General features: G+C 57.7%; 63 protein-coding genes, 1 tRNA gene and 1 pseudogene (1 of these 65 running past the window's edge). 31 read left to right on the plus strand and 34 right to left on the minus strand.

Features of this window, described 5'->3' with window-relative positions; all coding sequences use genetic code 11:
* Both EPL03_RS17585 and EPL03_RS17590 read left to right on the plus strand, forming a co-directional pair.
* Positions 1-417, plus strand: the final stretch of a protein-coding gene (locus EPL03_RS17585; protein ID WP_135830616.1) for an ATP-binding protein. The gene continues 1,116 nt to the left of window position 1, outside the view; the window shows 417 of its 1,533 coding nt (coding positions 1,117-1,533); its start codon lies off the left edge, out of view; its stop codon occupies positions 415-417.
* Positions 418-595: 178 nt separating this feature from the next.
* Positions 596-907 (plus strand): hypothetical protein, encoded by a 312-nt coding sequence (locus EPL03_RS17590; protein ID WP_135830617.1) that lies wholly within the window; start codon positions 596-598, stop codon positions 905-907.
* 10 nt (positions 908-917) lie between these two features.
* On the opposite strand, the gene EPL03_RS17595 is transcribed toward EPL03_RS17590, so the two are convergent.
* Positions 918-1,556: a helix-turn-helix domain-containing protein gene (locus EPL03_RS17595; protein ID WP_135830618.1), complete on the minus strand. Its 639-nt coding sequence runs from the start codon at positions 1,554-1,556 to the stop codon at positions 918-920.
* A 493-nt stretch (positions 1,557-2,049) separates the two neighbouring features.
* On the opposite strand from EPL03_RS17595, the gene EPL03_RS17600 reads away from it, so the two are divergent.
* The 3 genes from EPL03_RS17600 to EPL03_RS17615 all read left to right on the plus strand — a co-directional run bounded on the left by EPL03_RS17600 (position 2,050) and on the right by EPL03_RS17615 (position 5,014).
* Positions 2,050-2,922: a ParA family protein gene (locus EPL03_RS17600; RefSeq protein ID WP_004594451.1), complete on the plus strand. Its 873-nt coding sequence runs from the start codon at positions 2,050-2,052 to the stop codon at positions 2,920-2,922.
* Positions 2,915-3,400, plus strand: a complete 486-nt coding sequence (locus tag EPL03_RS17605; protein WP_004594450.1) for a hypothetical protein — start codon at positions 2,915-2,917, stop codon at positions 3,398-3,400. The genes EPL03_RS17600 and EPL03_RS17605 overlap by 8 nt, the downstream gene beginning before the upstream one ends.
* A gap of 381 nt (positions 3,401-3,781) precedes the next feature.
* On the plus strand, positions 3,782-5,014 hold the full coding sequence (locus tag EPL03_RS17615) for a tyrosine-type recombinase/integrase (RefSeq protein ID WP_004594626.1): 1,233 nt from the start codon (positions 3,782-3,784) through the stop codon (positions 5,012-5,014).
* Positions 5,015-5,047: 33 nt separating this feature from the next.
* Here EPL03_RS17615 and EPL03_RS17620 read toward each other — a convergent pair whose 3' ends face one another.
* The 3 genes from EPL03_RS17620 to EPL03_RS17630 are packed head-to-tail and all read right to left on the minus strand — an operon-like array spanning position 5,048 to position 7,869.
* Complete coding sequence (locus EPL03_RS17620; RefSeq protein WP_004594625.1) at positions 5,048-5,701, minus strand: hypothetical protein; 654 nt, start codon at positions 5,699-5,701, stop codon at positions 5,048-5,050.
* Between the two features lie 28 nt (positions 5,702-5,729).
* Positions 5,730-7,649 (minus strand): heavy metal translocating P-type ATPase, encoded by a 1,920-nt coding sequence (locus EPL03_RS17625; RefSeq protein WP_004594624.1) that lies wholly within the window; start codon positions 7,647-7,649, stop codon positions 5,730-5,732.
* Positions 7,650-7,653: 4 nt separating this feature from the next.
* On the minus strand, positions 7,654-7,869 hold the full coding sequence (locus EPL03_RS17630) for a heavy-metal-associated domain-containing protein (RefSeq protein WP_004594622.1): 216 nt from the start codon (positions 7,867-7,869) through the stop codon (positions 7,654-7,656).
* Between the two features lie 201 nt (positions 7,870-8,070).
* Here EPL03_RS17630 and EPL03_RS17635 point away from each other — a divergent pair, with 201 nt between their 5' ends.
* Positions 8,071-8,595 carry an ArsR/SmtB family transcription factor gene (locus EPL03_RS17635; RefSeq protein ID WP_004048660.1) on the plus strand — a complete coding sequence of 175 codons (525 nt, stop codon included), beginning with the start codon at positions 8,071-8,073 and terminating at the stop codon, positions 8,593-8,595.
* Between the two features lie 29 nt (positions 8,596-8,624).
* On the opposite strand, the gene EPL03_RS17640 is transcribed toward EPL03_RS17635, so the two are convergent.
* Positions 8,625-10,091, minus strand: a complete 1,467-nt coding sequence (locus EPL03_RS17640; RefSeq protein ID WP_011222406.1) for an amidohydrolase family protein — start codon at positions 10,089-10,091, stop codon at positions 8,625-8,627.
* 328 nt (positions 10,092-10,419) lie between these two features.
* Here EPL03_RS17640 and EPL03_RS17645 point away from each other — a divergent pair, with 328 nt between their 5' ends.
* The 8 genes from EPL03_RS17645 to EPL03_RS17680 all read left to right on the plus strand — a co-directional run bounded on the left by EPL03_RS17645 (position 10,420) and on the right by EPL03_RS17680 (position 15,506).
* On the plus strand, positions 10,420-11,814 hold the full coding sequence (locus EPL03_RS17645) for a permease (RefSeq protein WP_004594620.1): 1,395 nt from the start codon (positions 10,420-10,422) through the stop codon (positions 11,812-11,814).
* 125 nt (positions 11,815-11,939) lie between these two features.
* A complete protein-coding gene (locus EPL03_RS17650; RefSeq protein WP_135806939.1) occupies positions 11,940-12,539 on the plus strand; it encodes a helix-turn-helix transcriptional regulator in 600 nt (199 codons plus the stop codon).
* Between the two features lie 168 nt (positions 12,540-12,707).
* Complete coding sequence (locus EPL03_RS17655) at positions 12,708-13,028, plus strand: hypothetical protein (protein WP_004594618.1); 321 nt, start codon at positions 12,708-12,710, stop codon at positions 13,026-13,028.
* A 57-nt stretch (positions 13,029-13,085) separates the two neighbouring features.
* Positions 13,086-13,439, plus strand: a complete 354-nt coding sequence (locus EPL03_RS17660; RefSeq protein ID WP_004594617.1) for an SHOCT domain-containing protein — start codon at positions 13,086-13,088, stop codon at positions 13,437-13,439.
* 95 nt (positions 13,440-13,534) lie between these two features.
* A complete protein-coding gene (locus EPL03_RS17665) occupies positions 13,535-13,951 on the plus strand; it encodes a DUF302 domain-containing protein (RefSeq protein ID WP_004594616.1) in 417 nt (138 codons plus the stop codon).
* 3 nt (positions 13,952-13,954) lie between these two features.
* The gene (locus EPL03_RS17670) at positions 13,955-14,308 is read left to right on the plus strand and encodes an SHOCT domain-containing protein (RefSeq protein WP_004594615.1); all 354 of its coding nucleotides are present in this window, start codon (positions 13,955-13,957) and stop codon (positions 14,306-14,308) included.
* A 123-nt stretch (positions 14,309-14,431) separates the two neighbouring features.
* Positions 14,432-14,740, plus strand: coding sequence for a thioredoxin family protein (locus EPL03_RS17675; protein ID WP_004594614.1), 309 nt, complete (start codon positions 14,432-14,434; stop codon positions 14,738-14,740).
* Between the two features lie 19 nt (positions 14,741-14,759).
* A complete protein-coding gene (locus tag EPL03_RS17680) occupies positions 14,760-15,506 on the plus strand; it encodes a plastocyanin/azurin family copper-binding protein (protein WP_004594613.1) in 747 nt (248 codons plus the stop codon).
* Positions 15,507-15,790: 284 nt separating this feature from the next.
* On the opposite strand, the gene EPL03_RS17685 is transcribed toward EPL03_RS17680, so the two are convergent.
* The 8 genes from EPL03_RS17685 to EPL03_RS17720 all read right to left on the minus strand — a co-directional run bounded on the left by EPL03_RS17685 (position 15,791) and on the right by EPL03_RS17720 (position 20,946).
* Complete coding sequence (locus EPL03_RS17685; RefSeq protein ID WP_004594612.1) at positions 15,791-16,543, minus strand: ABC transporter permease; 753 nt, start codon at positions 16,541-16,543, stop codon at positions 15,791-15,793.
* Complete coding sequence (locus EPL03_RS17690; RefSeq protein ID WP_004594611.1) at positions 16,540-17,142, minus strand: ABC transporter permease; 603 nt, start codon at positions 17,140-17,142, stop codon at positions 16,540-16,542. Before EPL03_RS17690 ends, EPL03_RS17685 begins: the two co-directional genes overlap by 4 nt.
* A 127-nt stretch (positions 17,143-17,269) precedes the next feature.
* On the minus strand, positions 17,270-17,893 hold the full coding sequence (locus tag EPL03_RS17695) for an ABC transporter ATP-binding protein (RefSeq protein WP_004594610.1): 624 nt from the start codon (positions 17,891-17,893) through the stop codon (positions 17,270-17,272).
* A gap of 216 nt (positions 17,894-18,109) precedes the next feature.
* Positions 18,110-18,712, minus strand: a complete 603-nt coding sequence (locus EPL03_RS17700) for an AsnC family transcriptional regulator (RefSeq protein WP_004594609.1) — start codon at positions 18,710-18,712, stop codon at positions 18,110-18,112.
* 59 nt (positions 18,713-18,771) lie between these two features.
* On the minus strand, positions 18,772-18,912 hold the full coding sequence (locus EPL03_RS17705) for a YHS domain-containing protein (RefSeq protein ID WP_011222411.1): 141 nt from the start codon (positions 18,910-18,912) through the stop codon (positions 18,772-18,774).
* Positions 18,913-19,261: 349 nt separating this feature from the next.
* Positions 19,262-20,143 (minus strand): class I SAM-dependent methyltransferase, encoded by an 882-nt coding sequence (locus EPL03_RS17710; RefSeq protein ID WP_004594607.1) that lies wholly within the window; start codon positions 20,141-20,143, stop codon positions 19,262-19,264.
* A gap of 7 nt (positions 20,144-20,150) precedes the next feature.
* The gene (locus EPL03_RS17715) at positions 20,151-20,522 is read right to left on the minus strand and encodes a hypothetical protein (protein WP_004594606.1); all 372 of its coding nucleotides are present in this window, start codon (positions 20,520-20,522) and stop codon (positions 20,151-20,153) included.
* Between the two features lie 52 nt (positions 20,523-20,574).
* Positions 20,575-20,946 carry a DUF411 domain-containing protein gene (locus EPL03_RS17720; RefSeq protein ID WP_229772983.1) on the minus strand — a complete coding sequence of 124 codons (372 nt, stop codon included), beginning with the start codon at positions 20,944-20,946 and terminating at the stop codon, positions 20,575-20,577.
* A 579-nt stretch (positions 20,947-21,525) separates the two neighbouring features.
* Between EPL03_RS17720 and EPL03_RS17725 the strand changes: the two genes are divergently transcribed.
* Positions 21,526-22,524, plus strand: coding sequence for a universal stress protein (locus tag EPL03_RS17725; protein ID WP_004594604.1), 999 nt, complete (start codon positions 21,526-21,528; stop codon positions 22,522-22,524).
* Positions 22,525-22,788: 264 nt separating this feature from the next.
* Here the strand turns inward: EPL03_RS17725 and EPL03_RS17730 are convergent, their stop codons facing one another.
* From EPL03_RS17730 to EPL03_RS17760, 7 genes are all read right to left on the minus strand, one after another.
* Positions 22,789-23,076 (minus strand): hypothetical protein, encoded by a 288-nt coding sequence (locus EPL03_RS17730; RefSeq protein ID WP_004594603.1) that lies wholly within the window; start codon positions 23,074-23,076, stop codon positions 22,789-22,791.
* A 6-nt stretch (positions 23,077-23,082) separates the two neighbouring features.
* The gene (locus EPL03_RS17735) at positions 23,083-23,628 is read right to left on the minus strand and encodes a DoxX family protein (protein WP_229772977.1); all 546 of its coding nucleotides are present in this window, start codon (positions 23,626-23,628) and stop codon (positions 23,083-23,085) included.
* A 307-nt stretch (positions 23,629-23,935) separates the two neighbouring features.
* Positions 23,936-25,111 (minus strand): NAD(P)/FAD-dependent oxidoreductase, encoded by a 1,176-nt coding sequence (locus EPL03_RS17740; protein ID WP_011222414.1) that lies wholly within the window; start codon positions 25,109-25,111, stop codon positions 23,936-23,938.
* Between the two features lie 28 nt (positions 25,112-25,139).
* Complete coding sequence (locus EPL03_RS17745; RefSeq protein WP_004594600.1) at positions 25,140-26,141, minus strand: DUF63 family protein; 1,002 nt, start codon at positions 26,139-26,141, stop codon at positions 25,140-25,142.
* Positions 26,138-26,362, minus strand: coding sequence for a DUF7123 family protein (locus EPL03_RS20855; RefSeq protein WP_004594599.1), 225 nt, complete (start codon positions 26,360-26,362; stop codon positions 26,138-26,140). The genes EPL03_RS17745 and EPL03_RS20855 overlap by 4 nt, the downstream gene beginning before the upstream one ends.
* A gap of 17 nt (positions 26,363-26,379) precedes the next feature.
* Entirely contained in the window at positions 26,380-28,986 is a 2,607-nt protein-coding gene (locus EPL03_RS17755) for a heavy metal translocating P-type ATPase (protein WP_004594598.1), read from the minus strand.
* Positions 28,987-29,080: 94 nt separating this feature from the next.
* Positions 29,081-29,671 (minus strand): AsnC family transcriptional regulator, encoded by a 591-nt coding sequence (locus tag EPL03_RS17760; protein ID WP_004594596.1) that lies wholly within the window; start codon positions 29,669-29,671, stop codon positions 29,081-29,083.
* 134 nt (positions 29,672-29,805) lie between these two features.
* On the opposite strand from EPL03_RS17760, the gene EPL03_RS17765 reads away from it, so the two are divergent.
* A complete protein-coding gene (locus EPL03_RS17765) occupies positions 29,806-30,003 on the plus strand; it encodes a heavy-metal-associated domain-containing protein (protein ID WP_004594594.1) in 198 nt (65 codons plus the stop codon).
* A gap of 71 nt (positions 30,004-30,074) precedes the next feature.
* The gene (gene acnA / locus EPL03_RS17770) at positions 30,075-32,858 is read left to right on the plus strand and encodes an aconitate hydratase AcnA (protein WP_135830620.1); all 2,784 of its coding nucleotides are present in this window, start codon (positions 30,075-30,077) and stop codon (positions 32,856-32,858) included.
* Between the two features lie 68 nt (positions 32,859-32,926).
* Here the strand turns inward: acnA and EPL03_RS17775 are convergent, their stop codons facing one another.
* The gene (locus EPL03_RS17775) at positions 32,927-33,427 is read right to left on the minus strand and encodes a CBS domain-containing protein (RefSeq protein ID WP_004594590.1); all 501 of its coding nucleotides are present in this window, start codon (positions 33,425-33,427) and stop codon (positions 32,927-32,929) included.
* A gap of 218 nt (positions 33,428-33,645) precedes the next feature.
* On the opposite strand from EPL03_RS17775, the gene EPL03_RS20375 reads away from it, so the two are divergent.
* The 3 genes and pseudogenes from EPL03_RS20375 to EPL03_RS20525 form a co-directional block, all read left to right on the plus strand.
* Positions 33,646-34,233: a hypothetical protein gene (locus tag EPL03_RS20375; protein WP_204365967.1), complete on the plus strand. Its 588-nt coding sequence runs from the start codon at positions 33,646-33,648 to the stop codon at positions 34,231-34,233.
* Positions 34,234-34,421: 188 nt separating this feature from the next.
* Positions 34,422-34,820, plus strand: coding sequence for a hypothetical protein (locus EPL03_RS17785; RefSeq protein ID WP_004594588.1), 399 nt, complete (start codon positions 34,422-34,424; stop codon positions 34,818-34,820).
* Between the two features lie 283 nt (positions 34,821-35,103).
* Positions 35,104-35,276 (plus strand): annotated as a pseudogene (locus EPL03_RS20525) (universal stress protein); the annotation flags it as partial.
* A gap of 11 nt (positions 35,277-35,287) precedes the next feature.
* Here EPL03_RS20525 and EPL03_RS17795 read toward each other — a convergent pair.
* Positions 35,288-35,686, minus strand: a complete 399-nt coding sequence (locus tag EPL03_RS17795) for an SHOCT domain-containing protein (protein ID WP_049909614.1) — start codon at positions 35,684-35,686, stop codon at positions 35,288-35,290.
* 30 nt (positions 35,687-35,716) lie between these two features.
* Complete coding sequence (locus EPL03_RS17800) at positions 35,717-36,277, minus strand: DoxX family protein (RefSeq protein WP_004594586.1); 561 nt, start codon at positions 36,275-36,277, stop codon at positions 35,717-35,719.
* A gap of 114 nt (positions 36,278-36,391) precedes the next feature.
* Here EPL03_RS17800 and EPL03_RS17805 point away from each other — a divergent pair, with 114 nt between their 5' ends.
* From EPL03_RS17805 to EPL03_RS17825, 5 genes are all read left to right on the plus strand, one after another.
* The gene (locus EPL03_RS17805; protein WP_004594585.1) at positions 36,392-36,742 is read left to right on the plus strand and encodes an ArsR/SmtB family transcription factor; all 351 of its coding nucleotides are present in this window, start codon (positions 36,392-36,394) and stop codon (positions 36,740-36,742) included.
* Positions 36,743-36,745: 3 nt separating this feature from the next.
* Positions 36,746-37,021: a DUF7521 family protein gene (locus tag EPL03_RS17810; RefSeq protein ID WP_004594584.1), complete on the plus strand. Its 276-nt coding sequence runs from the start codon at positions 36,746-36,748 to the stop codon at positions 37,019-37,021.
* A 137-nt stretch (positions 37,022-37,158) separates the two neighbouring features.
* Complete coding sequence (locus tag EPL03_RS17815) at positions 37,159-37,554, plus strand: hypothetical protein (protein ID WP_004594583.1); 396 nt, start codon at positions 37,159-37,161, stop codon at positions 37,552-37,554.
* Positions 37,555-37,700: 146 nt separating this feature from the next.
* Positions 37,701-37,898 (plus strand): heavy-metal-associated domain-containing protein, encoded by a 198-nt coding sequence (locus EPL03_RS17820; RefSeq protein ID WP_004594582.1) that lies wholly within the window; start codon positions 37,701-37,703, stop codon positions 37,896-37,898.
* 131 nt (positions 37,899-38,029) lie between these two features.
* Positions 38,030-40,312, plus strand: a complete 2,283-nt coding sequence (locus tag EPL03_RS17825) for a copper-translocating P-type ATPase (protein WP_004594581.1) — start codon at positions 38,030-38,032, stop codon at positions 40,310-40,312.
* A gap of 321 nt (positions 40,313-40,633) precedes the next feature.
* Here EPL03_RS17825 and EPL03_RS17830 read toward each other — a convergent pair whose 3' ends face one another.
* Both EPL03_RS17830 and EPL03_RS17835 read right to left on the minus strand, forming a co-directional pair.
* Positions 40,634-41,521, minus strand: a complete 888-nt coding sequence (locus tag EPL03_RS17830; protein ID WP_004594580.1) for a hypothetical protein — start codon at positions 41,519-41,521, stop codon at positions 40,634-40,636.
* A 68-nt stretch (positions 41,522-41,589) separates the two neighbouring features.
* Positions 41,590-41,886: a PadR family transcriptional regulator gene (locus EPL03_RS17835; protein ID WP_004594579.1), complete on the minus strand. Its 297-nt coding sequence runs from the start codon at positions 41,884-41,886 to the stop codon at positions 41,590-41,592.
* A 362-nt stretch (positions 41,887-42,248) separates the two neighbouring features.
* Here EPL03_RS17835 and EPL03_RS17840 point away from each other — a divergent pair, with 362 nt between their 5' ends.
* Entirely contained in the window at positions 42,249-44,621 is a 2,373-nt protein-coding gene (locus EPL03_RS17840) for a heavy metal translocating P-type ATPase (RefSeq protein ID WP_004594578.1), read from the plus strand.
* Positions 44,622-44,684: 63 nt separating this feature from the next.
* Here the strand turns inward: EPL03_RS17840 and EPL03_RS17845 are convergent, their stop codons facing one another.
* The 4 genes from EPL03_RS17845 to EPL03_RS17860 form a co-directional block, all read right to left on the minus strand.
* Entirely contained in the window at positions 44,685-44,867 is a 183-nt protein-coding gene (locus EPL03_RS17845; protein ID WP_225935282.1) for a hypothetical protein, read from the minus strand.
* Positions 44,868-44,921: 54 nt separating this feature from the next.
* Positions 44,922-46,133, minus strand: a complete 1,212-nt coding sequence (locus tag EPL03_RS17850) for a hypothetical protein (RefSeq protein WP_011222425.1) — start codon at positions 46,131-46,133, stop codon at positions 44,922-44,924.
* A gap of 128 nt (positions 46,134-46,261) precedes the next feature.
* Positions 46,262-46,681, minus strand: coding sequence for a hypothetical protein (locus EPL03_RS17855; RefSeq protein ID WP_011222426.1), 420 nt, complete (start codon positions 46,679-46,681; stop codon positions 46,262-46,264).
* Positions 46,682-46,721: 40 nt separating this feature from the next.
* Positions 46,722-46,796 (minus strand) — tRNA-Glu (locus EPL03_RS17860).
* Between the two features lie 260 nt (positions 46,797-47,056).
* Here EPL03_RS17860 and EPL03_RS17865 point away from each other — a divergent pair.
* The 3 genes from EPL03_RS17865 (at position 47,057) to EPL03_RS17875 (ending at position 48,783) form a co-directional block, all read left to right on the plus strand.
* On the plus strand, positions 47,057-47,458 hold the full coding sequence (locus EPL03_RS17865; RefSeq protein ID WP_004594574.1) for a plastocyanin/azurin family copper-binding protein: 402 nt from the start codon (positions 47,057-47,059) through the stop codon (positions 47,456-47,458).
* A 103-nt stretch (positions 47,459-47,561) separates the two neighbouring features.
* The gene (locus EPL03_RS17870) at positions 47,562-48,314 is read left to right on the plus strand and encodes a DUF7260 family protein (RefSeq protein ID WP_011222428.1); all 753 of its coding nucleotides are present in this window, start codon (positions 47,562-47,564) and stop codon (positions 48,312-48,314) included.
* 283 nt (positions 48,315-48,597) lie between these two features.
* Positions 48,598-48,783, plus strand: coding sequence for a DUF7333 family protein (locus EPL03_RS17875; protein WP_011222429.1), 186 nt, complete (start codon positions 48,598-48,600; stop codon positions 48,781-48,783).
* 204 nt (positions 48,784-48,987) lie between these two features.
* On the opposite strand, the gene EPL03_RS17880 is transcribed toward EPL03_RS17875, so the two are convergent.
* The 5 genes from EPL03_RS17880 to EPL03_RS20770 form a co-directional block, all read right to left on the minus strand.
* Positions 48,988-50,142: a multicopper oxidase domain-containing protein gene (locus EPL03_RS17880; protein ID WP_004594571.1), complete on the minus strand. Its 1,155-nt coding sequence runs from the start codon at positions 50,140-50,142 to the stop codon at positions 48,988-48,990.
* Between the two features lie 168 nt (positions 50,143-50,310).
* Entirely contained in the window at positions 50,311-51,036 is a 726-nt protein-coding gene (locus EPL03_RS17885; RefSeq protein ID WP_004594570.1) for a CPBP family intramembrane glutamic endopeptidase, read from the minus strand.
* Between the two features lie 98 nt (positions 51,037-51,134).
* Positions 51,135-51,551: a disulfide bond formation protein B gene (locus EPL03_RS17890; RefSeq protein WP_049909643.1), complete on the minus strand. Its 417-nt coding sequence runs from the start codon at positions 51,549-51,551 to the stop codon at positions 51,135-51,137.
* A 7-nt stretch (positions 51,552-51,558) separates the two neighbouring features.
* Positions 51,559-52,545, minus strand: a complete 987-nt coding sequence (locus EPL03_RS17895) for a thioredoxin domain-containing protein (protein WP_004594568.1) — start codon at positions 52,543-52,545, stop codon at positions 51,559-51,561.
* A 104-nt stretch (positions 52,546-52,649) separates the two neighbouring features.
* Positions 52,650-53,267, minus strand: a complete 618-nt coding sequence (locus EPL03_RS20770) for a COX15/CtaA family protein (protein ID WP_011222430.1) — start codon at positions 53,265-53,267, stop codon at positions 52,650-52,652.
* A 70-nt stretch (positions 53,268-53,337) separates the two neighbouring features.
* Here EPL03_RS20770 and EPL03_RS17905 point away from each other — a divergent pair, with 70 nt between their 5' ends.
* Both EPL03_RS17905 and EPL03_RS17910 read left to right on the plus strand, forming a co-directional pair.
* Positions 53,338-54,300, plus strand: coding sequence for a transcription initiation factor IIB (locus EPL03_RS17905; RefSeq protein ID WP_004594566.1), 963 nt, complete (start codon positions 53,338-53,340; stop codon positions 54,298-54,300).
* A gap of 60 nt (positions 54,301-54,360) precedes the next feature.
* Positions 54,361-54,588 carry a hypothetical protein gene (locus EPL03_RS17910; protein ID WP_004594565.1) on the plus strand — a complete coding sequence of 76 codons (228 nt, stop codon included), beginning with the start codon at positions 54,361-54,363 and terminating at the stop codon, positions 54,586-54,588.
* The last annotated feature ends 68 nt before the right edge of the window (positions 54,589-54,656 follow it).

The raw sequence follows: 54,656 nt of genomic DNA on the forward strand, positions 1-54,656 counted from the left end.
TCGCTCCAAGAACGGTTAGAACGCACAGAGGAGCAGGAAGGGCTATCGCCGTCAAACCCGGCTGAGGTCATCGCCGCATTAGAACGGTACAGCGCCAATGGTGCGCCTGAAAACATCCAAATTGCGGACTTCCAGATGGACGATGAGGTCAATGCGATCCTCGCTACCGACGACGGGTTCGACAATGCATCATTACAAGTGAAACTTAGCGACTTCTTTGAAGACGAGACACCGCTGACTAACATCGACCGATTCGTCTGCTGGAAGCTTGGGGACCTCGACGCGCTCACCAGAATTGAACGTTCCTCATATATGGGCGAATCAATCCGCTTTGACTTTCAGAATAACGAGATCAAGTACGGTGATGGAGACTCGGAGTCCATCTCTATTCTCGAATTAAACGGCAAGGTTACGTAGTCCGATCATATCGTTATTTTAAGAGATGGTCGATCCACGGAAGCTAATTACCTCTTAATTCGATTATACGATTGTCCTTGAAACATTTGGAGAGACATCTTCTCTCCACCAAAATAATTCCAGAGTGGCTTGAAACGGTCATTTTATTTCGCCTCGCTATGGGCGGAGGCGAGTTCTAATGAGACTCTCGATACAAGTTATCGATCAGGATGGGAACGAACAGACAATTTCCGGCGTCAAGCGGGATGACTGGGAAAATATGAATGATCCCTGTCCGGAGTGTGGAGGGCTTGAGTTCAACCATTTTTCAGCATCTGGCGGACATTACGGCTCACGTGATACTGCTGTCGTGATGCGTTCTGATTTTTGGGATGCTGACCGATCCCTATACACACGTTGCCGTGACTGCCGCGAGATACTCTACAAGCATCCTGCATTCGATCTTCTCTTTCTTTCGGATGATAGTGAGGAAATCCCTTTAGACTTCTAACCTCTCCTCACTAGAGCTTGAGGTCCTCGTACATCCGGTCAAGGATCGCCAGCGCCGACTGAAACTGGGCGTAGTTTTCGCGCATATACTCGACCGTCTCTGCTCTCGGGATAACCGGGTACCCCTCGACGTGCTCGATGTCGAGAGACGGCCCTGGCTCGAGGACGATCTGTAGCGGTCCGTCCAGCTCGTGTCGGGGCTGTCGTTCGAATGCGGTCGGGAGGTCGAACGATTCGAAAAATGTCTCCCAGGCGTCGACGTCCTGCTCACGAACAGTGAGGAACAGTGGATAGTCGTCGGGCTCGCGACCGACCTGGTAGCCGCCCTGAGTCCACACATAGACGGCGTCGATCCGTGTGAACGCGAACGGCCAGTCACTAAACTGTGGGATGACGTATGTTTCCTCGATGGAGGGTGGACTGACGCCGGCGCTGGCAGCGACGAGCTCGAGCGCTGCGTCGTGTACGCGCTCGTCGACGTCAGTGAGGCCGTCGTCATAGGAAACGTAGCCTGCGTCTTCCAGCCGATTGACGGCCTGTCTCACTGTCTCGTAGGGCGTGTGGAGGTGTTGGGCGACACGGCGGATGGAGTCACCACTCTCGATGGTGAGGATGACCTGCGCCGCGGTGTCGTCGAGAACCTCATACATCTGGTGGTTACCAATAATCCGGTAACAGTTAAAAGCCTTACTAGAGTACGGGGTAGAACGGCTCTGTCTGAGTTCTATCACTCAGGACTCTCCAATTGAATGACCGAAGAATGTAGATCTCATAGCCAATCTACATAATGTGGATAATGTAGATAATGCAAATTGGACTTCTTCAATTGGTTCGTGTGGGTGGCAAAGATTGCGATGAATACGTATGAAATGCTGATAATCTAAATTATGTAGATTGCGTAGGGTCGACGGTGGTTATGACAATTGAGATTGTGCCAACAATCTACATAATGTACAAAATGTAAGTTGTGTAGATAGCGTACGCAATCTGTCTGACACAGAATTAAGATGGACGAGCTTCATTGACCGCGTATGACCAGTGCAAAACGTACACTATCGACAAAACTCGCGCAACCTTCAACATCTACCCAATGTACATTACCTACAAAATGTACAAAATCCACTTCTTACGGGGTGCTGAGCTATGAGTGCTGACGAGTTTGAAGGGCTCCCCGGAGCAGCTGTCTCGTTGCTCAAGGGAGGGGTAGGGAAATCCACGATCGCGCTCAACATCGCTGATCGACTCGCTGCTCGTGGCCATGAGACGGTACTATTGGATCTGGATAAGGACGGACACATGACGACCCAGTTGGGATACGACGATGCGTACGACCGAGATGCGAACCTCGGTGACGCCCTTATCGATGGTGAGGACCCCGAAGACCTGCTTATCGAGACGGACTTCGGCGTTCACCTCCTCCCGTCGAGTAACGAGCTCGAGAATGTTGAGACGAGGCTGAAGGACGAACGGTTCGCAGATGTGAAGCTTCGGCGGAACGTTGTCGATCCGCTCATTCAAAACGGATACGACTACGTGATAATTGATGCCGCAGGCGGCCGTGGGAAACTCTCCGACAACGCCCTCATCGCCGTCCAGCGCGTCATAATCCCGCTAATCCCGCGTGCTGGCTCGATCAACGGCCTCAATAAGATGATTGAACGCCAGATCTCCCCAATCCGGCAGAATATCGGGTTGGATATCCTCGCAGTCACTCCGAATATGATTCGCGAAACAATGGGACAACGCAACGAGCATCGGACTCTCGTTGAAAATCTCAACCGGGAGTTCGGTTCATTCGTCCCCGAGTACGCTCGTGTGGACCCGGAGATCTTCGATGCCCTCGATGATTCGGGACGCACCATCGATAGTATTCCGAAGCCAGGGATTCGCGAACGGACCGCAATTTCCCGCGCGTTCAAGCAAGGAATGCCGGTCTCGGAGTTCGACGAAGATTGTGACCAGATCCCGAATTTCGACCACTTAGCGGACCTCGTGGAGGAACACAGCCATGCCTAATGAGGACGACCGTTTCGGGGACGTCGCTGAACAGCTCAAACAAACGGAGGAAGGAGCCGAATCGGATGACGACGAACGTACTGACACCCAGGATGAACCGCAACCGGATGAAGAGATAATTCCTGAGGACACAGAGTCGGAGACTGAGTCCATTCCTGAGCAGGATGAGGAGGATGTGGACGAATCCACCGGTGGACCGGCCTTCTCCTTTGATGAGACCGATATGCACGGCTTCTATGTCCGGGAGGACACGTGGAATGGCGTCACCCGGATGCGATCATCGGTAACTGCTGCGTGCTCTATGTTTGATGTTCCCGAATTTGAGGGAAGAGAGTTTCAAGATGCGTGTCTCCGGGTAATTGCGGACCACGGTGATGAGGTCGCCCTCCAGATCCTCCGGGAGCGTGGTATCGAAGCCGATGAGGAACGTGTCCAGGAAGTTGTGGAGATGCTGAGCGAGCAAGCTACGAACGACTAACATTGGATTTGGCTGATTTTCCTCACCATTCAGATTTTGTGCGCATTGTACATTATGTAGATTGTGTAGCAAGCCATCTGCTTGCAGTCTCGCGATTATTCTCGGAACCGGGTCCGAACGGCGGTCGCGGTTTTGGTATAGCGGTATATGATTTATACCGTTGGCCAAATCCGAATTTCGGGGGATAGAACCTCTCTATCATAGGAAAAATGGTTATGAGACTTCTGTCACCGGTGGTCCTGATTACGCCGGTAATCACGACCACTTTGAAGTACCCCGGCGCCGTCGGTGAAGCACGAATGCTGCAACCGCCTCACGACGACGCTTCCCCCAGGGTAGAGGACCCGAGACCGGGGCTGCAGGACGGTGGAGGGCCGGTGAATGCCTGACCGAGCGCTTTCGACGCCGCTCGACGACAGCTTCGAGCGCTACCTCCAAGACAAGGGGAAAGGCCGGGGCGGCGGCGGTGGGAACTATCGACGTAACGCTGCACGCGAGCTCGAACGGTTCGCCGAGTGGGCCGCCGGCGACCGCGGCGCCGACGACTGGACCGGGATCGCCGACGACGTCGGCCGCGAGCCGACCTTCGACGATCTCGACGAACGCGTGTTCCGGGAGTACGCCCGACATCTCGGTGGAGATCGGGGACTCAAGCAGAACACAGTACAAACCTATTACCGCTATATCTCTGCGTGGTGTGGCTGGTGCGTCAACGAGGGATATCTTGAGGCCCACTACGCGCAGCGAGCGAGTGCGATGGCGCCGCTGCCGGAGGACGACGGTCGCAAGCCCGGCGACCAGCAGGCCTGGACGTCCGAACAGCGCCACGCCCTCACCCGTCACGTCGACGAACGGGCCCGCGACGCCGTCGAGGCGTACACGACACTCCCGGAGGATACTGATCCCCTCGACAAGCAGCGAGCACGCTACGCGGCGTTGAAGGCGGCTCGTGACCGGGCGCTGGTGTTTGTCCTCGCGTACACCGCCGTCCGCGTTGGCGAACTCCTCCGCGATCCGAACGACCCGCGCCGGCGCGGCGTCCGCTGGGAGGACCTCTCCGTCGACGACGGGAGTATGGACGTCTACCGGAAGAAACAGCAATGGGATGCCGCGAGCCTTCCCGATCCGGTGATCTCGCCGTTGCGAAGCTATCGCCAGTTGATGGACCCACCAACGGAGCGCTGGCCGGTGTTTCCGACGTTCGACCAACGGACGCTCGCAGGGCTCGTCCGGGAAAACCTCGCCGAACGAGGGGAACGCCCAGAAGCAATCATTGAACGCCGTGCGGAGTACGCTCGCGACCTGCTGCTGGCGCTCGATGAGGACATTCGGCCGCCGTCGATCACGACGGACGGCGCACGGTCGATTCTCCAACGACTCTCGGAGGCCGCGGAGATCGACATCGACCATCCGAAACACGATTATCTTGCTCCGCACGGTGGCCGTCGTGGCATGGGCGAGGTTCTGGTCCGGGCATTCGGATATACTGTGGCGGCCCGATATCTCGATAATTCTGAGGAGATGGTTCGTGAGCGGTACTCGCATATCGAGGCTGGTGAGTTAGGTGATGTCGCTACTGAGGCCCTTGAGGAGATCGATAGTGTACCGCAGTAACTTATTTCGAGTGAGAGGGGTAGACCGTCGCGTTCACACCGCGTCGACGGTGAACAGCGAGTCGTCGCTGAGGACGACCTGTACCCGGCGGTGCCAGGCGTCAGCGAAAGCCTCTCGTTGCTGGTCAGTTGCCGATTCGTCGAGAATCCCTTGGAGGTTCCCGATTGCGGGTCCACCGTCAGGAACGTCGCTGACGTGGTAGGTCACTTCGACGGTCTCGTCCGTGTCGGTTCGCCGGAACCGGAACGTCGGGTCCGCCGTGTCCGGGTCGAACGCGTCGAAGCGCAGGAGGTCGCGGCGGCCGCCATAGCCGCCGGCGAGCCCGCTGAATCCGTCATCGCCGGTCGCGCCAGTCACGTACGAGATGATGCGGCTCATCACGCCGTACGCGGCATCGTCCTGCGGGCCGGCCGTCTGGACCTCGATTTCGCTCCGGACTGGATAGTCGTCGGGATACAGGGCGTCGAGCCCGAGCTGGACGATCCGATAGGCACCCGAGGCTGTCGGACAGGAGTGTCCGGCTTCTTTCACCGCGTCCCGGTAGGTGACGACGAACGGCTCGCCCGGTTCGAGGACGCCGAGGGCCTCCGCGACGGGGTCGCGGATTTCGATCGGGTCGGCGTCGTAGTCGACCTGCCAATTGGTTCTCGTCTGGGTCGTGTCAGTCGCAGTCGAATTCGATGTCATGAGTTGTGGTTGTGATCGTGTCTCGTGGTCAGTAGCGGAGCAGTCGCATCCCGTTGAGGATGACGAGGAGGACGCTGGCCTCGTGGACCAGCATTCCCGACGCGAGGGTGACGTAGCTGGTGAGCACGCCCGCGAGGAGGACGGTCACGGTCAGCACCGCGAGCCCGACGTTCTCGAGGACGTTCCAGCGCGTCGCCTTGCTGAGTTTGACCGCGTACGGGATGCGTTCGAGGTCGTCGGCCATCAACGCCATGTCAGCCGTTTCGATAGCGGTGTCCGTTCCCGCAGCACCCATCGCGATGCCGACATCGGCAGTGGCCAGCGATGGCGCGTCGTTGATGCCGTCGCCGACCATCGCGACGACGTGGCCGTCGGCCTGGTAGCCCTCGATGACGGACTGCTTGTCCTCGGGGAGGAGTTCGGCACGGTACTCGTCGATACCGACCTCCTCGGCAACGGCAGCGGCCGTCCGCTCGTTGTCGCCGGTGAGCATCACCGTCTCGATGCCAGCGTCTTGGAGCGCCGCGACGACCCCAGGAGCGGCCTCCCGGAGCTCGTCCCGCATCGCAATCGCGCCGATGATGTCCCCGTCCCGAACGACGTGGACGACTGTCTCGCCGCGCCCCTCACGCTCGCGGACGTAGTCGGCGACCCGATCGGGGACATCGACGTCGCGGTCGTCCAGCAGCGCGCGGTTGCCGACGACGACTTCCTGGCCATCGGCATGGGCGATGACGCCCTTGCCGGCGACCACGTCGAAGTCGTCGGGATCGGGGACCGACCTGCGCCCCACGTCCGTATCGTCCGCTTGGGCGACCGTCGCTCCACCGTCCGTCGCAGCCGTCTGGCGTTCGCGGGCCATGTCGACGATGGCGTCCGCGAGGTGGTGTTCGCTCTTCTTCTCGGCGGTCGCTGCGAGCGAGAGGACGTCGGCGGCGGCGACGCCGAACCCCTCGATACCGGAGACGGTGGTCTCGCCCTTCGTGAGCGTCCCCGTCTTGTCGAAGGCGACGAGATCGATCTTGCCGGCGCGTTCGAGGTGTTCGCCGCCCTTCATCAGCACGCCCGACCGGGCGGCGTTACCGATGGCCGAGACGATGCTGACCGGTGGCCCGATGACCAGCGCGCCCGGACAGCCGATGACCAGCAGCGTCAGCGACAGGATCGCGTTCTGCGTGACCGCGTACGCGCCGATAGCCAGGGCAATGACGGCCGGCGTGTAGTACTTCGCGAACCGGTCGATGAGACTCTCCGTGGGCGACTGAGCCTCCTGGGCCTCCTCGACGCGACGGATGATCCGTTCGAGAGTCGTATCCGATCCCGCTCCCGTCGTCCGGATTTCTAGCGCGCCCTCCTGGTTGACCGTCCCGGCGTACACCTCGTCGCTGTCGGCCTTGTGGACGGGCGCGCTCTCGCCGGTGACCGGCGCCTGGTTGACTGCGCTCTCGCCGTCGACGACGGTTCCGTCGACCGGGATCTTCCCGCCCGGCTTTACGACGACGACTTCGCCCTCTTCGACATCGCGGGCGGAGACCTTTTGGAGTGTCCCGTCGCGACGGACGGTCGCCGTGTCGGGCGTCATCTCCAGTAGCTCCTGAAGTGCCGTCCGGGTCTTCCGCATCGTCCGGCCTTCGAGGTAGCTGCCAAGGCTGAACAGGAAGACGACGGCGGCGGCTTCCCAGTACTCCCCGATGACGATAGCACCGATGGCGGCCAGCGTCACCAGCGTCTTGATGCCGAGCGTCCGGTTGGTGACCTCGTGGTAAGCGGTCTTGGCGATGTCGTAGCCACCCACGACCGTCGCGAGGACGAGGATGGCGGCGCTTGCCATCTCGAAACTCGTGAGGTAGCCGAGACTCCAGCCACCGCCGTACAGCAGGCCGCTTGTCGCCGTGACGATGGCCTTCCGGTGGTTCCGGTAGTACTGCGTGATCGATTGTTTGTTCATAGTGTTAGGCGGGCTGGGGAGTGTACCCCTGGTTTTCGATGGTCTCTGCGAAGGCGTCGGGGTCAGCGACGCTGTCGTCGTACTCGATCTCGACGCGGCCGGTCGCGTAGTGGACTTCGACGTGCTGGACGCCGTCGACGTTCGACAGGGCGCGTTCGACGGTACTCGCGCAGGTCGGGCAGTCGAAGTCGAGGACGCGGAATTGGGTTGTGTCGCTCATTACAGTTTGAGATAGTGCCCGTACCTCAATAAGTATTTTTTATATGATATGTTTGAATTCGGATACGAGTCGTTGGAACAGTCAAACGGGTCGTCTAGGGCTTTCGCTATCGCGGGTCCATCCTGTACTGGATACCTCGACAGACACCTACCCGACTCCTGCCCCGCTACCTTTTCCCGCGTGCTCGCGCTCAGTCCTCGTATGAGTGATTCCGATACCGACCACCGTCTCGACGACATCGCGGTGCGAGACACTCGGATTTCGGACGCCATCGACGAGCCGATGCGGGCGATGGTCCTCGACATTCTGTCCGAGGAAGCCCTAACTGCGACCGAGGTCCACGAACGCCTCGACGATCGCGGCATCGACCGGACGGAGAACACGGTCCGCCATCACATCAACGAGCTCCGGGATGCGGGCCTCGTCGACGTCGTTCGCTTCGAGGAGGGGCGTGGTGGGACGACGAAGTACTACCACGCGAACACGATCGTCCTCTCGTACTCACTACCAGATTCGGCCGACGCCGCCGTCGAGGAGATGATCGACGCTGCCCAGCCCCAGATCACGGACGCGCTCACTACGCTCACCGACGAGTACGACGACGCTATTGAGGAGATCGTCGAGGATATGCAGCCCTGCGAGCACTGCCAGACCCAGAAGTACGAGACGTACGTTCTTCTGACCGTCCTGCGACGTGCGTTCGTTCGCGCCCACAGAAATTCCTGAGGGGGAACCACCCCTACGCTGGCAGGGTCTTAGAAGGAGAACCGATCACGCGCGGATTGCATCGCGAGGCGAGTCAGGAGTCGCGCAGGGCCACGCTTTGGGAGGTCCCGTACAGTCTCGATGCTGGTCGGCGGTTCACTACCACCAATGTCTAACTCCCAGCCTGTCTCGTCCATGAAGCGTTCGACAGCCTGATTTACTCGCTGTCGCACGTCGTCCGAGTCCATTGTCTCGGGCACACCATTCCGGAGGACGACGTCGCCGTCAACGATCACTGTCTCGACGTCGGCCGGGACCGCGTTGTTCACGACGTGTGCGGGAACGTTGGTCAGTGGCGTGAACTTCGGTTTGTCGACGTCGAGGAGGATAATATCCGCGCGCTTTCCCGCTTCGATACTGCCGATCTCGTCGCCCATCCCCAGCGCGCGTGCGCCCTCGATAGTGAGCATTCGTATCAGTTCCATCGAGTCGAACTGCCCGGCTGAACGCTTGAGATTTGCCGCCAGCCGAGCTTGCCGCGCTTCACCGAACATGCTGTACGAGTCGTGCCAGTAGTGGTCGTCAATCCCTACTCCGACGTCGACGCCGGCGGCTCGAAGCTCGGGAACGGGCGTCCACTGCGTCTCCCCGTCCGGATTCCAGTAACAGAAGACGGACGGGCAGTGCGCAACAGCCGCGTCCGCCTCGGCGGTTCGCTGGATGTCCTCTTCGTCGCCGAGGCGGAAGTGAGCAGCGACCAGTCGGTCGTCCAGGAGTCCAACGTCGTCGAGCAATCCTACCGAGTCCTCGCCACCGTTCGCTCGTGCCATCGTGTTACTCTCCTCGAGTTCGAGCAAGTGCGTGTGGACGAGCAGGTCCGGATACTCTGCGGCGAGGGATGCGGTCCGTTCCCACAGCTGCCGGGTACACGACCAGTCGTCGTGCGGGCAGATCGTCGCCCTGATTCGGCCGTCGTACGTGTCGTGGTACGTTTCGACGAACTCGCGAGCACGGGAGAACTGCTGATCGACTGGTTGGTCCCAGAAGAGGTCCGAGATCGCCGGGCCGAAAAATCCGCGGAGCCCTGCTTCCCCGAACGCCTCTGCACCTGCGGCAGGCCGTGCGTCCATCGAGTTCACGGTCGTGACACCGCCCAAGAGGAAATTGAGCGCTGCGAGCTCGACGCCTGCCTCGACGAGGTACTCGAATTCGCCGTTCCCTAATCTGTTAAACAAGGCCGTCCCACTCCCAAGCATCTCCGTCAGCTCGAGTTCGCTAAACGCACCGATGAGCGGTGTCATCTCCAAGTGCGTGTGGGCGTTCACCAACCCCGGCATCACCAGTTTCCCGTTCCCGTCGATAACGGTGGACGCTTCTAATTCTCCGTCTCCTGCACGTGATGGTCGGACTTCTTCGATACAGCCATCGGTGATGCATACTGTGCCGCGCTCGTACAGGCGGTTCCGCTCGTCGGCTGTGAGAACGAGTGCATCATGGATTGCCAGATCGACAGCCATCGTAAATTAGGAAGTGGATGTGACAGTTACCGTACTGGACAACCGAGCAGGCCGGCGAAGGCTGTTCTTCCAGGTGGTGTTCCCCTCATTTGGGATATCATCGGTCTCTACTGGTCCCATTAGCCTCTAATACGTCGGCGTGATTTAATCAGATTCCCCTTTTGAATCTGAAGTCGGATTCCGTGGAGCTTGTGGAGGTTTGCAATGTTTTCCCCTCTTCACGATAGATCATCTATGGCCGACGGTTACGATGCCATAGTACTGATACCCTCATAGGCAGTATATTCTAATCAAAACCGCAATAGATGATCCCTACAATGATACACCTATGCAGGCGACGATAATCGACGGAGTTCTTGAATCCCTTCGTATCGGTGTCGGATTTCTCTGGACGGCGGCGTGGGCGATCATCATGGGCCTCACGATTACGAGTCTCGTCCAGGTCTACGTCTCGAAGGAGCGGATGGCACAGGTGCTGGGTGAGGGCGATCTAACTGGACTTACCAAGGCGACTGTGTTCGGAGCAGCAAGCAGTGGCTGTAGTTTCGGCGCCGTCGCCATCGGGAAGGGCCTGTTCAAGAAGGGGGCGCACGCGGTGAACTTCCTCGCGTTCATGTTCGCGTCGACGAACCTCATCGTCGAACTAGGGCTGATGATTCTCATCCTGCTTGGCTGGGAGTTCCTCGTCGCGGAACTGCTCGGCGGCCTGATTCTCATCGCCGTCATGGCCGCCATCGTCCACCTCACGCTTCCCGAAAACCTGTTTAACGAAGTCCGCGAGAAGCTCAACGAGCGCGACCGCCAGGCGGGCGTCACGGAAGATCCCACCTGCGGGATGGAGGGGAAAGACGAGTACACGCTCACGACCGACGGCGGTGAGACGCTCAAATTCTGCTCGGAGGGCTGTATGGAGACCTATCGCCAGGAGACGTCGAGTAGCGGCGGGTGGCGTGACGAGTTGCTGTCGTGGGGTGGCTGGTACAAGGTCGGGAATCAGTACCGCAAGGAGTGGTCGATGATCTGGAAAGACATCGTCGCCGGCTTCCTTATTTCTGGGTTCGTCATCGTCTTCGTCCCGCAGTGGGTGTGGAACACGCTGTTCATTCAGGGCGACGGCCTGCTCGTGACTGCCGAGAACGCCGTCATGGGCGTCATCATCGCCGTCCTCAGTTTCGTCGGCAGTATGGGCAACGTCCCGTTCGCCGTCGCGCTCTGGGGTGGTGGCGTCAGCTTCGCCGGGATCATCGCGTTCGTCTACGCCGACCTCATCACCGTGCCCGTCCTGAACGTCTACCGGAAGTACTACGGCTGGAAGGTGATGCTGTACATCCTCGGCGTCTTCTTCGTCACGATGGCGTTCACCGGCTTCCTCATGGAGCTGCTGTTCGACGCGCTGGGTATCGTTCCAGATCTGGCGGGCGGCGAGACGGCGACTGAACAGACGTACTTCGAGCTCAACTACACGTTCTACCTCAATATTATCGCCTTTGCGCTCTCCGGGTTCCTTCTGTATGTCTACCGGCGGGGACTCGGCGCACCAGGTCAGTATCGAGATCCGGTGTGCGGGATGCGAACCGACGATGAGGGCCCGAGTGCGTCCCACGATGGGACGACGTACTATTTTTGCTCAAAGAAATGCAAGCGTACGTTCGAAGAAGAACCAACGGAATTTACTAATCAAAGCCCGCAAATATCGAGCCACGATCACGATCATGACCACTGATGATCGCACTGTGGTTCATCCGCTGTGATGGGGTTCATCATCACAGTTTCAATCCGCAATTGTCACACCTACTGCGCTCAAATAGACGGTATGAATAGTCAAATCCCGCAACTCGGGGCTGTCATATGAATCGCCGTCGAGCAGATACTGTCGTCGGTGTGCTTCTCGGGTTCGTTCTCCTGGCCGGCGGGGTACTCAGTTGGCGGGCCTATCAACAGCGTCGGGCTATCGAGCAATCGATGGGGTCAATGATGGGTTCATCTATGGGAACGATGCACGGCCCAGACCCCCTCTGGTACGTGGTTGGAACCCTGCTGGTTGCTGGCGTTATCGGTGGCGTCTATTACGTGGTCCGGGGAGAACTCACCGATCCAGAAGTGGCCGACACAACGGTGCCTGTCGATCCTGCACAGACATCGGCGGCAACAGCTACGTCGATGGATGATGACGCTGCACCGGCGACGTCTATCAATCCTGAATCGGACCCCCAAGCACGCGTTCTCGATCTCTTACCGGATGATGAACGACGCGTCCTCGAACCCGTCCTGAACTCCCCCGGAATCACGCAGATTGAACTTCGGGATCGATCTGAGTTCTCGAAGAGTAAAGTAAGCCAGACCGTGAGTTCACTCGAGGAGCGAGGTCTGCTGTATCGGGAACGACAGGGTCGGACCTATCGTGTGTATCCGAGTGATGACCTTCGGCAGCAACAACCGGGAAAATAGTCGCTATCTATCGGGCGCTCTCCCTCTCGAATTCCGTAGGTATGAACGGTCTCCCTCGAGCAAAACGGTTAGAAGATGTTATAGACGTTCTCGAACGTTCTCCTGTATGGATTCACACCCATGTCGATAACTCCCGAGCAGGCCTACGAGTAACCGAGGAGAGAGACAATGACCAACTTCAAACTCGGCCGGTGGCTGCTCGTGGCGCTCGCGATTGTCGGACTCGCGTTCGCCGCACCGGCAGTCAGCGCACACGACAACGCAACGACCGCTGACGACGCGCCTACGGACAATGCCACCGCAGATGAATGGGCCACTTGGATGGAGGCACAGATGACCGAACACATGGGCCCGGGTAGCGTCGAGTGGATGGAGTCGCACATGGGTGTGACCGTCGACGAGATGGCCCAGGACATGGCTGACGGGGAATACCACGACGGGGCTGACGACGGCTACAACGGCGGGATGTACGGGCAGGGCCACTGCTGACGGCTCTGGCCGTTTCGATCGCTCCAATCGAACACCACAACTCACCAACGCAAGATAATGACGCAACTCACCACTCACATCGGACGCACTGCTCGGCGACTCGCGATCCTCGCCGTCCCGCTGCTAGTTGCGGCGACTGGACCGGCTGTTGCCCACGGTAGTGGGAGCTACGGCGGCGGCATGATGGGGGGCGGCTGGGGCCTCTTCGGTGGAGCGATGGGGCTCTGGGGGTTCCTCTGGATGGGGCTCCTCATCGCCGTTCCGCTCTACATTGTCTATGCGCTCCTCAATCGAGGCTCCGGTGGGAACGAAGAGCAGTCGCTGTCGGTTCTCCGTGAGCGCTACGCCCGCGGAGAGCTCTCGGATGACGAATTCGATCGGCGGCGAGAACAGCTCGAACGCACCGGATGACTGGAGCAGCTGCTGTTCCAGCCGATACATCATATTCCCAACGGCCGCCGTTGCGGCACCCAACCGTTAACCCCGTAGACGGGGTATGATACTTCATGGAATACACAATACAGACTTCAGTCACCGGTGAGTTCGACGACGTCGTCGACACGACGATTGCGGCGCTCAAAGACGAAGGATTCGGCGTCCTCTGTGACATCGACGTCCAAGCGACGCTCGAGGAGAAACTCGGCGAGGAGTTTCGACAGTACTGCATCCTCGGTGCGTGCAACCCGGGGCTGGCACACGAGGGCCTGAACGAAGAGATCGAACTCGGCGCACTCCTCCCGTGTAACGTCATTGTCTACGAAACCGACGGCGGCGAGGTCATGGTGAGTGCCGTCGACCCACAACAGCTCGTCGGCATCGCCGACAACGAGGCACTCGACTCGATCGCGAACGAGGTCCACGACCGGTTCGAACGCGTTCTCGCCAGCGTCGCGGACGAACTCGAATCATCGACCGAGATCTGAACCATGACATCATCAAACCAACTCGACACCACAACCATCGTCCTCCTCATCCTCGGGGCGATCATCGTCCTCCCCTTGCTCACGATGGGGATGGGATTCGGCGGGATGATGGGATACGGTGGAATGATGGGTGGATACGGGACGACCAGCGGCTGGTGGCCACTCGTCGGGATGCTCGTCCAGCTGGTCTTCCTCCTCCTCCTGCTCGGTGGCGGATATCTCGTCTTCCGTCGCGTGACGGCATCGCAGTCGTCGCGGAATCCCGCAATGGAGGAGCTGCGTATGGCATACGCCCGCGGAGATCTCACCGAGGAAGAGTTCGAGGCGCGTCGGAACAAGCTCGAACGCTCGGAGTGACGGTCCGACCACCAACCTCCGGCGTTACTCACGTCCGGCCCCTTGGAATCCGAAATCTGTGACCCTCACAGCTTTCGGATGTGAATAGAAGTGTGCTAAAAGCATAAGACCATACTAGCTACTATGACGGAAGTTATCCTGTTCACACAGGAGACTTGTGGAGCGTGCGCAACGCAGCGAGAGAAAAACGAGGGTATCGAAGATGCGTATCCGGATGTCGAGTTCCGGGAGGTCGACATCCAGACCGATCTGGAGACGGCCGAGGAGTACGGTGTCCGAAAGACGCCAACGACGCTCGTGTATGCAAACGGGGAACAGACGGCCGAGTTCATCGGCATCGTCGACCGGGACGAATTGGAGGCTGCCATCGAGAGCGCCGGCCAGCAATCGCCCGGACTCACGAACCGGCTCGCCAGCATCATCCGTGGATAACAGAAGCCAACCAGCTACAATGACAGACTACAGTAGACGCCAGTTCCTGGGAGCGCTCGGTGCTGGCACAGTCGCGAGTGCGGGATTCACCCAACCAGTCGCCGCACAGGAGACGCCCGTCGTGAAGATGGGCAACAACTACTTCGACCCGATCGGGCTCCACGTCGAACCTGGCACGACCGTCCGCTTCGAGATAGCAGCCGGAGCTCACTCGGCGACGGCCTATCCGGACCGCGTTCCCGCCGACGCCACCGCCTTCGACAGCGGGACCATCTCGCAGGGGAGCTTCGAGCACACGTTCGAGGTGCCCGGAACGTACGACTACTACTGCATCCCTCACAAGACGGTCGGCATGGTCGGTCGCATCGTCGTTGGTAGCCCTGGCGGTCCAGCTGAAGACAGCCCGATCCCGGACGGCGAGGTCCCAGACAGCGAAACGATCGTCCAGAACGGCGCCGTTGCCGTCGGCTCGGACGTCGACGGCAGTGGGAGTACCGATGGCGGAATGATGGGTCCAGGGATGATGCACGGCCGGAACGGTGGATGGTTCGGTGGGCTGCCGTTCGTCGGCGGGGCACTCGGGATGCTGGGGCTGGTCGGCGGCTTCCTCTACTGGGCAATGGGTCGAGGCGATGCACCTCCAGAGAGTGACGATTCCGCTATGGAAACCCTCCAACGTCGTTACGCACGAGGCGAGATCGACGAAGAAGAGTTCCAGAAGCGTCGTGAACGGTTGGAGACTGGGAGTGAAGATCCATCTCGGTAAGGCGCGGTGTCGTCGCCATTTCTACACGCCCGAGGTCCCTCGCTCAGGAGTCCTTCGAAGACCTGTTCCTACGCCGCGGCACTTCTCCGCGGAACGTAAGCCGCACTCATCGGTGCCCAGAGAACGAGGGACACAGCAGCAACCAGAGTCCACCGAACCGTTTGCCCGATCAGACGGTCGTAGTGAAATCCGAGTCAAACTATCCAATTGAGCGAAGCTGGATATAGTGCTGTTTGGGTCTTCTCCCCTACAGTTACCGGAGTAAGTAGTCTACTGGCCTGATCTTACTTCTCCTGTGTAATTCGGTAGTAGACGCCGATTGTGAGGACAGCTACGAGGAGGAGGTATCCAGTAGCCCACACCAATGAGAGAGTCGTATCTACGTCCGTTGTGAGTCCGGTATCGACCATCACACGGACGGGCCAATAGCCGGGGAGTAGTTTCATCCACCATTCGGGCTCGGACTGGATGAACAGCGGATCCTGGAAGAGTCCGATATCGAGCATCGGGAGAATCAGCATTAGCCACATCCCGGCTAGGCGGTCGAAAACGGCCCCGACGAGCATCCCGATGAGACCATACGTGACCGAGACGACGAGCATCGCTGCGACGAACCACCAGAGATGCTCAGGCTGGAAATCGACGAGCATCACGCCGACTGAGACGCCGGTAACGATGAGAGTGATTGCTGCGAGGACCCCAAACCGGGCAGTGATTACCTGTCGTGCACGATAGCCGGCGACTGCCAGACGACCGTCTGTGTCTTTGGCTTCTCGCATCAGGAACAACCCGGCGAGTCCCGCGATGAGGGCGCTCGTAATCGGCGTCATAATCACGCCGTGGACCTCAGGCATCCCTCGCATGACCGTCACCGTCTCACCGTCGACGAGCGTCCGAACCGGCATCTCGACGTCCTGGGTGACTGCGAACGCCAACGTGATGAACGAGACCGGTAGGACGACCAGTAGAGCGACGAGGACGTAGTTTCGCGCCTGTTCTTTGATGCCGATTGTGAACGCCGTTGTCGTACGACTCATGCGGACCACCCACCACTGGTGCGCATCGTCACTCCGAACACTGCGGTGACGAGTACAAGCAGGACTAGCAGGTATCCGGCGACGAAGCCGAGATCACCCGTCGTATATGTGCCTTGGAACATCGCCTCCTGAAGGAGTTCCTTTGGATGATAGAGCGGGAAGTATTCCACGAACTCGGGAACGTCGGCGGCCAGCGGACTGTCGCCACTGAGGAACGCATCCATCATTGCAAGGAACACCACGACGAGCGAGCCTTCGAACAGTCGTGGAAGGAGCGCCCCGACGAGTGCGCCAAGAAACGCATAGACGAGGCCGGCAAGTACGAGGAATACGAACGTCAGGACAGGGGCTCCCGGTGAAATCGTCAGCCAGAGAACGCCGTAGTTTACGGCAGCCACGACAACGGTCACTCCTCCGAGCGCCGCTAATCGAGTCGCAAGCAGTGTTCGGGGTGGATAGCCTGTCTGAACGAGTCGCCGATCGGCTGCACGCGCACTAATCATCTGCGCGAGTCCCATCAGGCCGGCAATGATGGCGACCCCGAATATCGCTCCGAGAAGGCGACCTAGCTCGATCGGAATCGCCTCGACCGTCGGCATACTTGGTAACCCAGCCATTGCTTGTCCCCAGCCTTCGATAACGACAATCGGAAGGAGAAGTGCTAGGACAACATTCAGGGGGGTTCTGAGGAAGGTGGAGACGTTCGCCCGAATCCCCGTCCAAACCCTATTCATCGGTCTCTTCCCCCCGTTCACTGGCCGTTGCATCAGTCTCGCCTTCCTGGTCAGTCACGTCGTAGACCTGTCCGTCACGAACCTCATAGATGCGGTCGAGACGACTTTGCTCTTCGATCAGGTGTGAAATCATCGTGACAGCTGTTCCGTCGGCAGCGAGTTCCTCGGCGAGATCCCAGAACGTGAGATACGTTTCCCAGTCGAATCCAGTGTAGGGCTCGTCCAGCATGAGGACGTCCGGATCGTGCATCAGGGCGATACTGAGATTGATTTTCTGCCGGTTTCCACCACTGAGTTGGTCGATTCGGTAGTCAAGGTACTGCTCGAAATCGAGTTTCGACGCCAAGCGGTGTTTGGCCTCGTCGATTTCTTCGGCGGTCATTCCGTATCCGGAACCGAACAGTCGGAACGTCTCTCCGACCGTCAAGCGGTCGTAAAGCAGTGGTTCCTGTGGACACCAGCCAACGGTTCCCGTCCGTTCGACTGTTCCGGAATCCTGTTCGAGGACACCGACGAGGATGTTCATGAGCGTGGATTTGCCCGACCCGTTCGCGCCGACGATCCCGACGATTTCCCCCGTCCGAATTTCGAGATCGGCATCGGTGAGGACGGTCACTGACCGCGTAAATGGAAAACTCGATCCGTACGTTTTTTCAATCTCATTAGCACGGACGAGTACCTTGTTGCTTGTAGCTTCTCCTTTGGTGGTTGTGGACGCTTCCATAGGTGTATACACACGCTTCTAATTCACTGCGATTACTGTTTCAAATCAAAACTATTTGCAGCAAACTCGTAAGCAATCAGGAATTGAGTATACAGCTAATGCTAGACTCTAAGCATCAGATTTCTCTTGACTTTCTGTATACTGTTCCCTATACGTTGTTTCACAGTTCTCACTGCAAAACTGCTGGAGTGAACCACCGACACGGGTGGCTAGTCCGTCTTCACCGACAGTGGTTCCGCAATTTGCACATTTGAGTGCGGATTCAGTCCCCTCGGCATACGCTGATTGAGCAGCGTTCGACAGCAGTTGTACGTCGTATCGCCGCACGTCAGTCAGTGGTAGATATTGCTGCGCCCAGTTTCCGACTGTATTCCGCGGCGGCGTCGCAACAGCTACGATTTCGCCCTCCGCAGTTGTGAATACGTGTTCTACGGCTGGGGTCTCGAGGATCGATTCTCGAAGAGAATCCGTCTTTCCGAGCTCAGGCTGGAGGCGTACCATGACGTGTATCCGGTTTTCGTACTGTGTGAGGTCGAGATCAACGGTGAATCGACGAATGACATCTTCTTGCTCCAACTGACGGACGCGTGCTGAAACGGACGGGGGTGAAAGATTTACAGCCTCAGCAATAGTGCTGTAGGGTCGTCTCGCGTTCTCCGCTAAAAGACGGAGGATTTCGCGATCCGTGTCGTCAAGTTCTGGTTGGGTCATCGAAAGGCGGAATGGGGGTGGGTGTGGGGGAGCTACGACGCAGGTGTGGGGTGTGACGGTTAGACGTACTCCTCCGGTGTCGAGGTGAACGTCTCCTTGCAGCCCTCGGCACAGAAGTAGTACGTCTGACCGTCGTACTCAGCTGTGGCCGCCGGATCACTTTCATCGACGTCCATTCCACAGACTGGATCAGTTGCCATTCGGTTTCACCCCACATCAATGGTACGAGGGCCTGAATCAAGCAATTTGTTCTTAGCAATCCAAAGTCGGGATACATAGCGATTTGAGCCGTGCTGCACGGTTTGGCTTTTCTGACTCCACAATCAACGGTTAGTACCTCACAATCCCGAACTATCGTTCGAGTATACCAACGGATTCCTATCTGTGTCCTATATAAATACTGGAGTCTGAACCAATTCTAAACCTATGGGTCACGATCCACCACACGACAATCACGAGCAGTGAAGACCCCACAGGTCCATCCAAATTCGTGGATGCTCAAGCGTCGACGTGACGATCCGATTCTTTCTTGCGCCGTGCAAGTAGCAGTCAAGTAGTCTCTAGTTCCGCAACGAAGATAACGTGTCGCAGGAACGGCAGCGCGTGGTGAGCCTTCCGTACCTGCTCAGTAATCGCTGGGGGATCGAGATCATACGCTCCTAACAGTCGTTCAATGAGAGCCCGGAGCGGGCTCGTGAGTAGCTGGAGGTACAGCGTCGTCCACTTTCGGAAGCGTCCGACGCTGTGTTTCGTGATATCTTCGACCGCTTTGAGCTCAAAGCTCGTCTCGTCGAGAGCAGCTTTGTATCCTTCAACAGTACCCAAGGACGGCATATCCCACGCATCCGCAAATGAATCGACCAATCTCCGTTCCGTTTCAGTCACGTCTGACTGCATCACGAGATCGGAGACTACGAGAACCCCCTCGGGTTCGAGGGTATCTGCGACTGTAGCGAAAACGCGATTCCGCTCGGGGAGGTATACGAGTGCGTCGATGGCTGTACACGCGGTAAACGAGTCCCTGGTAAACGGGAGTTGTGTCGCGTCACCGATGATGAACTCGGAATCGAGGTGCTTACCCCGTGCGTTCTCGGTTGCCATCTGGATGTTGTACGGAACGAGGTCGACACCAGTGACGTTGAAGCCGAACTGATAGGCGAGGTGGAGGGCTGGACCCCCCCGACCGCAGCCGACATCGAGGAGGCGCACTCCGTCGGTTGTGGGTAGATGCGACGCGACCCTTGAGCCGACTTCCGTGACGAGGCGACGTTGACTCGAACCGGCTATATGTGGCTGGTACCACTCCGAGTAGCCGAGATTGAGGAACTCGTCAGTATCGAACAGGAGGTCGAACGCCCGCCAGATATCGGCTCGCTCGCCGCGGTAAGAAAACTGGTCGGTGATTCGGTGGCGGAGAGTACTCTGATCCATCGGCCACCTACTCGAGTTCGGAAACCTCCGAATAGCAGTACTCGGATTCGTCGCAGTACGCGAGGTCGGCACACCCGCGAGGACGCTGGTAGTCGATTCCCTTGTGCCGTCGGAGATACGTCACGTATCCGTCGTCGACGCGGTCCAGGATGTCGTGACAGATCCACTTCTCCCTAACCCACGTAGTGCCCAGATTTCGGTACGGACACAGGAAGATCGTCCGTTCGACCGAATCAACCTGTGGCGTCTCGACGATCCGGACACCGACAAGGCGATAGGCGATGCGAAGACGGGTAACGACCGATTCTGGCGTATTCGCGCCGAGGAAAAGGACGTATGCAAGCACGTATCCGAGATCGTGGAGGAGTCGTCGAATCATTGTTTAGGGTGTCGACTGCCGTCCCAAAGTATCTTGACCAGGTGTTTTCTGTTCAGATTTCGGTGTACACGTCACCTGTCTTTCCGCCGCCGAGTTTGTAGACGGTGAATGTGTCGGACTTCGTCCCGCCCATCCCCGGCGATCCAGCCGGCATCCCGGGCAACGCGATGCCGTCAATCGCCGGCTCTTCCTCGAGCATCGTCGCGATAACCTCGGCAGGAACATGTCCTTCGACGACGTACTCGTCGAGGACGAGTGTGTGACAGCTCTGTAGATCCGATGGAATACCGTGTTGGCGCTTGAGATCCGTCACGTCCTCGGTTTCGGTTTCCCCGAGCGTCGTGTCGAGCTGTTCCCGCAGGTACGACGCATATTTTCCACAACAGCTACAGCCTGGTGAACTGTATTGTTGGGCGTTCGTCACCGCTAGCGTTCCCTCGATATCCCACTCATCCCCACTCGATGACCCCAAACAACCGGCGGTTCCGAGTGCGACTGTCGTCGCACCGACCCGTAGTAGTTCGCGACGAGTTACGGCCCGTTCCATATGCTCGTCACTTGGCTCGGAAGTATTCAATTGTACGTCGACCTTTCCTGTGTATTGAGAACGGATTCAAGCACGACGGGGAAGGTGACTTTCAGTTCTGAGGAGGAAACCCCAAAGGTCAGAGTCCCGTATTCGTCTCTATGTGGCGACCCTCATCGGTCGAGGGTGCTGCCGTGACGGTTTTCCGTCAACGAGCATATCGGCCTTAAATTGCGCCCAACATGACCCAGAGCATGACTCGTCGCACCGACTCCGACACTTCACTCCTCGAAACTGTGGGAAATACGCTCTCGTCGAACTGATGCGACTCCAAACGACGTCTCCACTCTTTTCGAAATAGACGTGCTATAGCGAGTTACTTGCGATAAAAGCCTCAAGTCACCACCCCAGAGACTGTTCTCCCGGTTTCGATTCTTAACAGAAAGCACGGTAAATCGTCGTTACGTATAGATATGTATGAACTCCCCCAGCCATCTAGAAGTTCGAGAAGGTGCGGACATCAACCTGTACAACCAGATCCTCATTCCACTCTACGGAGCTGATATAAGGGACTCAGTGGTCCAATATGGCCTATCACTTGCAGAAACGTATGATGCGGCTCTCCACGTGTTATATATTCAAGATGAGGAACGCACGGAGGTGGAATCCGATCAAGTCACTAAACAAGAGGAATGGGACGCAGCAGCGGTAATTGAACCCGTGGTGGATCAGGCCCACTCGCTCGGACTCAATGTGATACCAGCAGTGGATAGTGGGCACTCTCCAGGTGTTATTCGGGAATACGCTGAGGAGAATGATATCGATTTGCTTGTCCACCAGAAACCTACACAGACTAGATTAGCACGAATTCTCCGGAGAGACGTCTCCAGCCACATCATTCAAAATATCTCTCTTCCTGTCTTGACGATACCTGATATGGATCCCTCTGATCCGGTAGGAGAGTTATCTACTAGTCAGTTCACAGATATTCTCGTGCCTACGGATGGATACGACGAGGCATCTGTGGCCTTCAAACATGGGCTACAAATTGCTAAACGGTATGATGCAACCCTACATGGACTTTTTATCATTTCCGAACAGTCCTATTCGAGTCGGCCTGGATTCACGTGGGAAGAGGTCACTGACTCTTGGGAACAGCGGGGAACTCGGCTCTTGGAGGACATTACGGAGAAGGCAGCGACCTTGGACGTTCCTGTCCGAACTACGTTGAGCTTTGGTCAACCTCAGCAGGAGATTCTCAAATACACTGAGGTGACTGACATCGACCTTGTTACAATGGGGACACGAGGATTGACTGGCATTCGTCGGCTATTACAGGGAAGCGTCGCAGCTCAAGTGATCGAGGAAGCAGATTACCCCGTTCTAACGATTAACCGAAGGACAGCTGAATTGAAAAAACACCCGTACACCTTTCTTCGAAAGACAAACCAGAATCGGAAGTCAAGGCTATATTGAAATATTATTTGTAATATACTAATTTCAGTCTTAAATTCGGAAATTCTAATTGCGTATTAATCCCCGTTTCTTCTACCAAACCAAAGAGTGTTAAGTTCGTTCTGCTGAATAAAGCGCGCGTACTGACCAGAAGGAAAACCAAGAAACGACAGGGCTACTCCTAAAAATCGTGTTTGTCTTCACGTTTAGGTGCATCAGATGGACGTTAGTGCGAGCAACGCGAAAAGTTAACTGGCAAATGGCTCCACGGACTGAGTTGTTGAACTAGTCGTCCATGCCGGATGGGGTTTGGCCCGTAGTCGATCCCGACGGTGCCGACCCTGCGGCAAACTTGTAAACGGCGACGAGTCCCCAAATCACCAAGCCGAGCAGGATGATGCCCGCCCTAATGTCGATGGGGACCACTGCAGCGTGTTCGATTGCTCCCTCGCTATCGACTGGGTGCCCGGCTCCCAGTAGCATGTCGAGCAGGCCGATCACGACGACGCCCAAGACAACCAGGCCACCGCCGACGTACATGGCGATTTGGTCTGCCGTTGATAAGTCACTCATTGGTAGTCACCCGAGGAGTTTCCGTAATCGCGTGTTCTCGAACAGTTCCATCTCACGCAGGCGGTTATCGACTGCCAGGACGCCGCCCGCTCCAAGTGCCACAATGGTTCCGAAGACCATGATCCCAAGGAGTTCACCCGTGACCATACCGTTGGCCCAGCCGCCACCGTAGCCGTTGATGAAGTAGAAGAACAGCATCATGAAGGCACCAAAGAAGGCGGCGGTCCTCGTGAGGACACCGAGTATCAGCCCGAGACCGATGGCGGTTTGCCCAAGCGGTACCGCCACGTTGACGAACGCCAACAGGATGCCGTCGCTGAACGGCGTGACGAAGGGGGCGAGAATCGTGCCCTGAGCGGCTCCGCCGACGAACCAGCTGGCGTCGAAGGGCCACGCCCAGATTTTGTCAAGGCCAGCGTGGAGCATCCACCACCCGGCGGTCAGCCGGAGCAGCAGGATCCAATACGACAACCAGGCTCCCGAGACCGAGAACGACGTCTCGGTTCCGAGAAAATTCGTACGGATGGATTGAGTTGACATGGCATACTTCACCTCACGGCTGATTTTGTCAGATGTAGTAAAAAAGATTGATGGTGTTCGTGATTTCTAAGAGTCGGGGCTCATTTCAGGAACGCGGATATCCGAGGTGAGTTGGATGATTCTCAAGAAGGAATTCGGTCACCCTCTACGGACTGATTGTGTGCTGGGGCGTGTAAGCGGGAACACTGATGAAGCCGAGCCCACCGAATTCTGGATCTCGGAAAATTCGCTTGAGGGACTCCATTTGCTGATTTAATCCTCTGTACTTACCGATCCTCCCAGTAGCTAACAGATTCTGAGAATTTAACTCGAGCGGATGTCAATTAATCAACTCCCATTGGTTAGTCATTCCTCCATAGACACGGTTTAAAACTCGTCGTCTCGAGAAAATACGGGCAAACAAAACAGGGTGGCGGAGGAGACGCAGTAGAACTGTACTCGGAGACCGGTCAACGTCTTCAATATCGATCCCGGCAGCGGCACGAATTGCTGCTCCCAGAACCTTGGGATTACGAGTTTCAAGAAAGTATCTCACAACTGTGGCGAAAATGTACTCCGTTTTCATCCTCTGATATAAACTGTCAGGAAAATTGTGTAATTGGCCGCTGTTAGCCAACTCTGCGGCCAAGAATCCCGATTCAACGGCCTGTGAGATCCCCTTTCCGGTGAGTCGGTTTGCGATACCTGCAGCATCACCCACCCGTACGACGGAATGCTCCGGTAGATAGGTTCTGTCGGGATCAAGGCTTGGTCCCTCGGGAATGATTGCGACGTTCGTCCGTTCCTGCGACGGGACTGGCCACCCATTCCGCTTACAGGCTTCCCTCAATGCCTTCATATAATCACTAGGCCGGTCACTGACCGTCCAGCCGATACCAACGTTGGCTCGTTGCGATGTCTTCGGGAATGCCCACGAGTACCCTGTATAGTTCTCCAGAATTATCCGGCTGTTCGGGTACAACTCGGTGAAGTCCCCTTCGACATCACTGTTAAGCGCTACCATATATCCTGAATACTCGTTGGTTGTTCCGAGCGCTTTACTAGAGAGTGATGGCTGACCGGTTGCATCAACGACGAGATCATACTCATCGGTGAACTCGTGGAAATCTGTCCGTGTGATAGACTGGTTTTCGTGGATGTCAACACCCTTCTCTGAGAGTTGTTCTGCCCAGGACTGCTCAACGACATTTCGGTCCGTTATATATGTATCCGCAGCAGGAAAGGTGCCGGCTCCAGTGCGGTGGCGATCGGCGTCGATTCCGTCATACACCTCCACTTCCATCGCTGGCAGCGGATTGAGAAAGCCGTTCTCTACAGTCGGCTCGAGTGGGATCTTCGATACCGCTGTCATCGCTTCTCCGCAATTAACGCGTTTGCTATCGTAGGACTGCCGCTCATATAGTTCGACGACGAATCCAGCGTCGTCGAATCCAGCAGCTGCTGCAAGCCCGGCCATCCCTCCACCTATTACCGCAATTTTGGACGTTCGTGTCATCGGTTTTTGCCAATCTTTGAGGCCATCGTTAAGCTCCCAACAGCATCCGAAGTGACCCACGAACGCCCATCGGGAGTCCGATCGCTCCGATGAAGAACGTCATAAGCCACCACCACGTGTGATTCATCTCCTCTTTCGCATCGGCGAGATACCACACGATGCCGACAGTCACGACGAGTTTCAGCACGAACGTCGATCCGGAGAATCCAGTCGCCTGGTACACGAGATTCGTCACGACCAGCTTTGGGGAGTAGCCGAGGAACGTCACACCGATGAGATTCTGCGCAGCGTCCCACAACTGGCCGAAAACGGCCAGCAGAATTAGCGGGTGTCGAAGGTGTGTGATATTGACGAAACTCGCGCCCCAGTAGTAGAGTGCGGTTACGCCGAGCGCTATCCCCGTCGTCGCGACAGGAACCCATAGGCGGAGTGGGGTCGATGTCGAGAGGCCGTGCCAAACAGCCCACCAGACGGCCCCGACAGCCCACACCGACCCGACGAGCCCGACTGTTAGCGGGATAGATCCGATATTTTGGTCACGCAAGAGTGCACCGACACCGAGCGCGAGGATGGTGACAGCGGTGACGACGATGTAAATCGATGGCGTGATGAACCACACCGCGTAGTCCCCGAGCAGCCCGAGATCCTCGAGGGCGCGCATCGCCCCACCTGCGATGATGATCGGAGCGAACCCGTAGGCCAGTCGTGCGTCGAACGTGACGTCGAGTTGGTCGAGATACGCACGTAGTCCGGGGAGGCTGTATACGACTGCCGCGAGGTAGATTACCGTGTTCACCGCGTTGTAGCCCTGGACAGCACGAACCCCCTCGTGCGTGACTGGCTGACCGGCCGCATCGGCGACGACTGGTCCCCAGAGATACTGCCAGATGAACCGGTCGTAGACCAACGTCGGAAACACGAGGATGCCCCCACCGAGGAGGACGAGCGGGGCCAGCAGGTACAGCGCCCACCACTCGCGTGAGCCGGTCTCCGGAAGGACAGTCTCGACGCGGCGGGTGACAGTACTCACGACCCGTTCACCTCCAATCGCCACGTCGTGCTTTTCGAGCGCCCCCACTGTTCGAGTGAAACGATTGTGAGTTCGTCCTGGAGCTGGCTGAGATACTGCGCGACTGCCTTGGGAGATCCGTCGAGGTCGCTGGCAATCTCGCGAGCCCGGAGGTATGTCGGTTCGCTACTGGCTGTCTCGACGAGGTACCTTCGAACCGTGTGCCGGGAAATATTCGACATTGATCTAGAGGTGACGGTTAGCGAAGAAATCCGAAGAGCTTGTAGTCGTGATCGGGGGTGTACCGCCGGAACAGGAGACTGTTCGTCAGCACCGACACCGACGAGAACGCCATTGCTGCTGCAGCGAGCACGGGCTGGAGGAGGCCGAGCGACGCTAACGGAATCATCGCCGTGTTGTAACCGAGCGCCCACACGAGGTTCTGTTTGATCTTCTGGAGTGTCGCGTCTGAGATTCGGATCGCCTTTACCACGTCGAGCGGGTCGTCTCGCATCAGCGTGACGTCTGCAGCTTCGATGGCGACGTCGGTGCCGGAGCCGATTGCTGTCCCGACGTGTGCGACCGCGAGTGCCGGAGCGTCGTTGACGCCGTCACCGACCATCATCGCCTGCCGGCCCTCGTCTTGAATACTGTCGACCGCGTTGGACTTGTCCTCAGGAAGGACTCCTGCGCGGACGTTCTTCGGGTCGATACCCACCTGTTTAGCGACCGCACGGGCAGTTCGCTCGTTGTCGCCCGTAATCATCATCACGTCAACTCCCCGCTCTTGGAGTGCTGTGACAGCCTGCTTGGAGCTTTCCTTCACTGTGTCGGCGTCGGCGACCACACCCACGAGCTCCCCCTCGTAGGCGACCAGCATCGCCGTCTTCCCCTCGTTCTCGAGGCGTTCCATCGTCTCCTCAGCGGGAGAGGGGTCGATCCCGTTGTCCCGCAGCAGCTTGCGGTTGCCGACCAGCACCTCGCTGTCACCAATGACTGCTTTGATCCCGTGGCCCGGAACGTTCTCGAAGTCGTCAGGCTCAGTCACGTCCAGGCCGCGTTCTTCGGCCCCTTCGACGATTGCACGGGCGAGCGGGTGTTCGCTGCCGCTTTCAGCTATCGCCGCCAGTCGAAGCACATCATCCTCTGAGAGGCGCTCACGGGTGCTGAGCTGTCCACCATCTGGGGTCGGCTCGCCACCGTCAGTCACCACATTTCCATCGCTATCAAAGACGACCACGTCGGTGAGTTCCATTTCACCCTCCGTGAGGGTGCCCGTCTTGTCGAAGACGACCGTGTCGACGTCTTTTGCGCGTTCGAGGATGTCACCGCCCTTGAACAGGACGCCGTTCTGGGCACCAATCGTCGTCCCGACCATCGTCGCTGCGGGCGTCGCCAGCCCCAGCGCACAGGGACAGGCGATGAGGATCGAGGACGCGAAGACAATTATCGCGAACTCGAAGACTGAAACGGTCCCACCGACCGGGGCCGGGCCGCCAGCAACCTGACCCCACAGCGGGAGCCAGTCGACGAAGCCAGCGAGAGCCTCGGGGAACAGGAACCAGACGACACCCCAGAGAAGGGCGTTCGCGATGACCGCAGGCACGAAGTACGCGGAGATGCGGTCGGCGAGATTCTGGATGTCGGGCTGGCGCGACTGGGCCTCCTTGACTGTCTGGACGATCTGTTGGAGGGCCGTGTCTTCTCCAACCTTCGTCGCCTCCACGACAAGGACGCCGTTCTCGTTAATCGTCGAGCCGACGACCTCATCGCCCTCCTCTTTCTCGACAGGCACAGATTCGCCAGTGACCATTGACTCGTCGACGGCAGACTGACCGTCGACAACGACACCGTCTGTGGGAATCTTCTCACCTGGACGAATTTTCATCCGGTCACCAGTTGTGACCTCTTCGAGTGGAACTTCTTCTTCACTGCCGTCCTCGCGGACAATGGTCGCCGTTTCGGCTTCCATTTCGAGGAGCTTTCGGAGGGCCTCACCCGCTTGGCCCTTCGACCGAGCTTCGAGATAGTTACCCAACGTGATGAACACGAGGATGAGGGCTGCCGTGTCGAAATAAAGTCCACCTGCAATGAGTTCAGCAAGGACTGCCACAGAGTATAGATAGGCCGTTGTTGAACCGATCGCAATCAGCACGTCCATATTGGCGCGGCCGTTCTTCACGATCGCCTTGTACGAGTTCTTATAGAACGGCCAGCCGAGGATCGCCTGTACCGGCGTGGCGAGGAGGAACTCAACCCAGCCAAGTTCCACACCGAAGACGGCTTCAGGGACGATCGCGCCACCGAGCAGATAATTGTCGATGAGGAAGAAGAGCAACGGTGCCGATAACACTGCCCCAAAGAGGGTCAACCTGAGTTGTTTCCGAGTTTCGGCTTGACGGGCGGCATCTCGTGCGTCCTGGCCCGACTCTTCGTCGGCACCATCTTCGCGGACGGGCGAGTAGCCAGCCTCCTCGATAGCATCGTACAGCGCACCAATAGATACTTCCGCAGGATTGTAGGTGACCTGTGCTTCGTCGGTTGCGTAATTGACCTCCGCATTAACGACGCCCGGAATATTTTCAAGAGCGGTTTGGTTGGTCTCGGCGCAGTTGGCACAGGTCATATCGGAGATGGCAATCGTTACCGTCTCAGAGACTGCGCCGTACCCGGCCTCGTCGATCGCGTCGTAGATTTCTTTGAGCGATACCTCTTCAGGGTCGTAGGTGACGGAACCCTCGTCGGTGGCGAAGTTCGCATCCGCCTCCGATACCCCGTCGAGCGATTCGAGAGTGTCCTGGATCGTCGCCGAACAGTTGGCGCAGGACATTCCCGTGATATCAAGATGGATTGTTTGGCTTGTCATGCTTGTTCTACTATACGGGGTCTAGGTTTAGGCGATTTGCTGCTTCGAGAGGTGGGTTTTCGACCGCGGGAAAATTTAGATTCCAAAGAGCGCGTTATGCTCCCTCTTCGAGTCGCTGATACCTGTCTTCGAACCGTGCAAGACAAGATGGACAACAGAAGTGATAGATCTCACCATCGATTCGCGTCGTCTCACCCTCATTATCGACGGTATTGTTACATTCGGCACAGGTGAGCGCAAATTCGACGCCATCGACGGACGGCGTCCATTCGATCTCGTCGATTAGTGTGACGGTGTAACCCGCTACATCGACCTCGTTGAAGAGTCCATCTACCCACTGACGAACGTTCTGGGCTTCGACACGAGCATAGAACCAAAGATCCCCTTCTGCGGTCGTGAAGACGTGTTCAACGCCATCGGATTCCCGAACTTGATTGCGGGCGGTCTCCAGCGATGCTGAGCCGATTTCGGCTTGAATAAATACCGGAACACCAGCCCGGAGATGAGCTCGGTTGACGTCAATCGTGAAGTTGTTAATGATGCCAGCTTCCTGTAATCGCTTGACCCGGTCGGAAACGGCCGGCCCCGACAGACCGACCTCCTCGCCGATATCGCTGAACGGGCGGCGGGCGTCATCAGCGAGTAACGAGAGGATTTCCAGGTCGGTTTCATCTAGATTGCGCATACGACCGCTTCGTCTCGCAGGATACATTATTGTTGTCCACTATTCACCTTCGAAATCGGCGATTCTAGGCTGCGATAACATTGGATTCCAAGCAGAAAACCACATAGAATACTCGCCCCTATCTACGAATGGATATGACTCAGACAATCACCGTCGAAGGAATGACCTGTGAACATTGCGAGCAGACGGTCGAAGAAGCACTCGAAGAAGTTGAGGGGGTTACTTCCGCAACTGCGGATCGCAACTCAGAATCCGCGACAGTCGAAGGGTCCGCTGAACGGGATGAACTCGTGACTGTGGTCGAAGACGCTGGATACGATGCCTCCGCGTAACAAATCCCGATTCTCGTCGAATCGGATTCGGGGAGGGATTGATACGACTGCCAATCCCAGGTGTAGATACTATGACTGATACACTTCCGTTCGATGCCGTCCGCGAGCTCGACGTCGGCGGGACGACGTACAAGATGGCCGATCTTCGAGCACTCGAAGAACAGGGACTCTGTGACCTCGACACGCTCCCGGTGAGCATCCGTATTCTGCTTGAGTCGGTGCTCCGGAACGCCGACGGCGAAGCTGTTACTGCGGCGGACGTCAAGAATGCTGCTGGCTGGGAGCCAGACGTACCGGACGCGGAGGTTCCGTTCTCTCCATCACGAGTCGTCCTACAGGACCTCACTGGTGTGCCCGCAGTCGTCGACCTGGCGGCCCTTCGATCCGAAGTCGACCGAAAAGATCGAGACCCAACCCTGGTCGAACCGGAGATTCCTATTGATCTCGTGATCGACCACAGCGTCCAGGTCGACTACTTCGACTCCGAAGACGCCTACGAGAAGAACGTCGAACTGGAGTACGAGCGCAATGCCGAGCGGTATCGCGCGATCAAGTGGGCCCAGAACGCCTTCGAGAACTTCAACGTCGTCCCGCCGGGTACCGGCATCGTCCACCAGGTGAATCTCGAGCATCTGGGCCGGGTCGTCCACGCCCGCGAGCAAGACGGCGAGAACTGGCTCCTGCCGGACACGCTCGTCGGCACGGACAGCCACACCCCGATGATCGGTGGCATCGGTGTGGTCGGTTGGGGCGTCGGCGGCATCGAAGCGGAAGCGGCGATGCTCGGCCAGCCGGTTACGATGAAACTCCCCGAGGTCGTTGGCGTCCGTCTCGAAGGCGAATTACCCGAAGGCGCGACGGCGACGGATCTCGTGCTCCACATTACCGAACGGCTCCGCGAGGTCGGCGTCGTCGACCGGTTCGTGGAGTTCTTCGGTCCTGGTGTGGAGAACCTCACAGTCCCCGACCGGGCCACGATCGCCAATATGGCGCCCGAACAGGGTTCGACGATCAGCATGTTCCCGGTCGACGAGCAGACGCTCGAATATCTCGAACTCACCGGACGGGATCCCGACCACATCAACCTCGTCCGCGAGTATCTCGAAGCGCAAGGGCTGTTCGGAGAACAGGAACCGGAATACACCGAGGTGGTCGAGTTCGATCTCTCGACAGTCGAACCGAGCCTGGCCGGACACAAGCGGCCACAGGATCGGATTCCGATGGGGGACGTGAAACAGAGCTTCCGGGGACTTCTCCACGGGGAGTTCGAAGACGACCTCGATGATGTCGACGAAGACGCCCTACAGCGGTGGCTCGGCGAAGGTGGTGCAGCTGATGCGGAGACCGACGGCGGCGTTCAGGTCGAACCCGAATCGGAACTGCACCCGTTAACCAAACGCGTCGAGGTCGACCTCGACGGTGAGACAGTGGAAATTGGACACGGAGACGTCCTCGTCAGCGCCATCACGAGCTGTACGAACACTTCGAACCCGTCGGTGATGATCGCTGCTGGTCTGCTTGCCCAGAACGCCGTCGAGAAAGGTTTAGATGTCCCGCCGTACGTCAAGACGAGTCTCGCACCCGGCAGTCGTGTCGTCACGCAGTACCTCGAGGAATCGGGCCTGCTTCCGTATCTCGAAGAGCTCGGGTACGCGGTCGTCGGCTACGGCTGTACCACTTGTATCGGGAACGCCGGACCACTTCCTGATCCCATCGATCAAGCGATCGACGACCACGACCTCTGGACGACGAGCGTCCTCTCCGGGAATCGGAACTTCGAGGCGCGTATTCACCCGAAGATCCGCGCGAACTACCTCGCGAGCCCGCCGCTCGTCGTCGCCTACGGCCTCGCAGGGCGGATGGACGTCGACCTCGAGAACGAGCCGCTAGGCACCGACGAGGAGGGGGAATCGGTGTATCTGGCGGACATCTGGCCCGACGCAGCGGACGTGCAGGCAGCAATCCACGAGAACGTCTCTCCTGAGATGTTCGAGGAGAAGTATGCCTCTGTGTTCGAGGGTGACGAGCGGTGGGCTGCTCTCGACGCGCCCACAGGTGACGTCTACGAGTGGGACGACAACTCGACATACATCCGAGAGCCGCCGTTCTTCCAGGACTTCCCCCTCGAAAAACCCGGCGTCGCCGATATTGAGGATGCACGCTGCCTGCTGACACTCGGCGATACCGTTACGACCGACCACATCAGCCCTGCTGGCCCCTTCGGATCTGACCTCCCTGCCGGCCAGTGGCTGCTCGATAACGGCGTTGAGCCGCACGAGTTCAACACCTACGGCGCGCGCCGGGGCAACCACGAGGTGATGATGCGGGGAACGTTCGCCAATGTCCGCATCGAGAACGAGATGCTCGACGATGTCGAGGGTGGCTATACGATCCACCACCCAACCGACGAGCAGACGACCGTGTTCGAAGCCAGCCAGCGCTACCGCGAGGAGGGAGTCCCGCTCGTCGTGATGGCAGGCGAAGAGTTCGGTACCGGCTCCAGCCGGGACTGGGCGGCGAAAGGAACGGACCTACTCGGTGTTCGCGCAACCATCGCCGAGAGTTACGAGCGCATCTACCGCGACAACCTCGTCGGCATGGGTGTGCTCCCCCTGCAGTTCGATGATGGCGACTCGTGGGAATCTCTCGGTCTGGATGGGTCTGAGATCTTCACGATCCACGGCCTCGATGACGGGCTCGATGTGATGGACGAACTGACCGTTATCGCCGAGCGCGCGGACGGGTCGACTGTCGAGTTCCCGGTCACAGCACAGGTCGGCACGCCGGCCGCCGTGACCTATATCGAACACGGCGGCATCCTCCACTACGTCCTTAGACGGCTCCTCATGCGATAATCTCTCTCAACTGACTCTATTTCTGGAAGCACAAGCAACACGAAAAACTTTGAGTCCAAATTAGCGTTTCAATCGTGCGTAGACTCTGTTCGGATGATGCCCGCTACGTTATCCATCTGAGCTGAAACGTGTGCGCTCTCACCAGCAACATGCGTAATTAAATCGTCCAGAGTGATCATCCCGATAACGCTCCCGTCTTCAACAACCGGGACGTGTCGAGCACCCGCTTCGTTCATTTGTCTCAGGACTTTTGGAATCTCAGCATCTGCTGGCACAGTAAGTGGGTCACGCGTCATCACGTCAGCAGCTCGTACGTCGTCTCCACTCGTCTCGGCTGTGAGCACACTTAACTCGCTTTCCTCGGTGAGCAGGTTAGCAATCAGGTCTCGATCGGTGATGATACCAGAGATCTGATCGGATTCTTCGACGACCACGTACCTGGCACACCGCGATTGGGAGATCATCGTGTGAGCGATCTCGGCAACCGTGGCGTCAGGCGTGACACGGGCGACCGACTCGTCAGCAATCCGCCCAATGTCCATCCGGAGGTCAGTTGGTCTGGTACCCATGCTAATCAGTACGATTCATAACAGGAAATAGCTTAGCATCAGCTGGTCGTCATAGAAATCCCCGGCTCTGTTGAAATCCTCAGTATTTGATAGTTTTGTACCCTCAATCGATCAGTACAGGTAATGCAGGTATCGATCCAGATGTGAGAGCGATCGAGACCCAAATACGGGTTTGAGCGTTCCTCACGACATTATGAACTGGAAACCTCTTTCCCCACGTGAACCGACGGACGTACCTTGCATCTGTATGTGCTGCTGGCGTCGCCGCAACAGCAGGATGTAGTACAATTTCGGGTAGCAAAACACTCTCTGAACCGACTGTAAATACGGAATCTAGCGGGAGGAAGGCTCTCATTTTCACAGAGAACGACGAGGAGGTCGGTCACTTAAGTGTCGATGGAAGCGTGACATCCGGACGTATCGATCTATCGACCGAGATATGGCACCGGGGCGGGACGAACGTGGAATCGATCAAACTGAGAGTTTGGATGCCCGAAACAGCAATGGAATCCCCCGCAGAGGTCGCCGTCGTCTCGCCAGTGGAAGGGGATAGCTCTCCACCACCATCGGTAGCACTCTATACGCCTGATCAAGCGCTCGGAACGATCATCGAGATCACCGATTTAGACGACCTCGCAGACGAAACCATCAGCACACTCAATCTCATCGTAATTCCGGGGTCAGAAACGGCTACACGCCTCAATATCCACACAACCATCGAACTCTCGGGTGGCGGCACTCTCAGTAGTGACTACACGCTGGATGGCGAACTCCAGTTAGTGTATCCACATCTCAGTGATAAGTGACGGACCGGCCCTCCACTGATCGAGAATCAGTTACCACCACTCGGATTGCAGACGCGGTCTTACCGCTGACTCGGTCGTTCAGATCTACAATCATCACCCGCAAATCGTTCAGGATAGGTAGTATACATAGGTGTATAGCCGGTTGAGTATCCGAATCACTATGACACTCCAACCGGGATAGCACCCACATGAAGCGGCGTGCCCTTCTCTTACTCGGTGTGACTTCGCTGTTCGGCGGCTGTCTCGAAATTGGCGAGAACCGGCCACAACCACAGCTCGCATGGATTTGGTTACAGAACGACCGTGAGGAAGAGTACGAAGTTGACGTGGTCGTCGAAGAGGACGGTAAGTCGGTGTTTTCCGAAACGTACCAGTTGGGAGCGACGTCGGATACTGCAAACATCAACGTGGAGGACCCTGTCGATGAGCCAGGTCACTACGTCGTCCGGACCATGATGGATGGCGAAACCCGTGAGGTCGATATAGCCGAGTTCGTTGACGGCGACGAGAACTGCGTCGGAGTTCGATTCTCGTTACTCAACAATGGAAGTGTAGAGTACTGGCCGAAATCCATGCAGCAATGTTAGGTTTGCACTTTTCAGCGACCAGCTGTTTCGGACGAGTATGAGTCTGAAGAGAAGGATTTAAACAGAGCCAAACCCTCGACTCTTCAACCCTGAGAGACGATAATCTCCAAACTTTGTGAAGTTACAAAAGGTGTTACCAGCTACGCCACTATCCAAGAGCGATGGTTATTATGAGTTAGTTTCTCCGGGGAAAGAGGATGTACGACAAGATTTTGCTCTCAACTGACGGGGCGTTGCTTTTGAGGAGGCTGAATCTCACGCAATCGCGGTAGCAGAGGCCAGCCGACTGGCAGAGGTGATTGTACAGTATGCTGACGCCGAAGATATGGATCTACTTGTGCTCGGACGAAACACCGACCGGAAGAATACCGGGCTTTGCTTAGAAGCGTAACCGACCGCGTCCTGCGATTGACGACCCGCCCAGCAACCGTCGTGAAGACGGAAGTCGACGAGTAGCGGAAGAACAGTCAGTAACGGCCGCCGTCAGGCGTGAGTCGAGCACGCCGGCGTTCGAACTCCTCGTCGTCGATTTCGCCACGAGCGTACCGTTCCTGGAGGACAGCGAGTGCGCTATCCTCGGTGGGGCCGTCCGATGACGACCGCGTTGTCAGCCAGTAGACGATGTAGACGGGGAGGGCGATTAGAAGTGCCATCCACAGCAAACCGATCAACATTATCCCCCAGCTCCATATTCCCCACCCGGCCATGTGACCATCATTCCACATCCCGTCATGCCAGTCCCACATAACTGTATCTGGAACAGCAGCATGCGTCAGGGTCATTCCAATGATGACGGCTAGCGTCAGTGCTCCGATGACGATGAGTCCCAGAGAACGAATCCCGCGTGATTGAATTGGATTTTGCATTATTGTACTCCTGAAGAGAGTTCGGCGTGGTTAGCCGAGGATGTATTCGAGGGCGGGGTAGCGCTCGACGAGCGCTTCTCCACCGATCTCGTACTGTTCGATGTACTGGTCGAGCCCGAGGATGCGGCCCGCGGCGAACGCGGCGACCGCGAGGAACACGAGCATGTACGCGAAGTCCCCGTTGATGAACCCGTGGCCCATGTCCCAGTTGCCGAAGTAGAACATGAGCATCATGAGCGCGCCGAAGAACGCCGCGAGGCGGACGAACGCGCCGACGAGCAGGCCCAGTCCGATGAACAGCTCGCCCCACGGGACAGCGACGTTGGCGAATTCGACGAACCACGGCGTCGAGCCCATCCACGCGAACAGGCCCGCGAGCGGGTTCCCGTTGGTCGCCGCGACGTTCGACAGGTAGCCGCCAGCGCCGAACTCGCCGGTGATCTTCGTGAACCCAGAGTACGCGAACGCGTACCCCATCATGAGACGGAGCGCGAGCACGAACCACGCACTGAGACTGTGAACTTTCCCGCCGACGGTCAGGCCGCCGACTCTGCTCTCGAGCTGGTTCATGCCGGAGTCAAGTGTGGACATAGTTATTGCACCTTCAACTATCAGTACGGAGGCAGAGACGATATAGTAGCGAGCCGGCGTTCTGAGTCAGAAAATCGGCGGGCTATATTACGCTCCTGTCGCGAGTAGAGACGTGTGACCGAGGAGTCCGACCCGTCGGAAATCTTCGCTACACTCAACGACGAGTACGCTCGCGACATCCTCGTGGCGACGAAGACCGACCGACTGTCTGCGAAGGAACTCAGCGAGGAATGTGACATGTCACGCCCGACCGTCTCACGCCGTGTCACCCGCCTCGTCGAGCAGGGCCTCCTCGAGGAGTATACGCACGTCGACCCCGGGGGACGACACTACAGCGAGTATGAGGCGCGCCTCGAACGCATCGAAATCCTCCTGCAGGCGGAGGGCTTCGACGTCAACATCGACATCCGGCCTGACCCCGCCGACCGGATTACGACCATCTTCGAGGAAATGCGGGGAGACTGAATCATGGACCACACGCTATTCGTCATCGGCAAACTGTTCACGACCGCGTTAGCACTGGTCATCGCATATCAGGCCTATCGCGGGTACCAACGACATCACACGCAGTTACTCCTGTACGTCGCCGCCGGCTTCGCATTGGTCGGGCTTGGCGGCCTCCTTGAAGGCGTCCTCTTCGAACTCCTCCAGGTGTCGATCTTCGAAGCAGGATTCGTCGCAGCACTCGTCACCGCAGCCGGGATGCTGTCTATCCTCTACGCCCTGTATGCCCCGAATCCATAAGGATTCAGGACGCCCATTCGACAAGCGGCCTCTGCGCGTCGTGCCCGGTTCGAAGCCGCTACTGTTCGGACTCCCCTCGTTCTCGATAGTGTAGCGTCGCAGTGGGAGTTATATCCATATCGGTCGTACCATATCGTATGATTCGAACACTCGTCGGTGTCCTCGGCGCTATCTCAGCGCTGTTCCCGGACGAAATCGTCGAGCTCTTCGAGAAACTCGCCATTTCGAATCCAGACGAGGGAACAGTGAGAGGGTGGATACGTCCAGCAGTCCGGTCGGAGGGTGTTCTGATAGCTGCGCTTTCACTCTTTAACGGGCGAGCATACGCATTGCTGATGAATCTTACCGGCGTGTTCGGTGCGATAGTCCTCTTATTTCCCGACCTGTATCAGAGATTTGCCACCGCGTTCCTGTACGAGCGTCCAGAGTCGATAGAATGGAACGAGCGATTCCGCTTGGGCATTCGGGCTATCGGCGCACTCTATGTCTTTTTAGCGGCGAAGACGTACAGAGAGCGTCACAACGATACTTGAGCCACCTCGCTATTGACACCTGGCGCATCCGATGTCTAGTTCGTTACGGCCGCAGGTATCACTTTGAATCTAAAGTTTGAGCCCCACGATATCAGTATGATCGAAGGGGAAATCCGCTAAAGAGAGGAGGCCGTGTGTATCCCTGTATGACGACGACGATCATCGTGGAAGGCATGACGTGCGGTCACTGTGAGCAGACGGTCGAAGAGGCCCTCGAAGAGGTATCCGGCGTGACTGACGTGACCGTCGACAGGGAGAGCGAACAGGCGAGCGTCGATGGTGAGGCAAATGTCACAGCTCTCGTGGAGGCCGTCGAAGACGCCGGGTACACCGCTTACGCCTGAGAATCGCGCGGACCACTCCGAGACAACGGCCAACCGTTGTCTTTGAAGCTTCGCTACGCTGGTCCTGCTGTACAGTTCAGTGGGGAAGATTCAGGGGGCCAGCGGATCCACCTCTACAGAGAATATGGGCTATGGACGACCACAAAGATACAAATGAGAATCCCCCTGGAGGGGAACACCAGCAGGACGACAGCAGTCACCAGCACGAACACGGCGAGCAGGATGAATCGGACGCCGAGTCGGACGAGCAGCGGGTAGAACAGGAGCTACTGGAAGAAGAGGCACACCCTGCTGCGGAGAGTGAGACAGTGCTCGACGAGCAGCACGAGCACGCTGGACACGAGGGCGAAGGACACGACCACGGTTCCCATGAGAGCCACGGTGAGGGGCATGGCGGGATGCACGAGGGCCACGAGCAGATGTTCCGCCGGCGCTTCTTCGTCTCGACGCTCCTGTCGATCCCAGTCCTGCTATACAGCGAAATGCTGCAGGAGTGGCTCGGGTTCTCCGTCCCCGCGTTCCCGGGCAGCGAGTGGATCAACCCCGTCTTCGCGGTCATCGTCTTCGCGTACGGTGGGATGCCGTTCCTCCAGATGGCGGTACCGGAACTGAAAGATCGGTCGCCGGGGATGATGACGCTCATCTCGATGGCGATCACCGTCGCGTTCGTCTACAGCCTCGCGAGCGTGGTCTTCCCGACGCAGTCGGCGTTCTTCTGGGAACTCGTCACCCTGATCGACATTATGCTGCTGGGGCACTGGATCGAGATGCGGTCGGTGCGACGGGCCTCGAGTGCGGTCGACGAACTGGCGAAGCTGATGCCGGACACCGCCGAGCGGATTACCGACGGCGGCGACACTGAGGAGGTCCCGGTGAGTGAACTCTCCGAGGGCGACCTCGTACTCGTCCGGCCGGGTGCGAGTGTCCCTGCTGACGGCGTCGTCGAAGAGGGAGACTCCGACGTCAACGAGTCCATGATCACGGGCGAATCGAAACCGGTCTCGAAAGACCCCGGCGACGAGGTCATCGGTGGGACGATCAACGGCGACGGCAGCCTCCGCGTGCGCGTCGGTGCGACGGGCGAGGAGACGACGCTCGCGGGAATCATGCGCCTCGTCGAGGAAGCCCAGCAGAGCAAATCCAAGACACAGGTACTGGCCGACAGAGCGGCAGGCTGGCTGTTCTACGTCGCCCTCGCGGCGGCAGTCGTGACAGCAATCGCGTGGACGCTCGCGGTCTCATTCGACGCAACGGTCATCGAGCGCGTCGTCACAGTGCTCGTCATCGCCTGCCCGCACGCACTCGGGCTCGCCATCCCCCTAGTGGTCGCAATCAACACGTCATTGGCGGCTCGCAACGGGATGCTGGTCCGGGACCGTATCGCGATGGAGGAGGCGCGGAACCTGGACGCCATCATCTTCGACAAGACGGGGACGCTCACCGAAGGCGAACACGGCGTCGTCGACATGGCGACCGTCGAGGGCGTGGAAGAGGACGACGCTCTCGCGCTGGCAGCAGCCGTCGAAAGCGATTCCGAACACATGATCGCGCGAGCCATACGCGAGGCCGCCGACGAGCAGGACCTCACCGCACCTGACGCGACCGACTTCGAGGCGATCAAAGGCCGGGGCGTCCGTGCGAACGTCGACGGAAATGAGGTGTACGTCGGCGGGCCAAACCTGTTAACCCAACTCGATAGCGAGATACCCGACCATCTCCGCCGCTTCGCTGACGAGGCGGGACAGAACGCTCAGACGGTGGTATACCTTGTTCGTGAAGGCGAGCTGATTGCCGCGTTCGCGATGGCTGACGTAATCCGTGAGGAGAGTTTTCGTGTCGTCGATACCCTCCACGATCTGGGCATCGAGGTGGCGATGTTGACTGGGGACTCCCAGGATGTCGCCAACGCTGTCGCCGACGAACTGGGCATCGACACGGTGTTCGCGGAGGTCCTCCCCGAAGACAAGGACGAGAAAGTTCAGGAGCTTCAGGACCAGGGCAAGCTCGTCGGGATGGTCGGCGACGGGGTGAACGACGCGCCGGCGCTGACGCGGGCCGACGTCGGTATCGCGATCGGGAGCGGCACCGACGTCGCCGTCCAGTCGGCCGACGTCATCCTCGTCCAGAACAACCCGATGGACGTCGTTCGGCTCGTGAAACTCAGTAAGGCGAGCTACCGGAAGATGCAGGAGAACATCGTCTGGGCGGCCGGCTACAACGTGTTCGCAATTCCGCTCGCAGCAGGCGTCTTGGCACCGATCGGGATTCTGCTCTCCCCCGCTGTGGGTGCGCTCCTGATGTCGTTGAGTACAGTAATCGTCGCGATCAACGCTCAGCTGCTCCGCCGCGTGGACCTGTCCATCCCCGAGCTTCCAAGCGGGACACCAGCGACTGACGCACAACCTGCAGACTGAAACGCTCCCGATCGCTTCGGAGCTTCTTTCAATTGAGTTCGGTTGATGGACAGCAAATGGCGACACTGCGTGATTTCGGTGGGTATCGCTATGCAGTCACCGATTCCACAGTTTTCCCGAGGGATACGTAGTTTGGTATACACAGACGCTTCCTCTGATGGACTACATTGTTGCACCAGCACTAGGTTTATACCGCTTGACGGACTTCTTTCCACCATGAGCCTCGAAGAGACAGTTGACTACCTCGCCGAGGAACTCGACCTCGAGCGAAGTGAACACGTTCGCGAGGTCGGACAGTCGGTCGCCGAGCTTCGCGACTGATCAGAACATTTCTCTGAAGTCCCGTTCGACCAGTCCGTTCTCCAGATACGTGAGGAACTCTTGTTTCGTTGGTCCTTGACGGTCAAGTAGATCGTCCCGTCCTGCTCGTTCGAGAACTGCCTGCGCGAAGTCCGTACAGTGAGATTCGTGCTGCCCAGCATACTCTGTGAGGGCTTCTCTCCAGTGCATATCCAGCTCGAACTCGGCTAATCGGATTTGGATCCCGTCTTTCCGTTCGACGACGTCGACGTCCAAGTCTTCGAGTTGCTTGAAACGGAGGTTGTTCCGGCGGACAGTAATGAGCCGTTTGGAATCGACGATATAGGGATCGACCCACTCTCGCCAGGAATCGTCGTCGACGTGCGTTCGTGGCATCTCAAAATCCGGGTCCACACTCTCAATACAGAACTGCAGCATCGCGATGCCAGTTCGATGATTCGCATTCGGGAGGGAATGTCGGAGGATCAAATTCGACATCACCTCTCCAGCGACGGTCGGAAGCGGTGCTTCCCAGGAGACGTGATCGAGTGCCTGCTGGATCTTTTGTGGTTCGAACTCCTTGTAGAGCCGGAACTCATCCTCATCTCGAACTTCGACCGCGGCTTCGAGCAACTCTACTAATCGGAATGCGACAACCTGCCCAGCACGGGGGAGGTCACGAATACGATCGCTCAGCCATTCCTGATCAAAGTCGATATCTTGCGCTGATTCGATCTCTGAATCGCCTTCATAGAGCACATAGACCGGAGCTTCGAAGGGGTACCCGATGAGCTTTGTCGACTCGTCGGATTGCTCTTGCTGAGACCGGATCTCTGCTACCGATGCCGAGCTATATTTGAGTGAGAAATTCTCGGCCTGTGGGTGATGATAGAAGACGAGCCGAGCCATCTCAATGCGTATTCGTGGGAAGTGGGTAAAGCAGTCCCGCTTTGATATTGAGTTCTACTCGCCTGGTTCTACGACGTAGTGGGTGCGTTCACGTCCTCTAAATACTGGCTTTCCCACTCACGTCGCGCCTCGATCTCCCGCACTCCGCGTTGTGTGACCGTGTACACGTTCGTCCGTTTGTCGAGTTCACCTTTCTCCAGGAGGCCTTTGCCGACGAGGTCGTCGAGGTTTGGATAGAGCCGCCCATGATTGATCTCTTGTTCGTAGTAGTCGTCGAGTTCGGCCTTTACTGCGAGCCCGTGTGGTTCCTCGAGCCCGGCGATAACGTACAAGACGTCCCGCTGGAACCCGGTTAGATCGTGCATCCGTCTGCTCCCTATTTTTGAGGGATGGCATATGTTCTCTCTGGTACTCAGAAGCAGAGCTTCGGATCGAGGATATCTACCAGTACACTCGTCTCCAAACAGCGCTTAATACCCATGCCTCTGTATCACCGGTAATGGCGCTTCGGCCGAGGTCGCCGTTGAGGTTCCATGGCTGTGCTCGGTCAGCTGTCAGCCGGTGGTAATCAATTGTGTCTTCATCTCAATCCTCATCTTCCACGTGCGCGCTTTGTGGTAGGGCTGTCCCTGACGATAGAGTCGTGGGTGAGAACGACACCGTCTTCTGCTGTGATGGATGTCGAAACGTCCATCGAGTACTCGGTGGCGATGGAGTCCACAGTCGGATGGACCCGACAGACGACCCCATGCGCGAGTCCGGTGCTGGGGCGGGCGAACGCGATGCGGATACCCCTCGATTAGGGTCTGAGGAACGAGCTTTCTTTCAGGTCGACGGGATGCACTGTGCGACGTGTGAAGCATTTCTTGAATCAGTCGCCGAGGACTGCGAGGGTGTTGTAGACGTGGCAGCAAGCTACGTCACCGAGACGGTTCGTATCACATACGACCCTGATCGCGTCTCGAAGGAAACTCTCTGTGATACCCTGAGTACACTCGGCTATTCGGCAACCCTCCGTGCTGGAGGGAGCGATGACACACCGACTATAATCGGACAGTCGCGCCGGTCGGACGAGCCGAATGAACGAGGGATTGACGAGGTGCTGGGATTCCGTTACGCTGCTGGCGTCATTTTCGGGACGTTCATGCTCCTCCCATATGCGGTCCTCCTCTATCCGGCGCAGCTCTCGTCGTTCTTTGGTGAGGGGACGCTCGATATGTACGCGAGTACGTCCGGGATCGGCGGTGGAGATGGCCTGTTGATCCTCCCGCTCTTTCTCGTTCTGACGGGTGTCGTCCTCGTGTTTACCGGCCTGCCGCTGTTACAGGGTGCGTATGTCAGTCTGAAGATGCGACAGCCGAATACGGACTTTCTCGTCGCGATCACCGTGGTGAGCGCCTACGTGTACAGCACGATTGCCTTTCTCCTCGGTCGACTCGACGTTTTCTACGACCTCACGATCGTGGTTGCCGCGAGTGTGGTGGCCGCCATCTTCTACGAATCACTGAGCAAGCAGCGAGCGATGGATCGCCTGACGAATCTCACTATCTCCCACGTCACCGAAGCCAGGCGGTATGGCGCCGATGGGACGACGATGGTCGACGTACACAGTCTGGAACCCGGGGAACGGGTTCTCGTCCGTGAGGGCGAACGCATCCCAGTCGATGGTGTTCTCGCTGAGAGTGAGTGCACGGTCGATGAAGCGATCGTGACGGGCGAGTCGCTCCCGGTATCGAAACAAGCTGGGGACGAGGTCGTCGGCGGGGCGGTCGTCACAAATGGGGCTGCTGTCCTCACGGTGAGCGATGGGACAACCAGTAGTATCGATCGCCTCGTCACCTCTGTCTGGAATCTCCAGAGTGGGGATCACGGTGTCCAGCGGCAGGCCGATAAGCTCGCGTCAGTCATCATCCCGGTCGTCGTCGGTGGGGCGGTACTCGCTGGATTGGGGTCGCTTCTGGTGGGGACTGGTATTCCCGTCGCCGTCCTGACGGCGCTGGTAGTTCTCTTAGTGGGATGTCCGTGGGCACTTGGCCTGGCAACCCCGCTCTCGGTGGCAACCAGTATCGAACAAGCGGTAGAGCGGGGCATCGTCATCTTCGACGAGACAGTCTTCGAGCGCCTTCGGAACGTCGACGTCGTCGTCTTCGACAAAACAGGGACTCTCACGACCGGCCAGATGGATGTCCTCGAGGTGGATGCACCGTCGGATCTCCTTGAAACCGTCGCGGCCCTCGAACAGCGAGCATCCCACCCAGCGGCCGACGCAATCGTGAATACGTTTGCACAAAGGAATCAGGAGGGCGATCGCTCAAGAGCCGATGGGGGGGTTGCCGATGGCAGTGACCACGAGTACGCAGCGGACATCACCGAATTCACGAGCCACGCGACCGGCGTCGAAGGAGTCGTCGAGGACACGCGCGTTCTCGTCGGGAATCTCGATCTCTTCGCGGAACTTGGGTGGTCGGTGAGCGAGCAGATCGAGACGCGTGCCGCAGAGGCACGAACGGCCGGTCACCTTCCGGTCGTCGTCGGTCGTGACGGTCATGCAGAGGGCGTCGTCGTCGTGGGGGACGAACCACGGGCAGGTTGGGATGACACACTCACGCAGCTGAATGACCGTGATATCGAGATCGTTGTTCTGACCGGTGATGACGAGGCTGCTACTGACTTTCTCGACAGTCATCCTGCCGTCGATCACGTGTTTGCGGGGGTCCCGCCGGCAGGCAAGACCGCGACGATCCGGCGGTTACAGTCCCGGGGACAGGTTACAATGGTTGGTGATGGAACGAACGATGCACCGGCTCTTGCGACCGCAGACCTGGGAATCTCGCTCGGTGGTGGAACGGCACTCGCGTCCGATGCCGCGGATATTTCTATCGTCGATGATGACCTCGCGGCGGTGGAGACGACGTTCGATCTCGCAGATGCAGCTCGTCGGCGTGTCAAACAGAACAACGGGCTAGCGCTGCTCTATAATGGGGTCACGATGCCACTCGCAGCGACGGGGTTGCTGAATCCGGTGTTCGCGATGGGTGCGGTCGTGGCGACCGGCGGTCTCCTCGCAGCGAATTCGTTTCGAGACCTGCTTCACGAGTAGCGGCACCAACCCAGCGAAGCGGCAGATACCTGCTGTAACCGGGTGAAGACGATTCCTATCGCTTCATTCGAGCAATTCAAAGGCACCGAGCCCCGCGTACCCGACCGCAAAGCCCGCAACGATGATGCCTCCGGAGAGGACTTGGTAGAACGGCGTCGACGGGAGGAAGCCGGTTGCGAAGGTGCCGACAACGATCAGTACCGCTGCCAGTTCCAAAAACACGTACTGACGACGTTTTCCCCTCATATATTGAGGCATTTGTCCCCCTAGGTACCGTGAGATCACAGTAGATACCTTACCTCAGTCCGCCGGGATGATGGCAGCCGATTGATCGGGCTGTCGGGCTGCTTGGACCGAGTAGATTAGGCTCCCCGTGAAGAGGACGAAGCTTCCAACGATGAATACTGCACTGAGCGGCGAGGCCGAATCGACGAACACCCAGTAGAGAGGGGCGGCAATCGATGGCCCGGCAGCAAGTACCGCGATCTTCGCGACGAGTGGCCCACAGCATCCACAGGTACACGTCCCGACGATTGCAGCGCTTCCGGCGGTCCCTTCGGTCATGCCGGCTCGTTCCTCGACGCGCCAGTGACGGGCGATGAGAGCGGCGTTTAACCCGATGAGTGCGCTTAGCATCCCGACGACGATGACCTGGCCGGGTGACAGGGCTAGGAAGAACGGGATATGTATGAACGGGAGATGCGGAATCGCGATTTCGAGCGTCGGCCACGATACTAGCTGATAGATTGCGGGTAGAACGACGACCGTCACCTCTTCGGGGAAGCCCTCCTCGGGGAAAAACGAGAGGTATCCTGTTATAGAGACGAAAAAGAGTGCTAACACGACACCGACGCCGATGCCGAAGCGACGCGCAACCGGATCACGCATGACTGCGCGAATGACACTCCCTGCGTCCTTCCAGACAACGTAGCCGACTAGAATTGGTGTTCCGAGGACGATTGCGTACCCAAGTGGGTGTGTATCACTTGCCAGTCCAGGAATGAGGTAGGGGTACGAGATCCACAATCCCATGAGGATGCCGAGGAACGTGTATCGTGGGCGGGATGGCCAGCGGAGCCACCCAACGATGAAGCTCGCGACCATGATGCCCAAGCCACTCAGTAGGGCCAACGGCTGATACCACGACCGGGGGAACGGCATCGAACTCGCAGTATATGTCGGATCTGGGGAGAGCCCTTCGAAGAGAATTGCTCCGAGTGCCGTGATGGAGATCCCGACAAATACGCCGTAAAGGGCGGTTGTTGAGGTGATGCGATCGGTCCGTTTGAGAAGGATGAAGCCGCCGAGAATAACGGCACCAACGAAAGCAAGAAGTACACCGTGTCCTTGCGAGAGTCCACCGCTTCCGGTTGTACCGTGGGCGGACGCGACGGGAACCTGAGTGAGCGTAACAATTGCGGCAAGAAGTACAGAGAGTGGCCGAACAGACCCGATTCGAGTGGTCTGTCCACGGGAGGGATCTCCACGTGGGTGACGCTCTTCCGGTGACATTATTCTGTCTTGGACAGAGAGGCACTTCTACCTGACTGATTTACCTCTGATATCCTGGGCTTGACTGTCGTTAGATCCTGCTGGCTGTGGAAATATCCCCCTCCGAAAGTACGATCGGCACGGTGAATTCACTCGCCGTCCAGAAATACGAGGAACTGTATATGCTTGAAGAACCAGACCGGAAGAACGGCTCCAACCCCTGCAGCGAGTAGGAGACTATTCGATGCTGTCCACACGATCTGTCCAAGTACGGTGCCAATAATCAAGACGCCGTTGTATGCAATCGCATTCACCGCTAAATCGCCTCTTGACTCAGCCCGGGGCCATTTGATGAGACTGGGCCTGATTGCTGACGTCCGGCCGGATACTACTGCGATGAGAAGTCCGAGTAGGCCGGATACAAACCAGCCGAGTACAGCCGGTGGCCAGTTGTATACAACCGTTGCGGTGGCAAGAACAATCAGACACGGACTGGTGATTGTACCGATCTCTACGGAGGCATAGCGGGTCAAAATGTGTTCCTCAGTCCCTTGTTGTGCGGTAGCCATCTGTGAGGGTTATGGGTAGGGCAGTGGATCAGATCGGGGATGCTCCGTCGAGGATTTGAACCTCGGTCCTCGACGTGAGATGCCGAGATGGTTGGCCGAGCTACACCAACGGAGCAGCTTCAACTTGGAGCTTCAGTACTTCAGGTCTGGTCGGTGTCCTATTCAGTGGGAATCCGCCGTTTCCCCTTATGTTGGGGTCTTTGATAATGTGGTATGGAGCGTCGACAGGTTCTCAAGACAGCCGGAATTCTCGCAACAGGTGGCGTAACTGGTCTCGCTGGATGCAGTAGTTCGGGGAACGGAGACGGTGGCGGTGAGCCGACCACGACTGAAACGCAGGAGACAGCTGGTGGGTCTGGAGACTCGAATACTGTTATGATGGTCACTGACGGGAGCGAGTATTATTTCGATCCCATTGGTCTGTTCATCGAATCCGGGGAAACTGTGACATTCGAAATCCAGAGCGGCAGTCACTCGGCAACCGCCTACAAAGAGGGAACGAGCTCAGCATCAGTTACCCGGATTCCCGAAAGCGCAGAAACGTTCAATAGCGAAACGCTGAGTGAACAGGGCGCAACGTTCGAGCACACGTTCGAGACCACGGGGACGTACGATTACTTCTGTATCCCGCACAAGACTCTGGGGATGGTCGGTCGGATCGTCGTTGGCGAACCCGGCGGTCCCGCGGAGGGGAGTATGCCGCCGGACGGAGACGTCCCCGAAAGCCAGACCATCGTTGATCAAGGCAGCGTCTCGTACAGCTCGTTCTCCGGGTAGGCGGCCGCGTATACTGCGAGCTGTGCGCTCCGGAATCGCTTGTACACCATATGGCCGACATTGACTGTGCTTCGGACCGACAGTATGGAGACATACGCTGTCGATGACACTCGCACAAGGCCCGTGGCCGACATACACGGATGCTGCCCTCGATAGTGTTCTACGAGAACGACGTGAGGTTGAGCGCGAATGTCAAGCCTTCCAACGGTTTCGCCAGCGTATCCAGACCGTCGACACACAGACTCCTCGGTTCGAACGGTCCGTTGTTGGAGTGGATCAGAACCTTACATCCGAAGAGAAGTCGGTCCGTAATACCATCGAGCCGTGGTATCATGATACTGTGATGGCGGTCGACCACTACGGCGACGTGTACGGTGATTCGTTCGAGGCGAGCCTCAGTGCCGAATTCGGGGCCGATGTGTTGCTCCTGATCTCAGAAGCGACTACGTTCTCACCGCTCATCAAACAACGGCTCCTCGAGGCCGCACAGCAGTGTATTGACAACCGCCGAGTCTTTCTGGAGAGCCTCCAGGATGAATTCACTACCCTCAAAGACGTGCAATCTACAGTTCAAGAGATTCGAGAGGCGATAGCAGAACTTGATTCTACGAAATTACAGGGGAACTCAGATATTGAACTAACCGACCGATACGAGACGCTTCATACGTTGAATGATGAATGTAAGAGTTGGATCCAGCAACGGCAGGAGGAAATCCACGCTCATCGAATCGATCGGTCGGCAGACGTGGATGCCTACACTGACCTCTGTTCATATCTCTATGAGGGTCTGGAGGTTGATTATCCGGTATTGGCGACGTTTGTCGATATCTTGGAGATCATCTCCCAATATGAGTAGTCCTCTCTTTTACCTCCTACTCTGTCTTGACGTCGTCCTATGGCTGAACAGTAGTTGCTGATTTGGCTGCGATTAGTGCTGGCAAACTCAGCGATGGAATCGAGGAACTCCGTGCACCGGGTGCACGGCTTTCAGAATCGGCGTGAGTGGGCGTCGAACATGTTAGATAATCGACTCCGGCAATGACTGTGAAAGGGTGGGCTTCCGCTCGCACCGTGTCAATACCGGCTTCCAGCAAATCTACTTTGTTAACGGTTTTGTCTATCCGGTCACAACTGTACATATGGAATTCGACTTTGTGCGCTCGGTGGCCCCCCTTGTCGTAATTGTCGCCGTCGCGGCGATTGCGCTCACGACCGTGATGACCTCCTCGACGGTCTTTATGATGGTTCTGCCCTCGATGATTATCTTCTCGGTCATCGCGTTCTTCCTGGGAATGAAACATGGCGAGTTCCGCGCCAGTGCATAATAGGCCGACCCAGTAGCCGGAATCCGCTGTGTTGCGGTCCATGCTAGCCCCCAGCTGTGTTGATTCAGATTATTTCGATGACCGGTTCGCAGTCCTAGCGACGGCTGTTTTAGCGGGGTGATGTCGAACCAACAGGAGTCCACCTGGGTTGGGTAACCCCTATCGTTCAGTTAGATCCTGTCCTGGTCGTGGTGTAGAGGGTCTCTACGTGGAGTAGCCAGCGTACTCCATAAGTTGGTTGAAAATGTCAGTATCCATGACGGACCGATAGACCACGCCGGTGAGCATCCCGCCGGGATAGAACGTGCCGTTCATCACGTGGTTGACCTTGTGGCAGTGCATCAGGTAGATGCCGGGGTCTGCATCGGCAGTAAATTCGATCGTGTGTCGTTCAGCGGGGGCGACGTTCGTGACGTCCATGTCGTGGCGGGCAGCCTCTGGAATCGTCCCGCCGTCCTTTTCGACACGCTGGAAGCGGTGGTTATGGATATGCATCGGGTGCGACATGTATCCACCGTTGACGAGGTGGATGCGAACTGAGTCGCCCTCGTCGACGATGATCGGTGAGCCTTCTTCGGGGTGCAGCGTTCGGGGTGCGCTCTTCCCGTTGACGGTGAACACGTCCGGATTGCGACTGGCCGAATTGTATGTGAAGTCCGCCTCACCGGCCCACTTCCGCGGAACCCGCGAATCCCAGTCCTTGATCGTCATGAAGTATTCGCGGTCCGCCGGTTCGTAGCCTTCGGGATCAACTCGGTAGATCCCGTACATGCCCATGTCGATATGCCGGTGGGTCTGGAAGTGGCAATGGTAGAAATGCGTTCCAGGGACGTTAGCGGGAATCTCGTAGGTGTGTGTCTCCCCTGGCGGGACCTGAATCCCGGTCGTCGTCGGGACGCCGTCGTTCTCCCACGTCTTGCGAATTCCGTGGAAGTGAATCGTGTGGGGACGTCGGCCATCGGTGTTGTCGAGTGTCACCTCCATCGCGTTACCCTCGGTCGTTCTGAGAATTGGGCCTGGGACGCTGGGGTCGTTGTCGTCGGCCTGGAACGCCCAGACGCGTGGGAATTCGACGGGCCCACCCATTGTATCGAGCGGGTGGACGGCGTGGCGGGCCTGTTGAGTCCGCATCGTCACTCCACCACCCTGCTCGTCGACGTTGACGACTGTTGGAGGGCTGGTGTAGGGGAGATTAGGCGAGTCAGTTTGTGTCTGCGTGGCCGTATCGCTCGTTGCTGCTGGCTCGTTAGCTCCGCCCGCCGAACAGCCTGCTAACGAAGCGATACCCGTCGCGCCAGTTGCCGCGAGAAACTCACGCCGGGACAGTCCGGTTCCGGGTGCGCCGAAACGTGTGGTCATGATACACTCGGCATTTTGGTTGGCCTAAACATAGGGCGACTGCGGTGTCCCAATTCACGGGACAGTGCGTGGATATGTTCGGCAAAAGGCGAATGGAGATGGCGGCTTTTTATTTATACTTGTTCGCCGTTAGGAGTCTGAAATTGAGACGACAAAGTGGTCAGATTTTTAGAGTCCGCCCGTCGCCGTCAGATAGGCCCCTGCAAACTGCACCGCGTTATACGTCCCGTGAATCACAGCCGGCACTGTGAGGTTGTCCGTATACTCGTACGCTGCTCCCAGTACTAAGGCCAGGACGAATGCGATACCGATGTACACCAGTTTGCCTTCCCCTGACAACGAGAAGAGATGGATCGATGCGAACAGAGCGCTTGCGAGGATGATTGCACGAGCCGGATGGAGACTTTCACGGAGGGTGCCCTGTACGAGGCCCCGGAACAACAGCTCTTCTCCCGGGCCGACTAACAGGAATTGAAGGGGGATCAGAAGAAGGAATACACTCGGATTTTGTCGCCCGACCTCGACGATCTGATTCTGAGCCGAGTTCAGACCGAGGGCTGTGATTACTGAGGACGCCACAAAGAGCAACCCCAGGATCGCTATACTCCCGCCAACAATCACTGCTCCATCACGCTTGTCAGGTGAACGAACTGGAACGAATCCCAATCCGAGATCACGGCCTTTGAGATAAAGGATGGCGATGCCCCCAAACGTCACTCCTTGGAGGAAGAACGTGCTCACAACCAGTCTGAGGGCTGGGCGCGACGCGAGGTCGACTCCGAACAACCCGACTACCGTCGCGACGGCAAGGATTACGATAGCCCCCGCGACGTATGATCCATACGTGAGACCAATCGCCGAGGCGACAGACCGGAAACGAGATATCGACGACATTAATCAGATGTGAGCGTAGGGCTCCACCCTACAAGCTGGCTTCGATAGGTCGATTCCGGCGCTATTCATTCCAAGACATCCCGCGGTAGTGATTTTGTTCATAGCTGACGTTCAGGTTCGACGAGGTTGGATCCAGCGAGGACTGTAATTATCACGAGCACGAACGCGATGAGTGAGAGATTCGGAATTGTAAGTCCGAGCACCGGAGCCTGCCACTGGACAACTGCACAGGGGCCAGCAAAGGTGCATGAGGCCGTCGTTGCTTGGAGTACGGAGTGATATCCCGCGATTGAAGCTCCCACCACGGATAGTGGCACGACTGTTCGCCAGATTGTGTTGTGGCTCTCGAGGGCGGCAACGCCGAGAACGACGACAAGCGGATACATGAGGATACGTTGGTACCAGCAGAGGGTACACGGAACGAGACCGAGGCCGAGACTGAACCAGAGGCTTCCCAGGGTTGCAATCGCCGCGACGCCTGCCCCGCCTGCAAGCCAGAATCGTCCGTCGGACATCCATGACTCAGTTTGATCCAGCTGCATCTTCGATCAGCTGTCTTACTCGCTCTTCGTTTCCGAGTGGATTGACCGTCATGCCATCGATGAGGAGCGTGGGTGTGGCATCGACACCGACATCGCTCGCAGCCCTGTCAGTCGCCCGCAGCGCGTCGTCATACTGATTTTCTTGGATGGCCGTGCGGACCGACGCTGTCTCGGAGACGCCTGCGGCCTGAGCAAACTCGACCAATCTCTCGGCGGTCGCCCACTGGTCGCTCTCGGGTGGTTGATTCCCGAACACGTATTCGTGAAACGCCCAGTATGAGGCTGGGTCGGTGTTCCAGACGGCTAATCCGGCCTGACCGGCTGCCGGTGCATCGGGGCCCAAAAATGGGTCGCCACCGATATATGCCAGATTGCGGAACTCGAGCGCAATTGTTCCTGGTTCCACGTAGTCCGTCACGAGTTGTGAAAGCATCTCCGTACTGAACTGGGCGCAGTACGGACACTTCCAGCTCCCGAAGTATGTGACCATGACATCGGCATCAGCAGACCCCATCGTCGCATAGCGGAAGTCTCCAGGCGAGTCGGGAATCGGGGCAGTGGTAACGGCACCCGTATCACCTCCAGCAGTCGCGCCGTCATCCGGCTCAGTGCTCGTATTGTTAGAGAGAGCGGTGGCGCCGATCACGAGACCGGCAGTGGCGGCACCACCACCGCCGAGGAGAAGCTGTCGGCGGGTTAGTCCTCCGACAGCAGCTCCAACACCTCCCTCGGAGAGCCGCTCTGAGAACGTGAGTGAATCAACGGCTGTCTCAGCCCGTTTGTAATCCACACCTGAGAGGTCGTCGGGGTGCGCGACGAGCCAGTGTCTGTAGAGCTGCTCGTCAGTCTCGTCACCGAGTTGTTCGCCACAATAATGGCAGGCGCTGTGAACGTTCCATGTGTGGTCACGCGCTGCTCCAGCTGTTTCGAATTGATCTGTACAGATCGGGCAGGTATGGGCAGTCATTCGTGATCACTACTCCAAGTGTAGATTTCATAGGCTCCGTGTTCTGCTCTCATAGTGAGCTGAATCGTCGGTATCTGTGGCATTGTGTTATACGCAAGGGGTCATCAGCGGCGGAGATATGCGACGAGGCAGGTCGTCAGGAGACAGAGGAGAATGAGAATTGCCACGCCCAGATGCGTCGTCACGATGGTCGGTTGGAGATCTTCCGTGACGGTCAATCCTCCGAGGATAACCTGTAACGGAAGGAGGACGAGAGCGGCCGTGGCCGACCATTTGACAATCGGGGTATTACGGTGTGTCACCCACGCTCCAAGGGTCGTGCCGACGATCAGAACCCCGGCCGTCATCGCCAGTCCACGGTGAGCCCACTCAGCGAAGATTTGGAGTGCAGAGTATGGCGAGTTAGCAATGATCTCGGGTTGAAGGAAGGGGACCCACGTCCCGTAGCAGGTCGGCCAATCGGGACAGGAAAGTCCAGCACCGATTGCACTGGTGTAGGCTCCAAGAAGCATCACAATATACGTCACTAGTAGCGTCAAACTGGCGATATGCCTGTACTCGACCGGAATCCTTGAAATCGCGGTTCGTATATCGTGCCTGCGGAGTCGGGCTTGAGACATAATATTGGGTAGGGACGTTGACTTGCGGTGTGACGAGTTGATGTCTTGGAGACAAAGTGTTAAGCCGGATTCCCAGCGAGTGGGACACCGCCTGCTATTCATTGAGGAGCCGTCTCATGATACTGTTAAGAAGACACACGGTTTGTAGGGAAAACCCCTATATGCCAATAGTATGATGGCTCAAGAACATACCCAGGAACGGTCAATAGATGAACGCGACCGCGAGGTGAAGTCTGCCAACGACAACATCTGTCCCGAGTGTCAGGGTCATATTACACGGACTAGCGACAGCGGTGAGGCGACCTGCGAAAGCTGTGGGTTGGTTTTTGAAGATAATCCAATCGACCACGGTCCTGAGTGGCGTGCGTTCACTTCAGAGGAACGCGATGAAAAGAGTCGGGTCGGGGCTCCGACGACGCAGCTGATGCACGATAAGGGTCTGAGTACGACTATCGGCTGGCAGGACAAGGATGCCTACGGACAGGCTGTCTCTGGTCGCAAACGTGCTCAATTACAGCGCCTCCGGACGTGGGACGAGCGGTTCCGTACGAAGGATGCTCACGAGCGGAATCTCAAGCAAGCGCTCGGGGAGATCAGCCGCATGGCGTCCGCTCTGGGACTTCCTGAATCGGTTCGGGAAACTGCAGGCGTCCTGTACCGGCGTGCTGTGGAGCAGAACCTGCTCCCCGGTCGCTCGATCGAGGGTATGTCGACGGCGTCGTTGTATGCGGCTGCTCGACAGCACGGAATGCCACGGCCGCTGACGGAGTTCGCCGATGTCAGCCGTGTCGAGAAAATCCGGATCCAGCGAGCGTACCGATATCTGTCCCGAGAACTTGGGCTGGAGATCGAGCCGGAGGATCCCATGCAATATATTCCACAATTCGCGTCATCGCTCGACGTGAGCGACGAAGCAGAACGGCGCTCTCGAGAACTGCTTGAGGTAGCTACAGATAATGCCGTCCACAGTGGAAAGAGTCCAGCCGGGTTGGCGGCTGCCGCTCTGTATGCTGCGACCCACCTCACGAACGAACAGCTCACACAGGAGACGGTGAGTGAGGTCGCCCACGTCAGTCGAGTCACGATCCGAAATCGATACCAAGAGCTTCTCGAGGTGTACGCGCAGTATGACTGACCGGATAGCCCCTGCCGGGCGAAATCCAGCTACTGAGTGGGTCATGATACGATATTTACCATGAGCGAGTTCTCAATACAGACCGAGGTCGAGATATTGGAGCTGCTCGTTGATGAGTCACCGTGCCATGTGATGGAGATCACTAACGCCGTCGATGGACACCCGATCACCATTGACCAAACGTGTGCTCACCTCCATAGTGAGGGCTGTATTGTTCCACTGGGGAGGGGTCTCTACGAGATCACAGACGCAGGCGAACAACGACTCGAAATTCAGCACGATTCATAATTGTGTCACCATGTCTCCCCTCTTTCGATGGATCGACCGTCATGACTCTGGAACCACGATCCCGACTG

It is taken from the genome of Halorussus halobius, assembly GCF_004765805.1.
Lineage (GTDB): Archaea > Halobacteriota > Halobacteria > Halobacteriales > Haladaptataceae > Halorussus > Halorussus halobius.

Excerpts from the sequence above, each read along its gene's own strand:
- EPL03_RS17590 (WP_135830617.1), top strand. The coding sequence starts at position 596 with ATGAGACTCTCGATACAAGTTATCGATCAGGATGGGAACGAACAGACA.
- EPL03_RS17595 (WP_135830618.1), bottom strand. The coding sequence starts at position 1,556 with ATGTATGAGGTTCTCGACGACACCGCGGCGCAGGTCATCCTCACCATC.
- EPL03_RS17600 (WP_004594451.1), top strand. The coding sequence starts at position 2,050 with ATGAGTGCTGACGAGTTTGAAGGGCTCCCCGGAGCAGCTGTCTCGTTG.
- EPL03_RS17605 (WP_004594450.1), top strand. The coding sequence starts at position 2,915 with ATGCCTAATGAGGACGACCGTTTCGGGGACGTCGCTGAACAGCTCAAA.
- EPL03_RS17615 (WP_004594626.1), top strand. The coding sequence starts at position 3,782 with ATGCCTGACCGAGCGCTTTCGACGCCGCTCGACGACAGCTTCGAGCGC.
- EPL03_RS17620 (WP_004594625.1), bottom strand. The coding sequence starts at position 5,701 with ATGACATCGAATTCGACTGCGACTGACACGACCCAGACGAGAACCAAT.
- EPL03_RS17625 (WP_004594624.1), bottom strand. The coding sequence starts at position 7,649 with ATGAACAAACAATCGATCACGCAGTACTACCGGAACCACCGGAAGGCC.
- EPL03_RS17630 (WP_004594622.1), bottom strand. The coding sequence starts at position 7,869 with ATGAGCGACACAACCCAATTCCGCGTCCTCGACTTCGACTGCCCGACC.
- EPL03_RS17635 (WP_004048660.1), top strand. The coding sequence starts at position 8,071 with ATGAGTGATTCCGATACCGACCACCGTCTCGACGACATCGCGGTGCGA.
- EPL03_RS17640 (WP_011222406.1), bottom strand. The coding sequence starts at position 10,091 with ATGGCTGTCGATCTGGCAATCCATGATGCACTCGTTCTCACAGCCGAC.
- EPL03_RS17645 (WP_004594620.1), top strand. The coding sequence starts at position 10,420 with ATGCAGGCGACGATAATCGACGGAGTTCTTGAATCCCTTCGTATCGGT.
- EPL03_RS17650 (WP_135806939.1), top strand. The coding sequence starts at position 11,940 with ATGAATCGCCGTCGAGCAGATACTGTCGTCGGTGTGCTTCTCGGGTTC.
- EPL03_RS17655 (WP_004594618.1), top strand. The coding sequence starts at position 12,708 with ATGACCAACTTCAAACTCGGCCGGTGGCTGCTCGTGGCGCTCGCGATT.
- EPL03_RS17660 (WP_004594617.1), top strand. The coding sequence starts at position 13,086 with ATGACGCAACTCACCACTCACATCGGACGCACTGCTCGGCGACTCGCG.
- EPL03_RS17665 (WP_004594616.1), top strand. The coding sequence starts at position 13,535 with ATGGAATACACAATACAGACTTCAGTCACCGGTGAGTTCGACGACGTC.
- EPL03_RS17670 (WP_004594615.1), top strand. The coding sequence starts at position 13,955 with ATGACATCATCAAACCAACTCGACACCACAACCATCGTCCTCCTCATC.
- EPL03_RS17675 (WP_004594614.1), top strand. The coding sequence starts at position 14,432 with ATGACGGAAGTTATCCTGTTCACACAGGAGACTTGTGGAGCGTGCGCA.
- EPL03_RS17680 (WP_004594613.1), top strand. The coding sequence starts at position 14,760 with ATGACAGACTACAGTAGACGCCAGTTCCTGGGAGCGCTCGGTGCTGGC.
- EPL03_RS17685 (WP_004594612.1), bottom strand. The coding sequence starts at position 16,543 with ATGAGTCGTACGACAACGGCGTTCACAATCGGCATCAAAGAACAGGCG.
- EPL03_RS17690 (WP_004594611.1), bottom strand. The coding sequence starts at position 17,142 with ATGCCGACGGTCGAGGCGATTCCGATCGAGCTAGGTCGCCTTCTCGGA.
- EPL03_RS17700 (WP_004594609.1), bottom strand. The coding sequence starts at position 18,712 with ATGACCCAACCAGAACTTGACGACACGGATCGCGAAATCCTCCGTCTT.
- EPL03_RS17705 (WP_011222411.1), bottom strand. The coding sequence starts at position 18,912 with ATGGCAACTGATCCAGTCTGTGGAATGGACGTCGATGAAAGTGATCCG.
- EPL03_RS17710 (WP_004594607.1), bottom strand. The coding sequence starts at position 20,143 with ATGGATCAGAGTACTCTCCGCCACCGAATCACCGACCAGTTTTCTTAC.
- EPL03_RS17715 (WP_004594606.1), bottom strand. The coding sequence starts at position 20,522 with ATGATTCGACGACTCCTCCACGATCTCGGATACGTGCTTGCATACGTC.
- EPL03_RS17725 (WP_004594604.1), top strand. The coding sequence starts at position 21,526 with ATGAACTCCCCCAGCCATCTAGAAGTTCGAGAAGGTGCGGACATCAAC.
- EPL03_RS17730 (WP_004594603.1), bottom strand. The coding sequence starts at position 23,076 with ATGAGTGACTTATCAACGGCAGACCAAATCGCCATGTACGTCGGCGGT.
- EPL03_RS17740 (WP_011222414.1), bottom strand. The coding sequence starts at position 25,111 with ATGACACGAACGTCCAAAATTGCGGTAATAGGTGGAGGGATGGCCGGG.
- EPL03_RS20855 (WP_004594599.1), bottom strand. The coding sequence starts at position 26,362 with ATGTCGAATATTTCCCGGCACACGGTTCGAAGGTACCTCGTCGAGACA.
- EPL03_RS17755 (WP_004594598.1), bottom strand. The coding sequence starts at position 28,986 with ATGACAAGCCAAACAATCCATCTTGATATCACGGGAATGTCCTGCGCC.
- EPL03_RS17760 (WP_004594596.1), bottom strand. The coding sequence starts at position 29,671 with ATGCGCAATCTAGATGAAACCGACCTGGAAATCCTCTCGTTACTCGCT.
- EPL03_RS17765 (WP_004594594.1), top strand. The coding sequence starts at position 29,806 with ATGACTCAGACAATCACCGTCGAAGGAATGACCTGTGAACATTGCGAG.
- acnA (WP_135830620.1), top strand. The coding sequence starts at position 30,075 with ATGACTGATACACTTCCGTTCGATGCCGTCCGCGAGCTCGACGTCGGC.
- EPL03_RS17775 (WP_004594590.1), bottom strand. The coding sequence starts at position 33,427 with ATGGGTACCAGACCAACTGACCTCCGGATGGACATTGGGCGGATTGCT.
- EPL03_RS17785 (WP_004594588.1), top strand. The coding sequence starts at position 34,422 with ATGAAGCGGCGTGCCCTTCTCTTACTCGGTGTGACTTCGCTGTTCGGC.
- EPL03_RS17795 (WP_049909614.1), bottom strand. The coding sequence starts at position 35,686 with ATGCAAAATCCAATTCAATCACGCGGGATTCGTTCTCTGGGACTCATC.
- EPL03_RS17800 (WP_004594586.1), bottom strand. The coding sequence starts at position 36,277 with ATGTCCACACTTGACTCCGGCATGAACCAGCTCGAGAGCAGAGTCGGC.
- EPL03_RS17810 (WP_004594584.1), top strand. The coding sequence starts at position 36,746 with ATGGACCACACGCTATTCGTCATCGGCAAACTGTTCACGACCGCGTTA.
- EPL03_RS17815 (WP_004594583.1), top strand. The coding sequence starts at position 37,159 with ATGATTCGAACACTCGTCGGTGTCCTCGGCGCTATCTCAGCGCTGTTC.
- EPL03_RS17820 (WP_004594582.1), top strand. The coding sequence starts at position 37,701 with ATGACGACGACGATCATCGTGGAAGGCATGACGTGCGGTCACTGTGAG.
- EPL03_RS17825 (WP_004594581.1), top strand. The coding sequence starts at position 38,030 with ATGGACGACCACAAAGATACAAATGAGAATCCCCCTGGAGGGGAACAC.
- EPL03_RS17830 (WP_004594580.1), bottom strand. The coding sequence starts at position 41,521 with ATGGCTCGGCTCGTCTTCTATCATCACCCACAGGCCGAGAATTTCTCA.
- EPL03_RS17835 (WP_004594579.1), bottom strand. The coding sequence starts at position 41,886 with ATGCACGATCTAACCGGGTTCCAGCGGGACGTCTTGTACGTTATCGCC.
- EPL03_RS17840 (WP_004594578.1), top strand. The coding sequence starts at position 42,249 with ATGGACCCGACAGACGACCCCATGCGCGAGTCCGGTGCTGGGGCGGGC.
- EPL03_RS17845 (WP_225935282.1), bottom strand. The coding sequence starts at position 44,867 with ATGAGGGGAAAACGTCGTCAGTACGTGTTTTTGGAACTGGCAGCGGTA.
- EPL03_RS17850 (WP_011222425.1), bottom strand. The coding sequence starts at position 46,133 with ATGTCACCGGAAGAGCGTCACCCACGTGGAGATCCCTCCCGTGGACAG.
- EPL03_RS17855 (WP_011222426.1), bottom strand. The coding sequence starts at position 46,681 with ATGGCTACCGCACAACAAGGGACTGAGGAACACATTTTGACCCGCTAT.
- EPL03_RS17865 (WP_004594574.1), top strand. The coding sequence starts at position 47,057 with ATGATGGTCACTGACGGGAGCGAGTATTATTTCGATCCCATTGGTCTG.
- EPL03_RS17870 (WP_011222428.1), top strand. The coding sequence starts at position 47,562 with ATGACACTCGCACAAGGCCCGTGGCCGACATACACGGATGCTGCCCTC.
- EPL03_RS17875 (WP_011222429.1), top strand. The coding sequence starts at position 48,598 with ATGGAATTCGACTTTGTGCGCTCGGTGGCCCCCCTTGTCGTAATTGTC.
- EPL03_RS17880 (WP_004594571.1), bottom strand. The coding sequence starts at position 50,142 with ATGACCACACGTTTCGGCGCACCCGGAACCGGACTGTCCCGGCGTGAG.
- EPL03_RS17885 (WP_004594570.1), bottom strand. The coding sequence starts at position 51,036 with ATGTCGTCGATATCTCGTTTCCGGTCTGTCGCCTCGGCGATTGGTCTC.
- EPL03_RS17890 (WP_049909643.1), bottom strand. The coding sequence starts at position 51,551 with ATGTCCGACGGACGATTCTGGCTTGCAGGCGGGGCAGGCGTCGCGGCG.
- EPL03_RS17895 (WP_004594568.1), bottom strand. The coding sequence starts at position 52,545 with ATGACTGCCCATACCTGCCCGATCTGTACAGATCAATTCGAAACAGCT.
- EPL03_RS20770 (WP_011222430.1), bottom strand. The coding sequence starts at position 53,267 with ATGAATAGCAGGCGGTGTCCCACTCGCTGGGAATCCGGCTTAACACTT.
- EPL03_RS17905 (WP_004594566.1), top strand. The coding sequence starts at position 53,338 with ATGATGGCTCAAGAACATACCCAGGAACGGTCAATAGATGAACGCGAC.
- EPL03_RS17910 (WP_004594565.1), top strand. The coding sequence starts at position 54,361 with ATGAGCGAGTTCTCAATACAGACCGAGGTCGAGATATTGGAGCTGCTC.